Source organism: Caulobacter sp. FG7, assembly GCF_057808875.1.
Genome location: NZ_JBMDIW010000011.1, coordinates 114,337 through 172,007, shown reverse-complemented (window position 1 = coordinate 172,007; position 57,671 = coordinate 114,337). Strand labels below are relative to the sequence as shown.

At 68.9% G+C, this 57,671-nt stretch carries 44 protein-coding genes (2 of these 44 only partly in view); 20 read left to right on the top strand and 24 right to left on the bottom strand.

The annotated features are described in order from the left end of the window. From ACODR1_RS11445 to ACODR1_RS11430, 4 genes are all read right to left on the bottom strand, one after another. Positions 1-1,238, bottom strand: the beginning of a protein-coding gene (locus ACODR1_RS11445; protein WP_488880556.1) for an ATP-binding protein. The gene continues 1,483 nt to the left of window position 1, outside the view; the window shows 1,238 of its 2,721 coding nt (coding positions 1-1,238); it begins with the start codon at positions 1,236-1,238; the stop codon falls past the left edge of the window. Positions 1,239-1,310: 72 nt separating this feature from the next. Beyond that, positions 1,311-3,782, bottom strand: coding sequence for an ATP-binding cassette domain-containing protein (locus ACODR1_RS11440; protein ID WP_488880555.1), 2,472 nt, complete (start codon positions 3,780-3,782; stop codon positions 1,311-1,313). Continuing rightward, positions 3,779-4,657 carry a branched-chain amino acid ABC transporter permease gene (locus ACODR1_RS11435; RefSeq protein ID WP_488880554.1) on the bottom strand — a complete coding sequence of 293 codons (879 nt, stop codon included), beginning with the start codon at positions 4,655-4,657 and terminating at the stop codon, positions 3,779-3,781. The genes ACODR1_RS11440 and ACODR1_RS11435 overlap by 4 nt, the downstream gene beginning before the upstream one ends. 3 nt (positions 4,658-4,660) lie before the next feature. Further along, positions 4,661-5,839 (bottom strand): ABC transporter substrate-binding protein, encoded by a 1,179-nt coding sequence (locus tag ACODR1_RS11430; protein WP_488880553.1) that lies wholly within the window; start codon positions 5,837-5,839, stop codon positions 4,661-4,663. 274 nt (positions 5,840-6,113) lie between these two features. Between ACODR1_RS11430 and ACODR1_RS11425 the strand changes: the two genes are divergently transcribed. From ACODR1_RS11425 to ACODR1_RS11405, 5 genes are all read left to right on the top strand, one after another. Beyond that, entirely contained in the window at positions 6,114-6,899 is a 786-nt protein-coding gene (locus tag ACODR1_RS11425; RefSeq protein ID WP_488880552.1) for a GntR family transcriptional regulator, read from the top strand. An 8-nt stretch (positions 6,900-6,907) separates the two neighbouring features. Beyond that, entirely contained in the window at positions 6,908-7,540 is a 633-nt protein-coding gene (locus ACODR1_RS11420) for a flavin reductase family protein (RefSeq protein WP_488880551.1), read from the top strand. A 417-nt stretch (positions 7,541-7,957) separates the two neighbouring features. Continuing rightward, positions 7,958-11,242 carry a TonB-dependent receptor gene (locus ACODR1_RS11415; RefSeq protein WP_488880550.1) on the top strand — a complete coding sequence of 1,095 codons (3,285 nt, stop codon included), beginning with the start codon at positions 7,958-7,960 and terminating at the stop codon, positions 11,240-11,242. 8 nt (positions 11,243-11,250) lie between these two features. After that, the gene (locus ACODR1_RS11410) at positions 11,251-12,654 is read left to right on the top strand and encodes an amidohydrolase (RefSeq protein WP_488880549.1); all 1,404 of its coding nucleotides are present in this window, start codon (positions 11,251-11,253) and stop codon (positions 12,652-12,654) included. A 247-nt stretch (positions 12,655-12,901) separates the two neighbouring features. Continuing rightward, on the top strand, positions 12,902-13,774 hold the full coding sequence (locus tag ACODR1_RS11405) for a LysR family transcriptional regulator (RefSeq protein WP_488880548.1): 873 nt from the start codon (positions 12,902-12,904) through the stop codon (positions 13,772-13,774). Positions 13,775-13,780: 6 nt separating this feature from the next. On the opposite strand, the gene ACODR1_RS11400 is transcribed toward ACODR1_RS11405, so the two are convergent. From ACODR1_RS11400 to ACODR1_RS11365, 8 genes are all read right to left on the bottom strand, one after another. Beyond that, a complete protein-coding gene (locus tag ACODR1_RS11400) occupies positions 13,781-14,797 on the bottom strand; it encodes a Rieske 2Fe-2S domain-containing protein (RefSeq protein WP_488880547.1) in 1,017 nt (338 codons plus the stop codon). Beyond that, positions 14,794-15,921, bottom strand: coding sequence for a hypothetical protein (locus ACODR1_RS11395; RefSeq protein ID WP_488880546.1), 1,128 nt, complete (start codon positions 15,919-15,921; stop codon positions 14,794-14,796). The genes ACODR1_RS11400 and ACODR1_RS11395 overlap by 4 nt, the downstream gene beginning before the upstream one ends. Continuing rightward, entirely contained in the window at positions 15,918-17,084 is a 1,167-nt protein-coding gene (locus ACODR1_RS11390; protein WP_488880545.1) for an ATP-grasp domain-containing protein, read from the bottom strand. Before ACODR1_RS11390 ends, ACODR1_RS11395 begins: the two co-directional genes overlap by 4 nt. Then, on the bottom strand, positions 17,081-18,340 hold the full coding sequence (locus ACODR1_RS11385) for a cell division protein FtsA (RefSeq protein ID WP_488880544.1): 1,260 nt from the start codon (positions 18,338-18,340) through the stop codon (positions 17,081-17,083). The genes ACODR1_RS11390 and ACODR1_RS11385 overlap by 4 nt, the downstream gene beginning before the upstream one ends. Further along, positions 18,337-19,194, bottom strand: coding sequence for an MBL fold metallo-hydrolase (locus ACODR1_RS11380; protein ID WP_488880543.1), 858 nt, complete (start codon positions 19,192-19,194; stop codon positions 18,337-18,339). The genes ACODR1_RS11385 and ACODR1_RS11380 overlap by 4 nt, the downstream gene beginning before the upstream one ends. Further along, the gene (locus ACODR1_RS11375) at positions 19,185-20,186 is read right to left on the bottom strand and encodes an NAD-dependent epimerase/dehydratase family protein (RefSeq protein ID WP_488880542.1); all 1,002 of its coding nucleotides are present in this window, start codon (positions 20,184-20,186) and stop codon (positions 19,185-19,187) included. The genes ACODR1_RS11380 and ACODR1_RS11375 overlap by 10 nt, the downstream gene beginning before the upstream one ends. Beyond that, on the bottom strand, positions 20,186-20,803 hold the full coding sequence (locus ACODR1_RS11370; RefSeq protein WP_488880541.1) for a 3-oxoacyl-[acyl-carrier-protein] synthase III C-terminal domain-containing protein: 618 nt from the start codon (positions 20,801-20,803) through the stop codon (positions 20,186-20,188). The genes ACODR1_RS11375 and ACODR1_RS11370 overlap by 1 nt, the downstream gene beginning before the upstream one ends. Positions 20,804-21,344: 541 nt before the next feature. Then, entirely contained in the window at positions 21,345-21,812 is a 468-nt protein-coding gene (locus ACODR1_RS11365) for a helix-turn-helix domain-containing protein (RefSeq protein WP_488880540.1), read from the bottom strand. Positions 21,813-22,130: 318 nt separating this feature from the next. On the opposite strand from ACODR1_RS11365, the gene ACODR1_RS11360 reads away from it, so the two are divergent. From ACODR1_RS11360 to ACODR1_RS11350, 3 genes are all read left to right on the top strand, one after another. Continuing rightward, complete coding sequence (locus ACODR1_RS11360; protein ID WP_488880539.1) at positions 22,131-22,397, top strand: XapX domain-containing protein; 267 nt, start codon at positions 22,131-22,133, stop codon at positions 22,395-22,397. A gap of 74 nt (positions 22,398-22,471) precedes the next feature. Beyond that, entirely contained in the window at positions 22,472-24,322 is a 1,851-nt protein-coding gene (locus ACODR1_RS11355; protein ID WP_488880538.1) for an amidohydrolase, read from the top strand. 17 nt (positions 24,323-24,339) lie between these two features. After that, entirely contained in the window at positions 24,340-25,308 is a 969-nt protein-coding gene (locus ACODR1_RS11350; RefSeq protein WP_488880537.1) for a proline iminopeptidase-family hydrolase, read from the top strand. A 47-nt stretch (positions 25,309-25,355) separates the two neighbouring features. Here the strand turns inward: ACODR1_RS11350 and ACODR1_RS11345 are convergent, their stop codons facing one another. Both ACODR1_RS11345 and ACODR1_RS11340 read right to left on the bottom strand, forming a co-directional pair. After that, entirely contained in the window at positions 25,356-26,000 is a 645-nt protein-coding gene (locus ACODR1_RS11345) for a response regulator transcription factor (RefSeq protein ID WP_488880536.1), read from the bottom strand. Beyond that, a complete protein-coding gene (locus tag ACODR1_RS11340; RefSeq protein ID WP_488880535.1) occupies positions 25,984-29,232 on the bottom strand; it encodes a PAS domain-containing sensor histidine kinase in 3,249 nt (1,082 codons plus the stop codon). The genes ACODR1_RS11345 and ACODR1_RS11340 overlap by 17 nt, the downstream gene beginning before the upstream one ends. Positions 29,233-29,528: 296 nt before the next feature. On the opposite strand from ACODR1_RS11340, the gene ACODR1_RS11335 reads away from it, so the two are divergent. After that, positions 29,529-30,203, top strand: a complete 675-nt coding sequence (locus ACODR1_RS11335; RefSeq protein ID WP_488880534.1) for a winged helix-turn-helix domain-containing protein — start codon at positions 29,529-29,531, stop codon at positions 30,201-30,203. Positions 30,204-30,236: 33 nt separating this feature from the next. On the opposite strand, the gene ACODR1_RS11330 is transcribed toward ACODR1_RS11335, so the two are convergent. Continuing rightward, the gene (locus tag ACODR1_RS11330; RefSeq protein WP_488880533.1) at positions 30,237-31,226 is read right to left on the bottom strand and encodes an alpha/beta fold hydrolase; all 990 of its coding nucleotides are present in this window, start codon (positions 31,224-31,226) and stop codon (positions 30,237-30,239) included. 89 nt (positions 31,227-31,315) lie between these two features. Beyond that, positions 31,316-32,074, bottom strand: a complete 759-nt coding sequence (locus tag ACODR1_RS11325; protein ID WP_488880532.1) for an alpha/beta fold hydrolase — start codon at positions 32,072-32,074, stop codon at positions 31,316-31,318. 309 nt (positions 32,075-32,383) lie between these two features. Between ACODR1_RS11325 and ACODR1_RS11320 the strand changes: the two genes are divergently transcribed. Beyond that, on the top strand, positions 32,384-33,064 hold the full coding sequence (locus ACODR1_RS11320) for an isochorismatase family protein (RefSeq protein ID WP_488880531.1): 681 nt from the start codon (positions 32,384-32,386) through the stop codon (positions 33,062-33,064). Positions 33,065-33,157: 93 nt separating this feature from the next. Further along, a complete protein-coding gene (locus ACODR1_RS11315) occupies positions 33,158-34,030 on the top strand; it encodes an alpha/beta fold hydrolase (RefSeq protein ID WP_488880530.1) in 873 nt (290 codons plus the stop codon). 19 nt (positions 34,031-34,049) lie between these two features. On the opposite strand, the gene ACODR1_RS11310 is transcribed toward ACODR1_RS11315, so the two are convergent. The 5 genes from ACODR1_RS11310 to ACODR1_RS11290 form a co-directional block, all read right to left on the bottom strand. Continuing rightward, positions 34,050-34,679, bottom strand: coding sequence for a pyridoxamine 5'-phosphate oxidase family protein (locus tag ACODR1_RS11310; protein ID WP_488880529.1), 630 nt, complete (start codon positions 34,677-34,679; stop codon positions 34,050-34,052). Between the two features lie 39 nt (positions 34,680-34,718). Beyond that, on the bottom strand, positions 34,719-35,183 hold the full coding sequence (locus tag ACODR1_RS11305; protein WP_488880528.1) for a nuclear transport factor 2 family protein: 465 nt from the start codon (positions 35,181-35,183) through the stop codon (positions 34,719-34,721). A gap of 106 nt (positions 35,184-35,289) precedes the next feature. Then, positions 35,290-36,360 carry a FecR family protein gene (locus ACODR1_RS11300; protein WP_488880527.1) on the bottom strand — a complete coding sequence of 357 codons (1,071 nt, stop codon included), beginning with the start codon at positions 36,358-36,360 and terminating at the stop codon, positions 35,290-35,292. Beyond that, entirely contained in the window at positions 36,357-36,941 is a 585-nt protein-coding gene (locus ACODR1_RS11295) for an RNA polymerase sigma factor (protein ID WP_488880526.1), read from the bottom strand. Before ACODR1_RS11295 ends, ACODR1_RS11300 begins: the two co-directional genes overlap by 4 nt. Before the next feature lie 64 nt (positions 36,942-37,005). Continuing rightward, a complete protein-coding gene (locus ACODR1_RS11290; RefSeq protein WP_488880525.1) occupies positions 37,006-40,074 on the bottom strand; it encodes a TonB-dependent receptor in 3,069 nt (1,022 codons plus the stop codon). Between the two features lie 298 nt (positions 40,075-40,372). On the opposite strand from ACODR1_RS11290, the gene ACODR1_RS11285 reads away from it, so the two are divergent. The 3 genes from ACODR1_RS11285 (at position 40,373) to ACODR1_RS11275 (ending at position 43,817) form a co-directional block, all read left to right on the top strand. After that, positions 40,373-41,788: an ATP-binding protein gene (locus tag ACODR1_RS11285; RefSeq protein WP_488880524.1), complete on the top strand. Its 1,416-nt coding sequence runs from the start codon at positions 40,373-40,375 to the stop codon at positions 41,786-41,788. Positions 41,789-42,028: 240 nt separating this feature from the next. After that, positions 42,029-43,078, top strand: a complete 1,050-nt coding sequence (gene dusA / locus ACODR1_RS11280) for a tRNA dihydrouridine(20/20a) synthase DusA (protein WP_488880523.1) — start codon at positions 42,029-42,031, stop codon at positions 43,076-43,078. A gap of 67 nt (positions 43,079-43,145) precedes the next feature. Continuing rightward, positions 43,146-43,817 carry a hypothetical protein gene (locus tag ACODR1_RS11275; protein WP_488880522.1) on the top strand — a complete coding sequence of 224 codons (672 nt, stop codon included), beginning with the start codon at positions 43,146-43,148 and terminating at the stop codon, positions 43,815-43,817. On the opposite strand, the gene ybaK is transcribed toward ACODR1_RS11275, so the two are convergent. Then, positions 43,814-44,287, bottom strand: coding sequence for a Cys-tRNA(Pro) deacylase (ybaK, locus tag ACODR1_RS11270; protein WP_477031457.1), 474 nt, complete (start codon positions 44,285-44,287; stop codon positions 43,814-43,816). The two genes, ACODR1_RS11275 and ybaK, sit on opposite strands and share 4 nt — an antisense overlap. Before the next feature lie 91 nt (positions 44,288-44,378). Between ybaK and ACODR1_RS11265 the strand changes: the two genes are divergently transcribed. Both ACODR1_RS11265 and ACODR1_RS11260 read left to right on the top strand, forming a co-directional pair. Continuing rightward, positions 44,379-45,524, top strand: a complete 1,146-nt coding sequence (locus ACODR1_RS11265; protein WP_488880521.1) for a pyridoxal phosphate-dependent aminotransferase — start codon at positions 44,379-44,381, stop codon at positions 45,522-45,524. Between the two features lie 114 nt (positions 45,525-45,638). Beyond that, positions 45,639-48,401, top strand: coding sequence for an exo-rhamnogalacturonan lyase family protein (locus ACODR1_RS11260; RefSeq protein WP_488880520.1), 2,763 nt, complete (start codon positions 45,639-45,641; stop codon positions 48,399-48,401). 118 nt (positions 48,402-48,519) lie between these two features. Here the strand turns inward: ACODR1_RS11260 and ACODR1_RS11255 are convergent, their stop codons facing one another. Beyond that, positions 48,520-50,553 (bottom strand): ATP-binding protein, encoded by a 2,034-nt coding sequence (locus ACODR1_RS11255; RefSeq protein WP_488880519.1) that lies wholly within the window; start codon positions 50,551-50,553, stop codon positions 48,520-48,522. Continuing rightward, the gene (locus ACODR1_RS11250; protein ID WP_488880518.1) at positions 50,550-51,284 is read right to left on the bottom strand and encodes a response regulator; all 735 of its coding nucleotides are present in this window, start codon (positions 51,282-51,284) and stop codon (positions 50,550-50,552) included. Before ACODR1_RS11250 ends, ACODR1_RS11255 begins: the two co-directional genes overlap by 4 nt. 403 nt (positions 51,285-51,687) lie before the next feature. Here ACODR1_RS11250 and ACODR1_RS11245 point away from each other — a divergent pair, with 403 nt between their 5' ends. From ACODR1_RS11245 to ACODR1_RS11230, 4 genes are all read left to right on the top strand, one after another. Next, positions 51,688-52,707: a LacI family DNA-binding transcriptional regulator gene (locus ACODR1_RS11245; RefSeq protein ID WP_488880517.1), complete on the top strand. Its 1,020-nt coding sequence runs from the start codon at positions 51,688-51,690 to the stop codon at positions 52,705-52,707. 320 nt (positions 52,708-53,027) lie between these two features. Further along, positions 53,028-55,217 carry a TonB-dependent receptor gene (locus ACODR1_RS11240; RefSeq protein ID WP_488880516.1) on the top strand — a complete coding sequence of 730 codons (2,190 nt, stop codon included), beginning with the start codon at positions 53,028-53,030 and terminating at the stop codon, positions 55,215-55,217. An 82-nt stretch (positions 55,218-55,299) separates the two neighbouring features. After that, positions 55,300-57,276: a glycoside hydrolase family 3 protein gene (locus ACODR1_RS11235; RefSeq protein WP_488880515.1), complete on the top strand. Its 1,977-nt coding sequence runs from the start codon at positions 55,300-55,302 to the stop codon at positions 57,274-57,276. A 13-nt stretch (positions 57,277-57,289) separates the two neighbouring features. After that, positions 57,290-57,671, top strand: partial view of a beta-glucosidase family protein gene (locus ACODR1_RS11230; protein WP_488880514.1) — the beginning only. 1,808 nt of this gene lie beyond the right edge of the window; only the first 382 of its 2,190 coding nucleotides appear in the window; its start codon is at positions 57,290-57,292; the stop codon falls past the right edge of the window.

Genomic DNA, 57,671 nt, shown 5'->3' with positions numbered 1-57,671 from the left:
ACCGCCCGGGCGGCGTCCATCGGAAACGCGCCGGCGAACAGGCTGAGGCGATCCAGCACCGCGCGGCCCTCGGCCGGCAGCAGGCCGTAGCTCCAGTCCAGCGTGGCGCGCAGGGTCTGCTGGCGGGGCAGGGCGGTGCGGCGGCCCTTGGTCAGGAGGTCGAAACGGTCGTCGAGATTGGCCGCCAGCTCGGCGGCGCTCATCATGTCGATGCGGGCGGCGGCCAGTTCGAGCGCCAACGGCATGCCGTCCAGCCGGCGGCAGATTTCGGCGACGGCGGCGGCGTTGGCGTCGGTCAGGGCGAAGGCGTCGTCGCTGGCCCGGGCGCGCTCGACGAACAGCTGCACGGCCGGGTAGCCGGCGGCGGCCTGCGCGTCGATCGCGCCGTCCTCCGGCGTCGGCAGGGTCTGTAGCCGGTGCACCCACTCGCCTTCGGCGCGCAGGGCCTCGCGGCTGGTGGCCAGCACCAGGGTCGCCGGCGCGCCCTGGTGGATGGCCTGGGCGAGATCGGCGGCGGCGTCGACCACGTGTTCGCAGTTGTCGAGCACCAGCACGGTCGGGACCTGGGCGAGGCGCGCGACCACGGCGGTCAGGGCGTCGCGGCCGGAGCCTGGCAGGTCGAGCGCGGCGGCGGCGGTTCCCGCGACCAGCTCCGACTGGGCGACGGGGGCCAGGTCGACGAACACCCAGGGCAGTCCCTGCGCCTGGGCCACGCGCTCGGCCACAGCGGCGGCGACGGTGGTCTTGCCGATGCCGCCGGGGCCGATCACGGTCATGAAGCCCCGCTCGGGCAGCAGTTGGACCAGACTATCGACGATGGCGTCGCGGCCGACGATCCGCCGGGCGGTCGGGCGAGTACGCGCCGGGGCGAACGGTGCGGGCTGCGGAACGGCCGGCGGATCGTCGGGGCGCGTGACGGGGGCGACGAAGCGGTAGCCGCGGCCCTGTTCGTTCAGCACGTAGCGGGCGCCGTCGCGGCCGTCGCCCAGCGCCTTGCGCAGGCCGGCGATGTGGACGCGCAGGGTGCTCTCGTCGACCGTCACGTCGGCCCATACCCGCCCCAGCAACTGATCCTTGCTCAGGAGCTCGCCGTTGGCGTCGATCAGGGCCAGCAGGATGTCCAGCGCCCGGCTGCCGATCGCCACCGGCTCGCCGCCCGCGCTCAGCAGGCGGCGCTCGCGGTCGAGCGTGAACGGGCCGAAGACGAGCGAGGAACTGGCGACGGTGCTGGACGGCATGGGGCGGTTTCGCGCGGATTCGTTTTGCGCCGATAGAACTAATCTTGCGCGATGGCGTGACCGTGACCCTGTTCAGCCGCCGAGATAGGCCGCGTTCACCGCCGGATCGGCGGCGATCTGCGCCGAGGTCCCGTGGGCTACGATCTGGCCGCCGCTGAGCACATAGGCCCGGTCGGAGACCGACAGCGCCAGGCCTGCCATCTGGTCGACGATCAGCAGCGTCAGGTCCTGGTCGCGCAGGTCGCGGAAGGCGCCGAAAATCTCGTCGATCACGCGCGGGGCCAGGCCCAACGACGGCTCGTCCAGCAGCAGCACCTTGGGCCGGCTCATCAGGGCGCGGGCCAGGGCCAGCATCTGCTGCTCGCCGCCTGACAGGAGGCCGGCCCGCTGGTGCAGGCGCTCGGAGAGGCGGGGAAAGCGCCTCAGCATCTCCTGGGTGCGGGGCTCGAGGTCGCGACGGTCGAGGAAGGCGCCCAGGCGGATGTTGTCGCGCACGGTCAGTTCCGGAAACACCTGCCGGCCCTCGGGCGACAGCACCACGCCCCTGCGCACGCGCTCGTTGGCCGAGAGGCCGTTCAGCAGGCCGCCCTCGAAGGCGACCTGGCCCTCGGCGGCCGGATGCAGGCCGGCGATGACCCGCATCAGGGTCGACTTGCCCGCGCCGTTGGCGCCCAGCAGGGCCACGGCCTCGCCCTGGCGGACCTCGATCTCGACGCCAGACAGCACGGGCGCGGCGCCATAGCCGGTGGTCAGGTTGACCACCCGCAGGGCGTCCAGACGGCTGACCGGTCCGCGATCGACGGGCGCCGAGGCCGGGGCCGCGCCCAGATAGGCCGCGCGGACGGCCGGATCGGCCTGGATTTCTTCCGGCGTCCCTTGCGCGATCTGCACGCCGGCGTTCAGCACTACGACGGCGTCGGAGACGCCCATGACCAGGCCCATGTCGTGCTCGATCAGGCCGACGGCGACGCCGGCTTGCGCGATCTCGGTCAACAGGGCGGCGAGGCGTCGCTTGTCCTCTTGCGACAGGCCGGCGGCCGGCTCGTCCAGCAGCAGGACGTCGGGATCCAGCGCCAGGGCGCGGGCGATCTCGACCAGGCGGCGGTCGACATGGGCGAGATCCCCGGCCGCAAGCATCGGGTCGCCGACATAGCCGCAGGCGGCCAGCAGGGCGCGGGCGCGTTCACGCTGCGCCTTGGCGGCGAACCGGGCGAGCGGTGCGCCCAGCTTTCCCCGGCGATCGGCCAGCAGGACGTTGTCCTCGACGCTGAGGCTCTGAAAGACCTGCGAGGTCTGGTAGGCGCGCGCCACCCCGGCCCGCGCGGCGGCGAAGGCCTGGCGGGGCAGGGGCGCATCGCCCAGCAGGCAGCGGCCATCGGTCGGGCGGTAGAAGCCGCTGAGCAGGTTCATCACCGTCGACTTGCCCGCGCCGTTGGGACCGATCAGGGCCGTCACCCGTCCGGGCGGCAGCGTGAAGCGGGCGCCGTCCAGGGCGCGCAGGCCGCCAAAGCGCATGCCCAGGTCCTCGGCCGTGAGGGCGGCGCGAGGGCGGGCGGTCAGCAGTTCGGCGAGGGCCGGTGTGATCTCTTCGGCTTGCGGGTGCGAAGCCTTGCGCTTGAAGGGCAGGGCCTCCCACAGGCCGGCCAGCCCGCGCGGCGCGAGCCACAGCACCACCATCAGGAGGGCGCCGAACACCAGGATGCGATAGGCCTCGAAGCCGGCCAGCAGCTCGGGCAGCAGGCCCACGACCAGGGCGCCCAGCAATGGTCCCATGCGAGTTCCGGACCCGCCCAGCACCACCACCAGCACGAACAGGATCGACTGGGTCAGGTTGAAGGTCTGGGGCGTGACGAAGCCGGCCATCGGGGCGAACAGGCCGCCGGCCGCGCCCGCGAACAGGGCCGACAGCGCGAAGGCCAGGGTGCGCACGACGGTGGGGTTCAGGCCCACCGAGGCGGCGGCGACGTCGGTGTCGCGGACGGCCCGCATGGCCGCGCCCCAGCCGCCGGCCGACAGGCGCTGGAAGGCCAGCAGCGAGGCGGCCGCCACGGCGACGGCCAGCACGGCCAGACCGTTGGCGTCGAGGGTCTGGCCGAAGAGGCCGGGGGCGGGGATGTCGAGGATGCCGTTCTGGCCGCCGGTGACGTCGCGCAGTTCGACGAGGCCGTGCTCGACGATCAGGCCGAAGGCGATGGTGACCATGGCCAGGTACGGGCCTTTCAGGCGCAGGGCCGGGATCGCCATCAGGGCGCCGACGCCGCCGGCCAGCAGGGCGCCCAGCGGCCAGGCGATCCAGAAGCTGAGGCCAAGCCGCGTGGTCAGCACCGCCACGGCATAGGCCCCGATGGCGTAGACCCCGGCGTGACCGAACGACATCTGCCCGCCAAGGCCGATCAGGATGTTGAGGCCCACGCCGACGATGGTCAGCAGGGCGATCTGGCCCAGCACGAAGGCGTAGTAGCTGTCGAGCACGCCGGCCAGGACCAGGGCGACGACGACCGCGCTCAGCGCGGCCAGGGTGGAGCCGAGGGAACGCATGCTCATACCTTTCGCACCTCGGCGCGGCCCAGCAGGCCGTCGGGGCGCAGGGCCAGGGCCAGGATCACCAGGCCGAAGGTCAGCATCTGGGTGTAGCCCGAGCCCAGCACGCTGGCGCACGCGGCCTCGACCACGCCGAACAGCACGCCGGCGGTCATGATCCCCCACGGGTTCTTGAGGCCGCCGAGAATGGCCACGGCGAAGGCCTTCAGGCCCAGGACGACGCCCATGTCGGGCTGGATGGTGAACAGAGGCGCGACCAGGGCGCCGGCCATGCCGGCCAGGGCCGAGGAGACCGCGAAGGCCGCAGCGATCATCGCGCTCACGGGAATGCCCATCAGGCTGGCGGCGTCGCGGTTCTGGGCCACGGCCAGGATCGCAGTGCCCAGCAGGGTCTTGCGGCTGATCCAGTGCAGCGCGGCGGCGGTCGCCAGGCCGACGACGGGGATCAGCAGGTGCAGCGGATAGACGCCCAGAGACGCCTCTCCTACGCTGACGGACGAGGCGGTCAGGATGGAACTGAGGCTGCGCGGCTCGGTGCCGAACAGGAACAGCGTGGCGTTGTCGGTGACCAGGCCCAGGGCGACGGTGGCCATCAGCCAGGCGTCGGACTTGCGCTTGAGGAACGGCCGCACCGCCAGCCCCTCGACCAGCAGGCCGTAGAGGCCGCACAGCGCGATCGTGGCGGGCGCGGCCAGCAGCATCGGCCAGCCCAGGGTGCGCTCCAGCGTGAACAGCAGCACCGCGCCCAGCATGGCGCTGGTGCCTTGCGCGAAGTTCAGCGCCCCGCAGACCGAGAATGTGATGTGGAAGCCCAGCGCGATCAGCCCGTACATGCTGCCGAGCGCCAGGCCGCTGAGGAGGGGAGCCAGAAGGTCCATGGCCTAGCCGCGCTGGACCGGCACGATGGCGTCGCCCTCGAAGCGGGCCCAGACATAGTCCTTTTCCGTCAGGGCGTCGTGGCGGCCGTCGGCGAAGGGGCGCTCGTAGGTCTTGATCAGGCCCTCGTAGCGATCGATGGCGGCGAAGCCCCTGCGCACGGCGTCGCCGTCGGTCGAGCCGGCCTTGTCGATGGCCAGCGCGGTCAGGCGCAGGGCGTCGTAAGCGTTGGCCACGCCCACGGCCGGCGAGATGTCGGCCGGCGACTTGATGTCGGGGTACTTGGCCATCAGGGCGGCCAGCACCTTGTCGCGGGCGGGGGTGATGGGGCCCGCGAAGCTGTAGGTCTGGACGAAGGTCACGCGGCCGGCGTTGGGGCCGGCCAGTTCGCCGAAGCGTCCGCCGGCGGGGCCCCAGTGCGAGACCACCGGTACGGTCCAGCCCATGCGGTCGAGCGAGCGCACCACCTGGGCCGACGGGCCGACCGTGCCGACCAGCAGCAGGGCGTCGGCGCCGGCTGCGCGAAGGCGGCCAAGCTGGGGCGTGACGTCGACGTCCGACGGCTCGAACCGCTCGGCGCCGGCGAGGGGAGCGCCGGCCGCCGCCAGCGCCGCCTTCAGGCCCTTCTCGTTGGATTCGCCCCAGGGATTGTTGAGCAGGATCAGGCCGGGGCGCTTGGCGGCGAAGGTCTCGCGGGCATAGGCGACCATGGCCTTGTCGACCTCCTCGTCGACGGCCGAGACGCGGAACACGAAGTTGGGGCTGGTGCCGTTCTGGGTGATGGCCGTGCCGGCCGCCCACGGCACCATGAAGGGAACCTTGGCCTGGCTGGCGATCGGCACGATGGCGCGGGCCACCGGCGTGTCGAGCCCGCCGAACAGCACCGCCACCTTCTCGCGGTGGATCAGTTCGCGGGCGGCGGTGACGCCGCGGGCCGGGTTGCTCTCGTCGTCGCGGCGGACCAGTTCCAGCTTGCGCCCGCCCAGCACGCCGCCGGCGGCGTTGATCTCGTCGATGGCGACGGTGAGGCCGCGGGTGATGGCCTCGCCCGAGCGCGCCGACTGCCCGGAAAGGGCGGTGACCAGGCCGATCTTCACCGGCCCCGCGCCGCCCTGGCCCTTGCAGGCGGCCAGGAGGACGGCGAGGCTTCCTACGGCGAACATGCGGCGGGACGGATTCGACACGAGACACCTCTTGAGCTGGCGCGGCGGCGTGGGCGCCGGGCCGTGTTCGAAGGCGAGTTAATCGCGTCGCTCGCTCATCGGCCCATAAAATCGTCAACGATCTGAATAATTATGCGTCGACATTCTGACTGTGCAGAAAGTCGACATTCGTCATTGCAAATCTGCTCGCGATCGCGGCATCGTGGCCTCAAGGCGGTCGGTTGGCGCGGGTCCCTGGTTGCATCGGGCTCGATGCGGGCGCCTACAACCGCAATCACCAGTTTCGGCGGATTTCATGACCCAGACGCCCTCGGCCAAGCCGCGCAACGCCTCGAAGACCGCCGCCGGCGCGCGCAAGGCTGGCCGTGGTCCGGCCAAGACCGACATGGCCGGCATTGCCGCCGTCGACGGCGGGGCCGACGTGGAGCAGCGGATCTATCAGTCGGTGTTCGACGGCGTGCTGAACCAGCGCCTGCCGCCGGGCACCAAGCTGCCGGAACCGGCCCTGTGCTCGCTGTTCGGCGTCAGCCGGGCGGTGGTGCGCAAGGTGTTGCAACGGCTGGAGCACGACCGCATCGTCGAGCTGCGTCCCAACCGTGGCGCGGTCGTGGCCGCCCCGACGCCGGAAGAGACCCGCAAGATCTTCGAGGCCCGCCGCGCGCTGGAAGCCGCCCTCGTGGAACTGGCCGTCCAGCGCCACAGCGGCAAGGACATCGAGGAACTGCACGCCCTGCTGCACCAGGAGGAAGAGGCCATGGCCAACGCCTACCAGCCGGCCTGGGCCCAGACGGCGCGCAACTTCCACCTGCGGGTGGCGGCCCTGGGCGGCAACCCGATCCTCTTGGCCTACCTGACCGAACTGATCTCGCGCTGCTCGCTGATCGTGGCGTTGTACGAGCCGGCCGGCAACGCCGCCTGCGAGCACGAGGAGCACTGCGACATCGTCGACGCCATTTCCAAGGGCGACGCCAAGCGCGCCGTGGCGGCGATGAACGCCCACCTGGTGGGGTTGGAGGAGCGGATCTGCCTGGAGCGGCCGTCTTCGGTGAAGACCCTGGCCCAGATGCTGAACCTGGCCTGAGCCGCGCCATGCACGTCGATTTCGCCAGCATCACCGCCTATCAACGCTACAAGCTGATGGCGAGCCTGATCGTGCCGCGGCCGATCGCCCTGGTGACCACGATCAACGCCGACGGCGTGGTCAACGCCGCCCCGTTCAGCATGTTCAACATGCTGGGCGAAGAGCCGCCGCTGGTGATGATCAGCATCAACCTGCTGGCCTCGGGCGGGCTGAAGGACACGGCCGCCAACATCGTCTCGTCCGGCCAGTTCGTCGTGCACCTGGCCGACGAGGCCATCGCCGCCAAGATGCACGCCTGCGGCGAGGCGCTGCCCGCCCACCAGAGCGAGCTCGACAAGGTGGGCCTGACGACCGCGCCGTCCGTCGAGATCGCCCCGCCGCGCATCGCCGAGGCCCCGGTCGCCTTCGAATGCGCCCTGTGGGAGACGATCCGCACCGACAGCCGGCTGATCTTCTTCGGCAAGGTGCTGCACCTGCACGCCCGCGAGGGCCTGATCGACACCCAGGCCTGGCGGGTGAGCCTGCAGGACTACTTCCCCGTCGGCCGCTTTGGGGCCAGCTTCTACGTCACCACCCGCGACCGGTTCTCGCTCGAGGACGAAGCGGGCAAGGTGCGCGAGACCGAGATCGACCGGATCTAGGGCGGGGCTGGGCTCTTATATCCCTGCCATTCCCCAAATCGTCCTTCTCCGCATAGGCGGGGGAGGACGGCGATAGTGGCCGGAGTTGCCTGGCGGCGATCCAGCCTGGCTGTTCCGCGACCGGACGATCGTCGACGATCCGTCGACTCCGCATTCGCCCCAGAACTTCATTCGACGACCCGCGGCGCCCCAAGGCCGGGCGCCTCACCGCGCCGCATGGCCAAAAAAACCGGCAGACATAACGTCGACACTGATTTATCAAATCGTCGACGATTTAATTTTAGATCATCGACGAAATTCCAGTTTCCCTGAAGTCGTCCCTGGCGGCCCGGCGACCGTGCCGATCCGCCGCCGAGGACACGGCCGCGTGGGGATACGCGCGCCGCACTCGCAACAGGGGATATGGCGATGACGTTCATGAGAAGGCTTTCGGCCGGCGCCGCGATCGGGGTGATCGCGATGGTGGTCGCGCCCGCGGTGGTCCAGGCGCAGGTGATCACCGGCGCGATCCAGGGGCGGCTGACCGACGAGGCCGGGGCGCCCGTGGCCGGCGCCCAGGTCACCATCGTCCATACCCCCTCGGGCACGACCACCACGGCGACCACCAGCGCCGACGGCGTCTTCTCGGCCCGCAACCTGCGTCCGGGCGGCCCCTACCGGGTGACGGCCAATTCCGAGACCTACGGCGCCAAGACCGTCGAGGTGCCGGCGGTCAACACCGGCGACGCCTTCCAGCTGAACTTCGCGCTCGACGGCGGCTCGGTCGACGCGGTGGTGGTCACCGCCGCTTCGGTCGGCGCCAAGGACCTCAAGACCGGTCCCAGTTCCAACTTCAGCGCCGCCCAGATCCAGCTGGCCCCGTCGATCAGCCGCGACCTCAAGGACCTGGCGCGGATGAACCCGTTCGTGGCCATCGACTCCACCAACAGCAAGGCGCTGATCTGCGGCGGGGCCAACAACCGCTCCAACTCGCTGACCATCGACGGCGTGCGCCAGAACGACGACTTCGGCCTGCAGGCAAACGGCTATCCGACCCAGCGCTCGCCGATCTCGATGGACGTTGTCGAGACCCTGGGCGTCGAGCTGGCGCCCTACGACGTCAACTACGGCTCGTTCGGCGGCTGCACCATGAACGCCACCACCAAGTCGGGCGGCAACGCCTTCCACGGCATGGTGTTCTTCGAGAACACCAACCAGAACCTGCAGGGCAAGAAGTTCGAGTACGACGACTTCCAGGACGGTTCGCGCCAGAAGCGCACCCTGGGCGGCAAGTTCTCGGAAAAGACCTGGGGCGCCACCCTGACCGGCCCGATCATCAAGGACCGACTGTTCTTCACCGCCAACTACGAGAAGTTCGAGCGGGTCGAGCCGTCGCTGACGGGCCCCGTCGGCTCGGGCATGCCCAACGAAGTTCCGGGGATCACCGTGGCCCAGGCCGAGCAGGTGCGCGAGATCATAAAGCGCGTCTACGGCTACGACCCGCTGGGCTATTCGGCCTCGCAGTTCCGCAATCTCGACGAGAAATACTTCATCAAGCTGGACTGGAACATCAGCGAGCGCCACCGCGCCACCGTCTCCTACCAGCGCACCTACGGCTCCAACCTCAACGCCTCGGGCAACACCCTGACGGGCGCCTCGACCTCGCTTGGCCTGCTGTCGAAGTGGATCGAGCGCGAGAACAATCTCGACGTCTACAAGGCCCAGCTGTTCTCGAACTGGACCGACAACTTCACCACCGAGCTGTCGGCCTCGTACAAGAAGATGGACAACCCCTCGACGCCGCTGGCGGGCACGGACTACGCCCAGTTCCGGGTGTTCGTGAACGGCGCGGGCATTGGCCCCAGCATCTATGCCGGCACCGACGCCTCCTACCAGGCCAACGAGCTGACCACCTATCTGCAGCAGTATCGCGCCAAGGGCGTCTACACCCTGGGCGCCCACAAGATCACCGGCGGTTACGAGCGCGAGGCGCTGAAGATCTGGGACGTCTTCGTCCAGAACGCCAACGGCGCCTATGTCTTCGACTCCATCGCCGACCTGGAGGCCAGGCGGGCCTCGTCGCTGGCCTACGCCAACGCCGGCGACAACATCAAGGCGCACGGCGGGGCCACGATCCACTCGGCCATGAACACCGTCTACCTGCAGGACGAGTGGGCGATCCTGTCGAACCTGACCCTGAAGGCGGGCCTGCGCTACGACTGGTTCGAGCAGAGCGACAGCCCGCAGGCCAATCCCGTGATCCTGGCCCGCTACGGCCTGGACAACAGCGCCAACCTCGACGGCAAGCACCTCTTGCAACCGCGCTTCGGATTCAACTGGCAGCCCGATCCGACCCTGACGGTCTATGGCGGCGTGGGCCTGTTCGGCGGCGGCTCGCCCACCGTGTGGACGGCCAACACCTTCTACAACACCGGCATCGTGCTCGGTAACGTCAACTGCGCCCGCACCGCCGCGACCAGCGCCGCCTGCCTGGCCGGCCTGAACAATGTCGACGCCAAGCTCGTCAATCCCGCCGTCCAGCAGCTCAACACCGCCAGCGCGGCGACAGGGCAGGGGCTGACCAACATCCTCGATCCGGACTTCAAGCCGCAGTCGTCGTGGAAGGCCTCGATCGGCGTCCAGAAGTATTTCGACCTGGGCCGGTTCGGCGGCGACGACTGGCGGGTCAGCGCCGAATACATCCGCACCGAGGTCAAGGACGCCGTCACCTGGCGCGACCTCTACAGCGAGGCCAATCCCGGCCCGGCGGCGCCCGACGGCCGCCCGACCTTCCTGCGCGGCCGCGACAACCGCTACGACATCTTCGTCACCAACACCGGCAAGGGTCACACCGACCAGCTGGGCGTGGCGCTGGGCAAGCGCTGGTCCGACGGTTGGCTGGACGGCTTGGACGCCCAGCTGTCGCACACCTACATCAACTCCAAGGACGTCAATCCGGGCATCAGCACGGTGGCGGCGGCCAACTACAACGGCGTGGCGACCGACGATCCCAACGACCCGGCCCTGGCGACCTCGAACTACGAGTTCCGCAATCTCTCCAAGCTGTCGCTGAGCTATCGCCGCGAGTTCTTCTCGGGCTATCGCACCGGGATCAGCCTGTTCGCCCAGCGCCGCTCGGGCCTGCCGTTCAGCTATACCTTCGACGTCGGCGCCAACGCCGCCCAGCCAGGCGACGTGCTGGTGGGCGAGAACGGCTCGAACGCCTCGCGCAATCGCCAGCTGCTCTACGTGCCCAAGACCCAGAACGGCCTGGTCACCGCGACCAGCGACCCGATCATCTCCTACGCCCCGGGCTTCGACTTCGCCGCCTTCAACGCCTTCCTGCAGAAGACCGGCCTGATCGACTACGCCGGCAAGATCACCCCGCGCAACGCCTTCAAGTCGCCCGAGGTCACCACGATCGACGTGCGCCTCAGCCAGGAGGCTCCGGCCTTCTTCCCGCACGCGGCCAAGGCCGAGATCTATGTCGACATCGAGAACCTGGGGAACATGCTCAACAACAAGTGGGGCGTGATCCAGCAGGTGCCCAACCCCTACGTCTCGTCGAACATCGTGGCTCGCAACTGCCAGTTCGCCGGCGTCGGCTGCGCCGCGGGGCAGGGGAATTTCTACCAGTTCGACAAGTTCACGTCGAAGGCCGCCACCAGCTTCAACACCCAGTCCGTCTGGCAGGTGAAGCTCGGTGTCCGCTACAAGTTCTAGAGGCCGATATGAGCGATCCCATGTTCAACTCCCCCACCGTTTCCGCCGCCCCGACGGCCGATCTCTCCCGCCGCGCCCTGCTGGGCGCCGGCGGCCTGGCGGCGGGGGCCCTGGGCCTCGCCGCCTCGGCCCAATCGGCTTCCGCCGCCGCGCCGGCCAAGGGACCGGCGGCGGGCGCGACGTACTTCCTGCGCAACGTCCGCCTGGAGACCGGCTACGAGCGCGAGGGCGACGAGATTGTCGCCACCCGCACCGAGCTGAAGACCGTCAAGATCGAAAAGGGGGCCATCGCCGCCGTCCTGCCGGCCGGCGCGGCGATCCCGCCCGGCGCGGTGGTGTACGACGCTGGCGGCCTTCTGATGCTGCCGTCGTTCCGCGACATGCACATCCATCTCGACAAGACCTTCTACGGCGGTCCCTGGCAGGCGCCGCGCAAGCGCAAGGGAGGCATCGCCGGCCAGATCAAGCTGGAGCAGAAGCTGCTGCCCGAACTGTTGCCGACGCTGGAGCCGCGCGCCGAGGCCCTGGTGGCGCTGCTGCAAGGCTATGGCACGACCTTCGCCCGCAGCCAGTGCAACGTCGACCCGGTGATCGGGACCAAGCACGTCGAGAAGCTCAAGGCCGCGCTCGACCGCCACCAGCCCGACTTCGGCTACGAGATCGTCGCCTTCCCGCAGCACGGCTTCGCCAGCATCGGCCTGGAGCAGCAGATGCGCCAGGCGGTGCGGGCGGGCGCGGCCTATGTCGGCGGCATCGATCCCACCACCGTCGACGGTGGCATGGAGCGCTCGGTCGACCTGATGATGCAGATGGCGCTGGACGAGAAGGCCGGCGTGGACATCCACATCCACGAGCCGGGCGAGAGCGGCGTGGCCGCCATCTCGCGCATCACCGACATCACCGCTCGCAATCCGGCGCTGAAGGACCTGGTGACGATCAGCCACGGCTTCTCGCTGATGTCGCTGGAAAAGCCGGCCCTGACCGAGCTTGCCGGTCGCATGGCCGCGGCCGGCGTTTCGGTGGCCTCTACCGTGCCGTTCGGCGGCCGGGTGATGCCGATCCCGGCCTTGCAGGCGGCGGGGGTCAAGGTGTTCACCGGCACCGACAGCGTCATCGACCACTGGTCGGTGTTCGGCAGCGGCGACGTTCTGGAGAAGGCCAAGCTGGCCTGCCAGCTCTACGGCTGGTCGGACGAGCAGGCGATCGGCCAGGCCTTGAAGATCCCCACCGGGGGGATCACGCCGCTGTCGCCCACGGGCGAGCAGCAGTGGCCCAAGGCTGGCGATGCGGCCGATTGCGTGTTCGTCGACGCCGCCAGTTCGGCCGAGGCGGTGGCTAGGCTGACGCCCCGCCAGGTGGTGCTGCATCGCGGCGTCGTGGCGGCGGGAGGCTTCAAGGCCGCTCGCGCCTGATCCCGGATCGACCCGCTCCGTCAGGATGACGGGGCGGGTCGACGCCGATGGGGCGCCGACAAGAAACGAGATTGAGACGGCCGGATGGGCGTTGCGCGCCCTGGTTCGCATCGAGTCCTGCTGCCTGCGCCGCGGGCTCAGTCACCAGCGAACGCCGCGGGTGTGACGTTGAAGGCGATATGGAACTATATCTGGCGTCGCTTCTAGACGCAGGTGTCGTCACGTCGGCCCAACGGAATTCGAGATAATGGACTTTGCCGCGATCGAGATCTTCGTGGAAGCCGTGCGCGTCGGGAGCCTGGCCGGCGCCGCGCGACGCCTGGGGCTCAGCGCCATGGCCGCGTCCCGCAGCCTCAGCAACCTGGAGACGGAGCTGGGCGCGCGGCTGATCCACCGGACGACGCGCTCGCTGTCGCCAACCACCGACGGCGAGATATTCCTGCCGCACGCCGTGGCCTTGCTGGAGGGACGCGCCAGTGCGCTGGCGGACCTGCGGCCTGACGGGAAGGGCTTGACGGGCCATCTGCGGATCACCGCCTCGACGGCCTTTGGCCGCAAGATCGTCGCTCCTATGCTGCCGTCCTTCATGCGTGACCATCCCGCGCTTCAGGTCGATCTTCTGGCGACCGATGACCAGGTGGACATCGTGGGGCAGGGCGTCGACGTGGCGATCCGCATCGCGCCGCTCAGGGACAATCGGCTCGCGGCCAAGCGGCTCGCCGACAATCCAAGAGCGCTGTGCGCCTCGCCGGCCTATCTGGAAACGTTCGGGCGTCCCCGCACCCTGGCCGACCTCGCATCGCACGAGTGCCTGGTCGCCAGCGGCGCGTCGCACTGGGCGTTCATCCGTGACGGAAAACCGGTCAAACAGAAGGTCTCGGGCCGCTTCTCGGCCAGTTCGATCGAAGCTGTGTACGAGGCTTGCCGGGGAGGGCTCGGCATCGCCAACCTGTCACGCTGGTATGTCGATCCCGCCGATTTCGAGCAGGTCGTCCTTGAGGACGCCGAACCGGAGCCGCTCGCGATCTGGGCCGTCTATCCCAGCGCCCGCATGATCCCGCCCAAGGTCCGCATGTTCGTCGCGGCGCTCGAGCAATCGCTTCCAAGGATCGGCGCCTAGCGTCCTTCAAAGCCAGATCGTGTGCGGGCCGTCGATCGAGGGCTCGAGCGCTTCGCCTTGATAGAGCCGCTGCAGCGGCAAGGCGACTCGATCGGTCGGACCCGACTTGAACATCGGCCGGCCGAAGGCGGTGATGGCGGCGTGCTGTTTGTCGAGCGCGCGCCGATCCTGTTCGGCGACCGGGCGCACGAAGGCCAGGATCGCCTGGCGCTTCAGCCATGCCGGCGCGCGACCCTTGGGCGTGGTCCAGCACCCGAAGGCGCGAAATCGTTCGGGTGTTTCGGGTACGAAGAACGCCGTGGCGCACAGGGTGAGGCGGTCTTTCTTCTCCCAGCGCCCCTGGAAGGCGACCGGTGGAAGGTAGCGGCCGACGCTGCGCTGGCGGTCGCCTTCGAGCAGCCGGGACATCCAGCCTGTGTCGGGCTGGTCCTGGTCATAGGCGACCTCGAAGCCGCGGGGGCTCACGGTCAGCGTCTGGCGCACCGGCTGGCGGCGATGGCTGACCCGGATCAGCCCGTCGTGGACGAAGTTGGTATGGAATGGATCGAGAATGTTCTCGAGCGCGTCGAGGGCCCTCCCGCGCCAGGGCGGCTGGGTCCACCAGAAATGATCGTGGTCGGGGTCGCCGATCAGCGGTGGCAGAACGAGATCGGGCGCGGCCTCGTCGCGTTCCAGGCGCACGAACACCGCGCCGTGCCGTTCGATAGCCTCGATCGGGTGGGCGCTCAGCCGATCGAGCGACGCCTCGCCGTCCACGCCCGGAACCTCTATGCAGGCCCCAGACCCGTCGAACCGCCAGCCGTGGTAGGGGCATCGCAGCGCGCCCTGCACCACCTTGCCGTCGGACAGCGGATAGTTGCGATGCGGGCAGCGATCTTCCAGGACCGCCGCCACGCCGTCCTTTCCCCTGAACACGACGATCGGACGCCCGGCGACCTGGCGGGCGAGGGGCTTGGATTTCAGGTCCGCCGACAGGCAGACGGGCAGCCATGTCCGGTTCAATTGGGCCGGGTAGGGCGTCATCCGGCGGCCATCCTTTGCAGGGTTGGGGTCATGGCGTCGAGGGTCTTGGCCAGCAGGGCGTAGCCCGATCGGCGCCAGCGGGGGAGATGGCGGTCGAACACCATCTGGTGCTCCAGCGCCGGGGTGGCCCCGCGGTTGCGTTTGAAGACAGCGGCGCCGGCCGAGTAGTTCACCGCCAGACCCTGCGCCAAGGCGTGCCGCACCGACAAGGCCATGGCGATCCGATAGAGGCCCTGCGCTTGCGGACGCGTGCGGTCGTGACCCAGGAGCGGGCTCGCAAGCTCGTGTCCGCAAGCGTGATCGCCGGCGAAGGCGACGATCTCGCCGGACGGCGCGCGCACTAGGGCCAGCCGCAGCGCTCCGGCGGCGACGGCGACCGCCAGCGCCGCGTGGCTGTAGTCCGGATTGGTGCGCGAATACTTGGCCAGGTAGATGTCGGCATAGAGCGCGAGCAGGCGATCGATTTCCTCTGGCGTGGCGGTCTGCGCGGTCTCGACCGTCAGGGCTTGGGTCCTCGCCAGCTCGAGGTCGGCCCTGACGTCGGTGCGCGGCGCCCATTGCCGGGCCGGATCGGCCAGTCGCCAGACGACGCGGCTGAGCAGGGCCCGTCCGCCGGCCGCCCGCATCCGGTCGAGCAGGGCGGCGTGGTCGGCCAGGTTCAAGGACCGCCAGACGATCGCCCGGTCTGGGAAGGCCGCGCGCAGGGCGGCCAGGGCGTCGTCGAGATCCTCGCCAGGCCAGCGGCCATGCAGGCTGGTCGAGAACAGCATGTGGTTCACGTAGACCACCTTGTCGGCGCGGGTCGCGCGCAGGACGGCTTCGGCGACATGGGCGGCCAGCCGCGCGAGCAGGGCCTGGCCGCCTCGCAGCTCACGGTCGATCTCGTCGCGGAGCGTCCGGCCGTAGGTGACGACCGGCGAGGTCAGCCAGCAGCCCTGGGGACCTTCCGGCAGCACCAGCATGACGGCGCGGTCGCCAAGTTGCAGCGCCGCCAGCTCGAAGCGGGCGTTGCGTAGCGCCCCGGACGGGCCCAGCGCGGCCAACGCGCGCGCATAGCGCCCGACGGCCGGGTCTCCCCAGACGAGGTCGGGATCGTCGACGGCCGCGACCCGGACGGCGGTCAAGGCGCGGCTCCGTTCCATTCGATGTCGGCGGTCATGGCCGAGGCCAGGCTGCAGCCCGAGACCAGCGCGTCCAGGCCGAATGCCAGGCTGTCGACCAAGGCCCCGAGCAGCGGCAGTCGATCCCCGGGCGCGCCGATCACGTCGCGTCCCGCGCGGCGCAGGGCCAGCCACTCGGTCAAGCCGCCCGAGCCGAGGGCCGCGGGCAGGCCGAACAATCCGAACGCCGGCCCAAGATAGAGGAAGGGCGGCGCCTGGGGCTCGATGCAGGGCGCATTGTCGAGGAAAGCGCGGGCGAGGGCCGCGTCGCGCTGGAACAGGTGCACCCCGCTCGTCGCTCGCGGATTGCATTCGAGCAGCCAGGGCCGGCGGTCGGCGTCAAGGATCACGTCGCAGGCGAACTGTCCGTCGACCACGAGCCGCGAAGCCAGGGTTTGGGCCAGCGCGCGCAGAGCGGCCACGGCGGGCGCATCCGGCGCGACGAAGGCGTAGCTGGCGCCGCCGCGCTCGCGCCATCCGGAGCCGTAGGCGCTGAAGGCCGTCAGGCGTCCGCCCCGGGCGAGCGCGTAGAACGACATCTCGGTCCCGGCGACGTGGCGTTGGGCTACCCAGGGACGCTGCGCTGAGATCGCCAGGGTCGCTAGGCGGGCGGACGGCGGGCGGATCAGGGCATGGACGCCGAAGCGGGAATACTCCGGCTTGAACACCAGGGTCTCGGCCGGTGGTAGGTTGGCCAGGTCGCCCGGATCGTTCAGCGTCCAGGTCTCCGGTGCGGGCAGTTCCAGCTCGGCGCAGGCCTTGGCGAACAGTCGCTTGGAATGCAGGGTCCGCAATCGCGCGATCGGCGGCGCGAACAGCACGCGGGCCAGGGCGGGGCGATGCTCGGCCAGGGCGGCCAGGTGAAAGACCTCCTCGCAGGCCGGAACCACCAAGGCCGGCCGCAGGGTTTCGAGCAAACGGTCGATGTCGGTCGCGAAGGCGGCGGGCCGGCGGACGGGCGAGGCGTAGCGCCCCACTGTGGCCGGCGTCCGCGACCATAGAGCCGTGCGGCATGGGCTGCAGTCGGCCATATGCACCTTGTGGCCGGCGGCGCGAAAGGCGCGGGCCAGGTCCAGGGCCGCCGGTGCGCGCGCGCCGGTGATCAGGACGACGGAGCCGCCGTTCATGCCAGCCACCGGACGCGTCGCCGCTTGGGCCAGGTGTCCACCGTATCGACCGCCTCGACCTTGACCGGCCAGTCGACGCCGCGCGCCGCCAGCAGGGCCTGCAGCGCGGCGCCGACGACCTCTCGATGCCGACTGTCGGCGACGAAGGCGCGAACGCCGGCCGACGAGGCCTCGGCGCGCCAGCGGTTGAACGGCGGGGCGACGGCGTCTACCGCCGTTTCGACCTCGCGCGGAAAGATCAGGGTCGCGCCGCGCCGCCAGACGTCGCCGACACGGCCCTCGACCGGCAGGATCGCCAGGCGCGGCGAACCGCATGCGCAAGGAGGGGCGGGCTCGATCAGGTCATCCAGCCGCACCCTGACCATCGGCTGGCCCTTGCGGCGCAGGTCGGTGATGATCGGGGCGAACCGCTGCGAGCCGGGGATCGGATCGCGCTCGACGATCAGCCCCTCTTCGTTGAGGTGCAGGGTCCCCAGGCGGCAGGGCGCGCCCAGGAAGCCTTCCGTGGCCTGGTAGAGCGGTGTGGGCTTCAGGCCGAAGACCTCGGCCAGGCGCAGGCTCTCGGCCTGGGCCATCGGTTCGGCGCCATAGAACAGACCTTCCAGTCGCGGCCGCCGGCCGCCGGCCTCGATCTGCTCGGCCAGGGCCGCCAGGACGTGGGGCGGCGCCACCAGATGGGTCGGCGCGAAGGCTTCGAGCGCCCTCAGCTGGGCTTGCGGCTGCTCGTCCAGGCCGATGAAGGCGAAGGCCGCTCCGGCGGCCTGGATGTCTTCATAGAGCTTGTTGTTGGCGCGCAGGATCAGGGCGGCGCGGATGGGACGCAGCAGGCCGGCCGGGGCGATCAGCCGCGCCAGCAGCGTCCCGATATAGTGATCGCGTTCGGCGGGGGTGGTCAGGAAGACGCCGCGCAGGCCTTCGCTCCCGGTCGAGAAGCCGGCCTGAACGCCGTCGGGCAGGGCGACTGGGCGGCCGTCCTCGGCGGCCTGGGCTGCGGCGTGGATCTCCGCGGCGCCGAGGCCCAGGCTGTTCCAGGCGCCAAGGTCGATGCGCAGATCGGCTGGCTCGCGCACCGGAAACGCCTCCAGCGGCCGGCCGGCGAGCGCCGACAGGGCTGGCGTGCGGGCCAGGGCCGGCGCGAGCGCGCGCCAGAGGCGTTGCTGGTGCGCTTGAAGAGCCACGCGGTCGCGCAGCCTGGCGTCGTTGCGGCGACCGGCGACATAGGCCGCGGCGATCCGGCCCGCGCGCAGCAGGCTCAAGCGACCACGGCCGCGGCGGCAGCCGCTTCCCGACAATGCGACGGCGCCAGCGCCACCTCTTCACCGGCCCGGGCATGCAGCAGGTGCAGGTCGGCCAAGGTGCGCCGGTAGCGGTCGGTGCGGCCCAGAAGCGCGGTCGTCAGCGCAGGCGGCGGACGGTTTTCGCGGATCGCCCGCAGCGACCAGGCCGCGTCGCCGACGAAAAGATGCAGGCGGTCGTCGCGGCCGCGCGCGGCCAGCCCCCAATGGCCGACGCAGTGCCCCGGCAGTTCGACGGCCAGCAGGCTGCCGTCGCCCAGGAGGTCGACGCCGGTTTCGAACGGAGCGAGGGCGGAGGGCAGGGCGGTTCTCGGCCGCTCCTCGAAGAACACGGCGCGCGCTTCGGCGTCCGGCGGCACAAGGCCCGGCAGCAGGCCCTGGCGAACGCCGGAGAACCGCTTGACGCGATGGATCTGGTCCAGTCCGGCGCGGCTGCAATAGATCTTCGCGCGCGGAAAGGCGGGCAGGCCGGCGATGTGGTCGCCGTGGAAGTGCGAGATGATGACGCCGCGGATGTCGTCCGGCTTCAGGCCAAAGCGGTCGATCTGGCGGGCGACGGCCTCGCCCTCGGCCAGCTTCACCGGCGTGGCCAGGGCATAGAGACGCTCTGGCCAGCGGCGCGTGGCGCGCATGAAGGCCGGATCATAGCCGGTGTCCCACAGCAGCGGGCCTTCGGTCGGGTGCAGGATCAGTGCGCTCAGCGCCGGGAAGTCGACCGGACAGAGGCTGCCGCCGCGCAGGGCCGCCGCCTCGGGGTGCAGGCAGGAACCGGCCTGCAGCAGATGAATCTCACAGCGCGTGGCGATCATGGCCATGACCCTTCCGCCTGGCGTCGTGCAAGATCAAGCGCCGTCGCGCGAGCGTCGTGAAGCGGCGCATAGCCCAGGTCCCGGCGGGCCGCGGTCAGGTCGAAGGTCTGGGAGAAGGCCAGGGTGGCCGCGCCGTAGACCGTCAGGCGCGGTTCGGGACGTCCCGGGGTCAGGCGGGCGACGATCTCGGCCAGGGCGGCGCCGGCGTGGAGCAGCGGCCAAGGCGCCGGCGCAAGCCGCAGGGACCGCCCTGTCGCGGCCGCCAGCGACAGGGCGAAGTCGCGGACGCTGACCGGCGCGCCGCCGGAGACGTTGAACGCCCTGCCGCCGACGGCGGCTCCCCTGCGGTCGGCCAGGATCAGCGCGCGGGCGGCGTCGCGGACGTCGGTCAACTCCACCAGCGCCCGCCCGTCGCGCGGCAATGGCGCCCAGCCGCGCGAGACGAGGGCCAGCAGGCGCGGCAGCAGGACCTTGTCGTCCGCTCCCACCAGGGCGCGGGGGCGCAGGGCCACGGTGAAGAAGTCTGGCGTGTTGGCGGCCAACACCAGGCGTTCGGCGGCCAGCTTGGTCCGCGCATAGTCGTTCAGGGGGCGCGGGGCCGGCGCATCGGCTTCGGTCAGCGCGATGCGATCGCGCGTCTCGGCATAGATCGAGGGCGAAGAGACGAACACCATGCCCTGGCAGCCGGCGTGTCGCGCGGCCTCCAGCAGGGTGCGCGTCATCCCGACATTGGCCAACTCGAAGGCCTCCGCGGGGCCCCAGGGACTGGACAGCGCTGCAGCGTGGAAGACCACGTCGACGCCGGCGCACAGCGCCGCGGCCCGGCCCGGATCCTCGACCAGGTCGGCCTCGACCATATCGGTCCCCAGAGCCCGCAGACGGTCGGCCGCCACGCGGTCGCGCCCGGTCGCCCGCACCTTGTAGCCCTCGGCCAGGAGAGCCGCGGTCAGGGCCAGGCCAAGCCCGCCCGTCGCGCCTGTGACCAGCGCGCGACGCATCAGACGCGCAGCACCATGGCGCCGACGCTGACGCCCGCGGCCGAACCGAGCAGCAGCACCGTCGCGCCAGGCGTCAGGCGTCCATCGGTCCAGGCCTGGTGCAGGGCCGTTGGCAGGGAGGCCGCGATCTGGTTGCCGTGGTCGGCGAAGATGTCGACCACCCGCCCGGGATCGCCGCCCATGAGCCGCCGCAGGTGCTCCAGGCCCGGTCGGCTGGCCTGGTGGGGAACGACGAGGTCGACGCCGGCGCGGTCGAGTCCGGCCTTGGCCAGCACCCGGTCGATCAGCGGCGGCAAGTGTCGGGCGGCCGCCTTGAAGACGCCGAAAGCGTCCATCTGGAAGGTGGCCGCGTCATGGAAGGCCTCCAGCCCGTCGGCGAGGCGTACGCGTGAACCGCCGGCGCGCAACATGGCCAGGTTCCGACCTTCGCCATAACTCTCCAGGCCCCAGGCCAACTGGGCCGATCCTTCGGCGGTCTCGCCCGCCTCGAGGCAGGCCGCCGCCGCACCATCGCCGAAGATCGCGCTGGCGGCCGGGTCGCGCCAATCCAGCCCGGCCGAGGCGATGTCGCTGGACACCACCAGGGCCCGCCGCCAGCGACCGGTCGCAAAGCCCATGGCGGCCACGTCCAGAGCCGTCAGGAAGGGACAGGCAGGTCTGATTGACGTCGAAGGCCGGGATTCCCGACCGCCCCAGTCCCAAGGCCTGCTGAATGAGAAGCGAGGTTCCGGGGATCGGTTGCTCCATGACGCCGCCGGCGCCGATCAGCACGTCGAAATCGCCGTGGCCCCATCCGGCCGCCGCCAGGGCCTCACGCGCAGCGGCCGCCCCCATCATCGAGGCGGTCTCGTCGGGCGCGGCATAGCGGCGTGACGCAATGCCGAACTGGCTCTGCGTCCAGCCGATCTCCCGGCCGTAGCGGGCGTCCAGCATGTCGGAAGGCGTCAGCTCTCGCGGCGCATAGACGCCCAGGCCCACTATACGAAGGGGCGTGACGCCATCCATGGTTCCTGCCTCTCGCACTAGGCCGCAACGCATAGTCGTGCCTTGGAGGCTCCACAATGGGCGAGAGCGTCGTCGGCTTGGGCGTCCGTCAGCCGGCGCCCCGACGCGGCGGCAATCCAGCGGTCATGCCGATCTCGTTCCCGGCCGGCCTTGTCAGCACGAGCCCATCGCCTCGGATCGTCTGGTCTGGAGCACTGCCGCCCGCCGCCATTGCGAAGGCGTCGCGCCCGTCAGCCCGCCGAACGTGCGGGTAAAATGGGCTTGGTCGGTGAAGCCGCAGGCCAAGGCTATCTGGCAAAGACTCGTAGTGCTCCGGACCATCATCGATTGGGCGTGTTCGATCCGGCGGTGGGCCACGAACCGCGAGAAGGTCACGCCGAAGGATTGGCGAAACCGACGAGAGAAATAGCTCGGGCTGAGCTTGGCGCGTGCGGCGGCGGTCTTGATCGACAGCCGGCCCCCCAGCCCGTCATCGACGTAGTCGCGCACCCGTCGAGCCTGCCAGGGCAGAAGCCCTTCCCATCGGGAGGCCTCAACCGGGACCAAAGGGTGTTCGGCGCGGACGGGCGCTTGGCGGACAGGGTCTGCGCCTTGGCCTGCGTTGATTTCAATCTGCGCCACGCGCTTTCTCCACGGACTAAGGTGTTCGCAAATGACCCTAGGCCTGGGGAGGGAGCTGCAGGAGTAAAGCGCAGTAAAGGCTAGTGAAGCGTCGGTTTTCCCGGTCGCGCGCTCCAGCGCATGGCGTGGTCCATCCGCGGAATGTGCGAGTTTTTGCAGGGCGCCGCGCAGCGGCGCGCGTCATCGACCATTTCATTCAAGCCGTCACGCCCAGGAAAGCCAAGGTTCGAGCCGATCAGCGGACGCCTAGTGCATCGCCGCCATCCTGCTCGCCGCGCGTCGCCTGGCCGCGGTCCGCCATCCAGATGGAGCGTTCTCGTGAAGCCCTACCTTCTTTCGCTCGGCGCCGGACTCCTGGTGGGCGTGATCTACGCCTTGCTGGGCGTGCGCTCGCCCGCGCCGCCGGTCATCGCGCTGATCGGCCTGATGGGCATTCTGATCGGCGAACAGGCCGTGCCGATCGTCAAGCGGCTGGTCGCCGGCGCTTCGGTCGTGGCCTTCATCAAGTCCGACTGCGCCGTCCACGTCCTTGGCCCACAGGCGGCCAAGCCGGGGGAGGCGGGGGATCCCCCGGTTCAGGCATGAACCTCAGCCGTCGGCAGACCCTGTCGCTGGGCGCCGCTCTTCTTTCCAGTTCCGCTTTCGCCGAAAGGGGCTCCATGCCCGACCTCATTCTCGTCAACGCCAAGATCACGACCCTAGATCGCGGCAATCCCACCGCCGCGGCCGTGCTGATCCGCGACGGGCGGTTCGTCGCCGTCGGCGAGGAGGGCGAGGTGCGCGCCGCCGCCCAGGCCGACGCCCAGGTGATCGACCTGGGCGGCCGTCGCGTCATTCCGGGCCTGATCGACAGCCACATGCACATCATCCGTGGCGGCTTGAACTACAATATGGAGCTGCGCTGGGACGGCGTGCCGACCCTGGCTGACGCCATGGCCATGCTGAAGAGGCAGGCGGCCAACACCCCGCCGCCGCAATGGGTGCGCGTGGTCGGCGGTTTCACCGAGCACCAGTTCGTCGAGAAGCGCCTGCCGACCCTGGACGAACTGAACGCCGCCGCGCCGCAGACGCCGGTGTTCATTCTGCACCTCTACGACCGCGCATTGTTGAACGCGGCGGCCCTGCGTGCGGTAGGCTACACCAAGGACACGCCCAACCCGCCCGGCGGCGAGATTCAGCGCGACGCGGCCGGCAATCCCACAGGGCTGCTGCTGGCCCAGCCGAACGCGACGATCCTCTACGCCACCCTGGCCAAGGGCCCCAAGCTTCCGCCCGAATATCAGCTGAACTCCACCCGTCACTTCATGCGCGAGATGAACCGCCTGGGCGTGACCAGCGTGATCGACGCGGGCGGTGGTTTTCAGAACTATCCCGACGACTACGCGATCATCGAGAAGCTGCACATCGACGACCAGCTGACCCTGAGGATCAGCTACAATCTCTTCACCCAGAAGCCGAAGGCCGAACTGGCCGACTTCCAGAGCTGGTCCAGGCAGGTCAAACCCGGCCAGGGCGACGACAAGTATCGCCACAACGGCGCGGGCGAGATGCTGGTCTACAGCGCCGCCGACTTCGAGGACTTCCGCGTCGCCCGGCCCGAGATGCCGGCCAACATGGAGGCCGACCTGGAGCCGGTGATCCGCCATCTGGTCGAGAACCGATGGCCCTGGCGGCTGCACGCCACCTATGACGAGACGATCAGTCGGGCGCTGGACGTCTACGAGAAGGTCAACCGCGACATGCCGTTCGACGGTCTGCACTGGTTCTTCGACCACGCCGAGACGATCAGCGAGCGCAACATCGACCGTATCGCGGCCCTGGGCGGCGGCATCGCCGTGCAGCATCGGATGGCCTATCAGGGCGAGGACTTCATTGAGCGCTATGGGGCCAAGGCCGCCGAGGCGACGCCTCCGATCGGCAAGATGCTGAGGGCCGGGATCCCGGTGGGCGCCGGCACGGATGCGACCCGCGTGGCCAGCTACAATCCTTGGGTGTCGCTGAACTGGCTGGTCACCGGCAAGACGGTGGGCGGAACGCGCCTCTACCCGCCGGCCAACCGCCTGGACCGCGAGGAGGCCCTGCGGCTGTGGACCACCGCCAACACCTGGTTCTCGAACGAGGAGGGCAAGAAGGGCCAGATCGCGGTCGGCCAGCTGGCGGATCTGGCGGTGCTCAGCGACGACTACATGACCGTGTCCGAGGACCAGATCCCGCACCTGTCGTCGGTGCTCACCCTGCTGGGGGGGAAGGTGGTCCACGGCGAAGGCGGCTTTGGCAAGCTGGCGCCGGCCCTGCCGCCGCCGATGCCCGACTGGTCGCCGGTGCGGATCTTCGGCGGCTACCAGGACCGTTCCCGCCAGCACGCCCGCGCCCTGGCCAGCGCCTGCGGCTGCGCCAGCGCCTGCAACGTCCACGGTCACGACCACGCCGCCGCCCTGGGCGCCGAGGCCCCGACCGCCGACGCAAGCGCCTTCTGGGGCGTGATGGGCTGCGGCTGCTGGGCGGTCTGATGAAAGGAACATCGAACATGACGAGCACGGGCTTTACCCGTCGCGAGACCTTGAAGGCCTCGGCGGGGGTCCTGGGCGCGGGCCTTGCCGCCACGGCGAGCCGCGCGCTGGCGGAGATTCCCCAGGCCGAGGGCTTTGCGAACGTCCCGGGCGGCAAGGTCTATTGGCGAAAGTTCGGGGGCGGGAACAAGACGCCGCTGCTGACCCTGCATGGCGGACCCGGTTCATCGCACAGCTATCTGCTTCCCCTTCAGGCGCTGGCCGACGAGCGTCCGGTCATCTTCTACGATCAGCTCGGATGCGGACGGTCGGACGCGCCGGACGAGGACAGTGCGTATTCGATCCAGCGCTCGGTCGACGAGGTGGACGCGGTCCGCGCCGCCCTAGGCCTGGATCAGGTGGTGTTGCTGGGGCACTCGTGGGGCGCGCTGCTGGCCGTGGAATATCTTTGCCAAGGGCGGGGCAGGGGCGTCGACCGTCTGATCCTGAGCGGCGCCATGGCCAGCATTCCGCAGGTCGTGGCCGGCTTCGAGCGCCTGTTCGCCACCATGCCCGACGACTGGGGCGGCAAGATCCACGCCCTGGAAAAGGCCGGCAGGACGGGCACGCCCGAGTACGCCGAGCTCGTCCAGAAGTTCTACGACACCTTCGTGCTGCGTGTTCCGCCAAGTCCCGAGGTCCTGGCGACCCTGGAGGCGCTTTCAAGGTCGCCGGCCTACCGCGTGCTCAACGGCCCCAACGAGTTCACCATCGTCGGCAAGATGAAGGACTGGGATCGCCGCAAGGACCTCAAGGCGATCACCCAGAAGACCCTGATCACCACCGGCGAGTTCGACGAGGTCACCCTCGACTGTCACGAGACCCTTCGCGACGGCATCGCCGGCAAGGCGCGCCTGGCCGTGATGACCGGCTGCTCGCACCTGACGATGAACGAGAAGCCGGCTCAGTATAACGCCCTGCTGCGCGGTTTCCTGAACGAAGCCTAGAAGCGTCGAGGTCGGCGAGGGGGAGAGTTCCCTCGTCGACCTGGCGTTCAAAGCTGCGGGCCCGCTTCGACCTTGGCCAGCCGATCGGCCATGCGCACGAGTTCGGGCAGGGATTCAGCCTCCATCTTCTTCATCACCTGGCTGCGATGGAGTTTGACCGTGGCTTCGGTGATGGCGACCCGCTCGGCGATCTGCTTGTTGAGCAGGCCGGCCGCGACCAGCACGAAGACCTGCCGTTCGCGCTCGGAGAGGGTGGCGTGGCGGGCGGCCAGCGCCTGGTCGAGCCTGGCTTCACCTCGGCGTTGCTGGTCCTTGGCCAGGGCGCGGTTCACCGCCTCCAGCAGATCCTGCTCGCGCACCGGCTTGGTCAGCACGTCGATCGCGCCTGCCTTCATCGCCCGCACAGCCATCTGGACGTCGACATGGGCGCTGATCAGCACGACCGACTGGGCCGCCCCGCTTCGGGCCAGGGCTTCCTGGAATTCGAGGCCGCTGCGACCGGGAAGCCGAATGTCGAGCACGATGCAGCCGGCGCGTTCCAGTTGGCCGGCGTCGAGGAACGCCTGGACCGATCCATAGATCTCGGTCATCAGGCCCACCGACTGGAAGAGCGCCCGCAGCGCCTCGCGGACGCTCTCGTCGTCGTCGATGACCACGACGAGCGCGTCGCTGTCCTTAGCGCTGGGAAACATGAACGCCGTGTCCTTCCGCCAAGGGCAGGGTGAAGCTGAAGACGCCGCCGCGGGCGCCATGGTTGGCCGCCCAGATCCTGCCCCCATGGGCCTCGAGGATCGAGCGGCAGATGGCAAGGCCCATCCCGATACCTTCCGGCTTGGTGCTGAAGAACGCCTCGAACAGGCGGTCAGGGTCGTCGGGGGCGAGGCCGGGGCCCGTATCCGTCACGGTCACGAGGGCCTCGCCCTCACGTGTCTGGGCGCGCACGGTCAGCAACCTGGGGCCCGCCGCCGAGCCGGCCATGGCTTCAACGCCGTTCATGATCAGGTTGAGGATCACCTGCTGCAACTGCGTCGTGTCGCCGAGGATGGCGGTCGCGCCGTCGTCCAGCTCGGCCCTGGCGATCACGTCGTGGCGCTTGAACTCACCGCGCAGCAGGTCGAGGACCGGCTGAACGACATCGTCCAGGCTGACGCGGTCCATTCGAGGCGCGGACTTGCGGGCCAGGCTGCGCAGGCTGGTGATGATGTCGCCGGCCCGGTGGCCGTCCCGGACAATGCGCTCGGCCGCCTGACGCGCCATGGCGATGTCGGTCTGGGCGCCGCTCAGCCAGCGCAGGCAGGCGCTGGCATTGGTGACCACGCCCATCAGCGGCTGATTGACTTCATGGGCGATCGATACGGCCAGCTCGCCGATCGTGGTCATCCGCGTGACGTGGGCCAGATCGCTCTGGCTCTGGCGCAGATCCTCTTCGGCGCGCTTGCGGTTTTCGATGTCGACATTGACCCCGAACCACCGGGTCAGGTTGCCCTGCTCGTCGAAGAACGGGCAGGCCCGGATCAGGAACCAGCGATACTCGCCGTCGGCCCGCCGCAGGCGCAGCTCGGCTTCGCCGGGCGTGCCGGCGGCGATGATGTCCGTCCACATTTCCAGGATGTGGTCGCGGTCGTGGGGGTGGATGTAGTCGGCGAACTTGAAGCCCAGGACGTCCTCTAGCCTTGCGCCTGCATAGTCCAGGTACTGCTGGCTCCAGAACCGCGTGGCGCCTTTGGCGTCGGACGACCAGGTCAGGCCCGGGATCGAGGAGATGATCTGCTGCAGTTCACGCTCGCTGTCGCGCAGCGCCGCCTCGCTGGCGCGAACCGTGTCCTGCGCGACCTTGCGGTCCTCGATGTCGATATTGACCCCGAACCACTCGGCCAGATGTCCGGCGCTGTCGAACGAGGGGCTCGCGCGAAACAGCATCCAGCGGTAGCTGCCGTCCGCTCGGCGAAGACGGGCCTCGTGCTCGTTGGCGCGGCCTTGGGCGAAAGCATTCTCCCAGGCCGCGAAGAGGTCCTCGGCGTCCTGGGGGTGGATGGCGTCGCGCCACGCGCCCGCCAGGGCGTGCTCGGCGTCGAGACCTATGTAGTCGAGGTACTGCTGGCTCAGGAAGGTGATCTCACCGTCCGGGGCCGCCGACCAGACGAGGCCGGGAACGGCGTTGATGATGTGCTCGAGCCGCCGCTCGTTATCACGCAGCGCGGCCTCGCTGGTCCGCAAGGCGTCCTCTGCTCGCTTCCTGTCCTCGATATCGACGACGATGCCGTACCATTTGAGAACGTTGCCATCGTCGTCCAGCAGCGGGTTCTGGCGAAGGGCGAACCATCTGTATTCGCCGTCACGGCCCCTCATGCGGCCTTCGGTCTCCTGGGGCCGTACTGAACCGACGACCTCGTTCCAGGTCGAGCGCAGGCGCTCCACGTCTTCGGGGTGAAAGAGCCGATAGAAGCCATCGCCCTCGATCTCTTCGAAGGCGACGCCCGCAAAATCCAGGAAAGGCTGATTCCACGAATCCAGCATGCCGTCGGGCTTTGTCGACCAGACCATCGCCGGGATGGTGCTGATCGTGAGGCTCAGCGCCCGCTCGCTTTCCCTGAGCGCGGCTTCGCTTTCCCGCAGCGCGTTCTCGGCGCGCTGCAGATCCTCGATGTCGACATTGCATCCGAACCAGCGGACAGCCCCGTTGGCGTCGGTGATCTTGCGGCCCGCGAAGTAGAACCAGCGGTACAGGCCGTCCGCGCCGCGAATACGCCCCTTGAGCGCGGTCTGGTCGTTGTAGGTGATGTCCCGGGTCCAGGTCTCCATCATGCCCGGGACATCGTCGGGGTGGTAGAGATCCAGGAACCCCCATTCCAGGATCTTGTCCGCCGGCTCGCCGGCATAGTCGCGCCAGCTCTGGTTGATGAAGTCGGCGCTGCCGTCGGGGCGCGCCGACCAGACCAGCACCGGCAGGGAGTTGACGATCAGATCCAGGTTCTGCTCGCTGGCCAGCAGGGCGGCCTGAGCTTCCTCGAGCGCCGTTTCGGCGCGCTTGCGATCCTCGATGTCGGCGCCCGCGCCATACCATTTGATGACGTTGCCGTCCGCGTCGAACAGCGGGTTCTGTCGCAGGACGAACCAGCGATACTCGCCATCGGCCCGGCGGATGCGGCCCTCGACGTCGCGCGGGCGCTTGGTGGCCATGATCTCCTGCCAGGAGGCCAGCAGATGGGCGGTGTCGTCCGGATGGAAGATCGGCCAGAAGCCCTGGCCGCTGATCTCCTCGGCGGTCCAGCCGACGAAGTCGACGAAGTTCTGGTTGCAGAAGTCGATCAGGCCGTCCGGCGTCGTCGACCAGGCCATGGTCGGGATGGTGTTGATGGTCAGGTGCAGGCGCCATTCGCTTTCCGCCAGCGCTTGGGCGGATGGTGGATCGGCGCGCTGGTCCTCAGGCGGCTGGCGATCACTCAGTTCACGCATCTCGCGGCAGGCCAGGCTGGTCTGCGCGGCGGCGATCTTCAGTTTCGAGCGCTCCTGACTGTTCGGAAAGCCTTCGCGGCGCGCGCCGGCGAGGATCACGCCGATGCCGGCGCTGACGCCAAGCGCGCACGCGGCCACCGATACGGGCTGGCCGCCCAGGGACAGTCGGGTCTCGGTTGCGCCGTGGTCCGACCAGGCTTCCAGCGCGGCGCGAAGGTCGTCCGGCGCGCAGGTCGGCGCAAAGTCCGAAGCCACCCGAAGAAAGACGTGCGTGGTGTCGTTGAAGCGCAGGCCCACGAAGTCCAGCCCGAGCATGTCGAGCAAGGTCTCCAGCACGCTTTCGGCGATGGACGTGGGGTCTAGGCCGATCCACGCCTCGGGCAGGCGGCCCAGGCGCTCAAGATCGTGTTCGAGCTGTTCCAGAATCCGACTTTCGGCCGTCAGCGGCATGACGTGCGGAGGTGCCACAAGGAGCCCTTTGTCTTGTCTCTCCGACGCAGCCGCAGCCTATCGTGATCGAAGCGCCGCTTCCACCTCGACCAAGGTCGAGCCGGGTTCGACGATAGGCTAGGGAGCGCCCGGGGCGGGGCGGGCCAAACCGGCCGCCGGCGCCTGCCGCGCGACGGAGCCTCGAGGCCTCTGGACGCGGCGCGGATCGTCGAAGCGCCAGGTGGCGGCTCGACGAAGGTCTAGTTCGACATGCCTTGTGGCGACGACAGCGCGACCATGGGCGAATTGAAGCCCTACGGCGGGGAGCGGTACCTTTGGTCATCCAGATCAAAGGAGGGTGGCGTGTCGAACCGTTCGAATTCCACCTGTCGGCCCGCGGCGAGAGCCGGCTCATGACGCCCGCGCCGACCTTCGCGTTCGGAGACTACCTCTTCGTCCCAGGGCGCCAGCTCCTCCTGAGGGGCGGAGAGGTCGTACGCGTCGGCTGCCGTGCCCTGGACCTGCTGACCGCCTTCGTCCAGCGCCCTGGTGAACTCCTGACCAAGCGTGAGCTTCTGGCAGAGGCCTGGCCCAGCACCACCGTCGTCGAAGGCAACCTGAAGGTCCACATCGCCGCCCTGCGCCGGGCGCTGGACGATGACGTCGACGCCGCCCGGTACATCGCCACCGTCAACGGACGTGGCTATCGCTTCATTTCGCCTGTCGAGGTCGGCGAGGCGTTGACCGCGGGCGCGGTCTCGCCAGCTATCCCGGCCGGTGAGGTCGGGCTCAGCGCCGCCGGCCCGACGCACGGGAGTTTCGAAGAAGCCCTGGCGCTGCTGGTTCGCACCCTCCGGTCGATGGTCATCGAGATGCCCGGTGATGCCGACAAGGAGATGGTGGAGGGGGCCGCGCGCCGGGTCCTGTTCATAGAGCTTACGCCCCGAGACGAGGCGTGGGTCGAGGATGTGTTCGCCCAGCGCCTGCGCACGATGTCCGCGACGCGTTGAGCGTCGCGGATATCTCCGGCTATCGAGCCGGGCTTATTTCTTGAGGTTGCGGTCGAGGAAGTCGTGGATCAGCGGCGCCATCTCGGTGAGGCGATCTTCCAGGGCGAAGTGGCCGGAGTCGAGGATGTGGATCTCGGCCTTGGGCAGGTCGCGCAGGTAGGGATGGGCGCCTTCCTCGGGGAAGATCTTGTCGTTCTTGCCCCAGACGATCAGCGTCGGCGGCTGGTTGTCGCGGAAGAACTTCTGGAAGTCGGGATAGAACGGCACGTTCGAGCCGTAGTCGCCGAGCATGTCCAGCTGAACGTCGCGGTTGCCCGGACGATCGAGCAGCGCCTGGTCGTGCACCCAGTTGTCGGGGCTGATGCGGGAGACGTCGCCCATGCCGTCGGTGTATTGGAACTTGGTGATGTCCAGCGTGACCAGGCCGTTCAGGGCGTCGCGGTTCTTCTGCGAGCGGTCCTTCCAGTAGACCTTGATCGGATCCCAGAACGGCGACTGCAGGCCTTCGTCGTAGGCGTTCCCGTTCTGGACGATCAGGCCGCTGACCCGCTCGGGGTGCTTGAGCGCAAGGCGGTAGCCGATCGGCGCGCCGTAATCCATGACGTACATGGTGTAGCGCTTGAGGCCCAGCTGGCCGACCAGCTTGTCGACGACATCGGCTTGGTTGGCGAAGGTGTAGGCGAACTTCGTGTGGTCCGGCGCGTCGCTCTGGCCATAGCCCGGATAGTCCGGCGCGATGACGCGGTACTTGTCGGCCAGCAGCGGGATCAGGTCGCGGAACATGTGCGACGAGGTCGGGAAGCCGTGCAGGAGCAGCACCACCGGACCGTCGGCTGGCCCGGCCTCGCGATAGAACACCTTCACGCCGTCGACGGTGGCGGTCCTGTAGTGGATCACCGGAGGCGCGGGCCGGGTGGCGGCCGCCTTCGGCGCCGGGGCGGCCAGGGCGTGCGGCGCGCTGGCCAGGGTGGCGGCCGACAGCGTGGCGGCGGCGAGCGCCAGGGACGTGAACAGTCGAGTCATCGAAGTCTCCTTGGTTTTTCGGTACGTTTTCGGGGAGGAGGGGGCCTCGCCCCGCGTACTGCGCGCGGCGAGATCGTCTGGAGGGCCGACTACTTGGTCGCGTCGGCCGCCATCGCGATGAAGTCGGCGACGTAGGCCGGCTTGGAGAGCATCACGGCGTGGCTGCTCGGGGTTTCGACGAGCGTGGCCTTGGCTCGCACCGCCATCGCGCGCTGGGCCGCCGGCGGGATCATCAGGTCCTGCGTCGCCAGCAGGTAGTAGCTGGGCTTGGCCTTCCAGGCCGGGGCTGTGATCTTGGCGCCGACCGCGCCCAGGCCCCACGGCACTTGGGAGGCGGCCATGAAGTGGGTGACCTTGGGATCGACGTCGGCGGCGAAGGCCGAGGCGAACTTGGCCGGATCGACCTGGATGAAGCCGTCCTTGGGCGGCAGGAGCGGCGCGGGCGGCGCGCCGGGGACCGGCGTGCTGGCCAGTTCCAGGACAGACTCGCCCGCGTCGGGTGCGAAGGCGGCCAGATAGACCAGGCTCCTGACCTTGGGGTCGGCGCCGGCTTCGGCAATCACCGCGCCGCCGTAGGAGTGGCCCACCAGGATGACGGGGTGCCTGGCCTGGGCGATGGCCTGCCGGGTCGCCGTGGCGTCTCCGTCCAGCGTGATGGTCGGGTTCTGGACGATCAGGACCTCGTAGCCCTTCTTCGACAGAAGGTCATAGACCGGCCGCCAGCCCGAGGCGTCGACGAAGGCCCCATGGACAAGGACGATGGACACCGGCTTTTCGGCGGCGAAGGCCGTGCCGGCCGGCGCAGCGGCGGCCATGGCCGCGATCATTCCAACTACGGCGCGCTTCATCGTGTTCTCCATCGGGCGACCGAGCCCTGGGTGGGCGTTGGTCAATAGGAATAGTCCCTTGGAGGCGATCGCGGGGTTAGGTGTGGTAAAGGTCGGTCAAGACTGGAATGATCGGGTTTGTTTGTGAGGTGGTGTGGTCGAAACTTTCTGAAGTGGCAGCTGTGAATATGAATTCGAAATTTTAGGCGCGTGGGACTATACGGGATTTTACGTGGTTTTACTGGCTCGGGCGGGCTGATCCGAGAATGGTCGATTTGCGCGGGCGTCCTCGAGGATGCCGACCCTGCGCGGACCATTCGAGGAAATTCCATGACCACGTCGCTCAAGCAAAAATCGAGCGTCCTGCCCACGGGCGGCGGCGCGGCTCTTCTTGATCCCGCCGATGCGGCGATCCTGCTGCTGGATCACCAGTCGGGCCTGTTCCAGACCGTCAAGGACATCGCCGTGGCGGACCTTCGGCGAAACGTCGAGATGATCGCTCGCCTTGCGACCCTGCTGAGCATTCCGGTCATCACGACCGCGTCCGAGCCGTCCGGCTCCAACGGCCCGCTGATGCCCGAGATTCACGAACTGGCGCCCCACGCCGTCTACGTGCCGCGCAAGGGCGAGGTGAACGCCTGGGACAACGGCGACTTCGTCGCGCAGGTCGAGGCCACGGGCCGCAAGACCCTCATCATGGCCGGCGTCTGGACCAGCGTCTGCGTGATGTTCCCGGCTCTCGACGCGGTGGCGGCCGGCTACGAGGTTTACGCCGTCGTCGACGCCTCGGGCGACCCCAGCGAGATGGCCTCGCGCACCAGCCTGGCGCGGTTCGTCCAGGGCGGGGTCAAGCCGACCTCGACCAACGCACTGCTGAGCGAGCTGCATCGCACCTGGGCGCGTCCCGAAGCCGCCGAACTGGCCAAGCTCTACGGCCTGGCGGCCCCCAACTACGCCGCGGTGATGGAAAGCTTCCAGAAGGCCCAGGCGGTGGCCAGGGCCGGCGCCTGACGTCCAAGGTTCGTTCCTGGCGGCGTGCGTTCAAGTCCGCCGCCAGGAAGCCGCTCGCTCTCCGTCACGCCCGTTCATAGCGAAGGGTCCTCGATGCCAAGACCTGTTCAGCCCGAGATCGCCTTGCGGCGCGCCGAAGTCGGCGACGTCTCGATCTTCTATCGCGAGGCCGGAAGCCGGGAGCATCCGACGATCCTGCTGCTTCACGGCTTTCCGACCTCGTCCCACCAGTTTCGCCAACTGATCCCGCGCCTGGCGGATCGCCATCACGTGGTCGCCCCGGACCTTCCCGGCTTTGGCTTCACGACCGCGCCGGAAGGCTTCGACTACAGCTTCGCCAGCCTGGCCAAGGCCGTGGAGGCCTTCACCGACGCGATCGGGATCACCCGCTACGCCATCTACGTCTTCGACTACGGCGCTCCGGTGGGGCTTCGCCTGGCGCTGGCCCGGCCGGGCGCCATTACGGCGATCATCTCCCAGAACGGCAACGCCTACGAAGAGGGGCTCAGCGACGGCTGGGCGCAGACCAAGGCCTATTGGGCCGATCCGTCGCCGGCCAATCGCGAGGCCATGCGGGCGATGTTCACCCTGGAGACGACACGCTGGCAATACACCCACGGCGCGCCCGACGAGGCCCTGGTGGCGCCGGAGGGCTACTGGCTGGACTACGCCCTGATGTCGCGACCGGGCAATGCGGACATCCAGCTGGGGCTGATCGCCGACTACGCCGACAACGTCGCGCTCTATCCGCGCATTCACCAATACTTCCGAGAACGCCAGCCGCCGCTCCTGGCCGTCTGGGGCGCCCACGATCCCTTCTTCCTGCCGGCCGGGGCCGAAGCCTTCAGGCGCGATCTGCCTGAGGCCGAGGTGCATTTCCTCGACGCGGGTCATTTCGCCCTCGAGACCCATGCGGGCGTGATCGCCGATTACATCCTCGACTTCATTGAGCGGCTTCCGACCTGAACGCGACCTTGGCCGCGCCTTAGCCCCGCGCCTGATCCAGGCGCTCGCGAAGGGCGCGGTTCTCGGCTTCGAGCGTCTCGAGCTTGTCGCGAAGCGGCTGGACCGCCCGCGAGACCTCGGCTTCGGTGAAGCGTGGAACGATGTGCTGGGGGCAGTTCCAGTCGAACGCCGACAGTTTCAGGCGGAAGATCCGCTCGGGCCTGGCCCGGTAGCCGGGATCGGAGACGCGCTCCAGCAGACCAGGTTCGGCGTCCAGCGCCAGGCGCTCGGCATGGGCCAGGATCTTCAGCCTGGCGCGCCGGGGATAGTCGACCAGGATCAGCGCCACGCGGTCATTGGCGTCGAGGTTGCCGACGCTGATGTATTGGCGATTGCCGCGGAAATCGGCGAACGCCAGCGTGGTCTCGTCGATGACCTTCAGGAAGCCGGGCGGTCCGCCCCGGTGCTGCACGTAGGGCCAGCCCGTCTCTGAAACGCTGGCCATGTAGAAGCTGTCGCGCTCGGCGATGAAGGCTTCCTCGTTCTCCGTGAACGCCTCCATCTGCCGGTCGACCTGACCGGGCGTCCACAGATGGTCGACGCCCATCTCGGCCTGGGCCGATTTCACGCTCGCCGAGCTGGCGAGGTCCAGAAAGCTGTATCGGCTCATGACGGGTCCTTCATCGCAGGGGCTGGCGGAGAGCGCGGGCTAGAAGCCCAGGTCGCTCAGGCCTGGATGGTCGTCCGGCCGGCGGCCGAGCGCCCAGCGAAACTTGCGGTCGGTCTCGCTGATCGGGTGCTCGTTGATGCTGGCGTGACGGTTGCGCATCAGGCCGTCGGTGTCGAACTCCCAGTTCTCGTTGCCATAGGCGCGAAACCAGTTGCCGCTGTCGTCGCGATACTCATAGGCGTAGCGGACGGCGATGCGGGCGCCCTCGAAAGCCCACAGCTCCTTGATCAGGCGGTAGTCCAGCTCCTTCGCCCACTTCCTCTCGAGGAAAGCCTGGGCCTGGTCACGGCCGGTCAGGAACTCGGCGCGATTTCGCCAGCGGGTGTCGGTCGTATAGGCCAGGGAGACCTTGGCGGGGTCGCGGCTGTTCCAGCCGTCCTCGGCCAGGCGAACCTTCTCGATGGCGCTTTCGCGAGAGAACGGCGGGAGCGGAGGTCGGGACATGGAGTTCTTCCAAAAGGGGCTCGACGGGATGATCCGGCCATCGTTGCGGTTCCTCCGCCCGTCTTCTTGCAAAAAGGCGCAACGAAGCTGCGGCGGAAGATGGCGACTAACGCTTGGTCTTGCCCCGCGGCGCGATCTCGATCCGGCCGTCCGGCAAGGGAACCAGCCGAACAGGATAGAGCGTGGTCAGGGTCGTGGCGAACCGGGCCGGATCGTCGGTTCGGAACGCGCCGCTGACGCGCAGAGCCGCCACCTTCGGGTCGAGCACCACGAGCTTCTTGTCGGCGTGCAGGTTCATCTGCGCCACGGCCTGCGCCAGGGTCACGTTGTCGAACTGGATCACCTTGTGCTCCGCCTCGGCCGGCGCCGTCCCCGCCTGGACCACCTCGTCGACCTGCCCACGGCGAGCGATCAGTTCCTGGCCTGGCACCAGAATCCTCGGGGCGCCGGTGACGACGCGAGGGTCGTCGCCGACCGTGACGCCGAGGGAGCCTTCGTCGAGGCGGACACGCGTCTCGCCGGCCTGGACCTGGATGTTGAAGCGCGTGCCCAGGTCCGACACCACCCGCTCGCCGGCCGCCACCCTGAAGGGATGGGCCTCGTCATGCCTGACGTCGAACAATACCTCGCCGCGCGTCATGCGGACGAGCCGCTGGCCGTCTGCATAGCCGATATCCACGGCGCTGCCTGGTGAAAGCGCCAGGCGCGTACCGTCTTCCAATCTCACATCCAGCCGCTGACCGGCTGCGGTCTCGTAGTCGTTCTGGCCGAACCGGGTGAGGTCGCGTGCGTTGACGCTGGCCACATGCGTCGACGGGCGAGGCGAGGGCTGGCCGCCCAAGCCCGAGAACAGCACGCCGCCGACGACGACCGCGGCGATCGAAGCCGCGGCGAGATACCAAGGGGCCGGCGAGGGCGTGCGTCGAGCGCGAAGGGATAGGGCGTCCCTGCGTAGGTCAGAGAGCAGTTCGTCGGTCTGCGGGTCCTCGAACACGTCCCAGAGGTCGCGCGCGCGATCCCAGGCCAGGCGATTGGCGTCGCTCTTGGCCAGCCATAGCGCGAACGCGGCGTCGTCTTCGGGTGAGGGGTCGTGTTGCAGGCGCGCCAGCCACAATGCCGCGGCCGCTTTCGGCCCAAGTTCGTCCAGGGCTTGGGGGGAGGGCAGATCAGCGCTCATGCTTCATCCTCCTCAAGCATCAGGTGGTCGATGGCGCGGGCCATCTCCTTTTCGACGGTGCTCAGCGAAACCTTCAGGCGCACCGCGATCTCGCCGTAGCGCAGGCCTTCCAGGCGGCGCAGGACGAACACGGCGCGGGTTCGTTCCGGGAGCGTCATCAGGCTTGCCGAGACGGCGCGAAGCCGCTCCCTGGCGAGCAAGGCGCGCAGCGCGTCGGCGTCTTCGGCGCGGTGGATTTCGGGTTCGAGGGCGATATGAGCATCCGCGCGCCGAACGCGGCGCCGTCTGTAGCGATCGGCCAGGACGCTCTCGGCGGTGCGATAGAGGTAGCCTTCGAAATGAACGACCCCCTCGGGCGCCTCGCGCTGGGTGACGCGCAGGAAAGTGTCCTGCAGGAGGTCCTCGGCTTCGCTCGGGTCAGGGACGCGCCGCCGGATCCAGCCCAGGAGCTTGCCCCTGGCGTCGCGAAACTGCCGCGCGACCAGATGGATCGAAGTCGATTGTGCATGCCCGTCCGACATTGGCTTGTCGCTAGCCCGATCATCGTCAAAAACCAGGGCTCCGTCGGGTATGGCGAACATGGGTGGCGTCCCTTGATCCCACCCGTGACGCAAGCCCTGCGAAAACCCGTAAAATAATCTCGCCTCAGAAGCGGGCTGTGGCGCTGAGTTCGAACCGGCGACCGCGCGGGTCGCCATAAAGGCTGTAGCCGAAGTCCGAGGTGTCGACCGGCGGATCATGGTCGAGAAGGTTCTGGATCCCGAACCTGATCTCGACGTCCCGGACATCTGGCCGCCATCTGGCCAGGCGCAGCCGCCAGGCCGCCTCCGCATCCAGGTAGACCTGCGCCGGGACACGACGCGTCGACAGGTTGGCGGCGCTTCTCAGGCTTACCGAGGACGCCTCGGCCGCAACGTATGGGCCGTAATACTGAGCGTCCAATCGCATCGAGAAATCGCCACGTTCCCATACCGCGCCGGCGGCTGCGCGCCATTCCAACGGTCCGTCGTTGGTGGCGACGTAGTCCACCACGGGCCTGTCTGGCGCGACCTGACGGGTCAGGCGCGGCGTCCAGGTCACAGCGGCGAAAAGACGAAGGGCGCTATCGCGCCTCAGCCGGAAAAGCTCGTCCAGATGCAGGTCGAACGCGTCCACATTGGTCCGCCCGACGTTCATGTAGGTCGCGTCGATCTGGGTGATAGCGCCGGCCGAATAGCCGGCGGCGATGTCCGCGGGCGTCAAGGCGGCGCGCACGATGCGGCCGGGATACAGCGTCTCGTTGGCCACCACGAAGGCGGCTCCGACGTTGCTGATCTCTCCTCGTTTCCGCGTCCGGGTGTAGTCCAGAGAAAAGCGCGGCCCGGGTCCTTCGTCGGGATTGTAGACGACGCCGAGCGCGACGGTTTGCGCCCGCTCCGGGCGGAGGTCCGTCGATCCGCGTTGAAGAAGAACAACCTGATTGTTCAGGGCGACCAGTTGTCCGCCGCGAGCAGGGTCGGTCAGCTGGTAGGCCGGCAGGGTGGTGCGGCCCTGCGACATCTGTTCCGGGGTTGGAGGCGACACGCCGGTGGCGATGCTGGCCCGCAGGAGCAGGGAGTCCAGAGGGAAGACGCGCAGGCCGGCGGTGTAGACCGTGCCGGCCTTGTTGTATTGGCTGCGCGGCCCCAGGAAGGACGTCGATGGAATGTCGGCCTGATTGGCGTCGTAGCGAGCGGCCAGTTGCAGCTCCAGGCCGCGAAGCAGAGGGGCCGACGAGGCTCGCGACAGGACCGGCGCGCGAAGCTCGCCATAGAGAGACGTCGTCGTGATCGAAAACGAGTGATCCACGCCCTCCGGCGTGTTCAGCGAGCCGTTTTCGTCCCAAGGGGTGAGGCTGGCCTTCTCGACGCGTCGTTCAGCGGAAAGCGACAGGGCCACGTCGCCGGCCGCGCGCCGCAGCACCGGGCCGCCAAGCCTGACCGCGAAGTCGCCCAGCCTCAGTTTCCGCTCGAAGAGCACCGTGTTGGGGATCTTGTAGGCCTGGATCGTGGCGACGAAATCGGCCCAGGAGCCGAGGGGCTCGGGCGTAGGTTCTCCGTTGGCGCCCGGCTGCATCAGGAACATCGACAGGGGAAAATTCTGATCGAAGGCAAAACCCTCCTCCCTGAAGCGGTTGCGGGTTTCGCCGATGCTGTAGTTGGCTTCTCCCCGCCACGAGGCGGGCAGATCGAAGATGACTTTGGCGGAGACCCGCAGCGTGCGCATGCGATTGCGCGCATAAGCCTCCATACCCGGGAACGGGAAGACGACCTCGACGGGCTGGGCGAACGGGAACGCATCCGTCACCGGCCGTCCGGCCTGCCGCTTCATCACCGCGGGCCATCCGGTCTGCCAACCGGTGATATTGAACCCTGAGACCGAGCGGCCTTCGTTTTCCCAGCCGATGAAGTCGACGACCGCTTCGACATGCTGGCCGAAACGATGGCGCGCGTTGAACAGCAGCGAAGTTACGGTCGTGGAACTGGTAAGGCTGCGAAGCACGCCGTTTCCGTCGGGCGAAAGAGCGTCTGGAACCTTGCCCGCATTCGCAAGCAGGATGGATCCGTCGCCTGCGCCGACGCCAAGCGGCAGATAGGTGAACGTCGAGCCGAGCGAGGCGCCGCCGAGGGCAGGGCTGAGTTTCAGGTTCTCGCCGTAGAGGCTGCTGACGATGACGCCATCGGCGAACGTGTAGCGCAGGCCGGCGGGGTTCTGGGCGATGTCCGCCAGCCGCGCGCGTTGGACGAAGTCGCGATCGCCAAAACGCAGTCCGTCGCTCTCGGCGCGCGAGACGTTGATCATGATGTCGGTGGCGCCGTCGTCCGGGGTGAATCCGAGCCTGCCGTCGACCCGTCGCCGACGCCCGTCGCCTCGATCTGTCACGCCGTAGGCTGTGCTGATCTCGGCGCCGCGATAGTCGCGCTTGAGGATCACATTGACGACGCCGCCCGTGGCGCCTGGGCCGTAGATCCCGCCAGCCGTCCCCGTCAGGGTCTCGATCCGGTCGATCGCCAGCAATGGCAGGCCGTTCACGTCAGGCTGATTGAGTTCCAGAGCGAAGAATTGGGAAAGCGTGCTGGGCATGCGGGTCCCGTCGATCAGGACCAGGGTCTGGTTTGGACCCAACCCATGGAAATTCATTTCCGATCGGTTGCTGGCGTATCCCTCTCGCGGATCGCTTGCCGGGCCGAAGCGCTCGGCGTTGTTCGACACGCGGCTCCGCAAGAACTGGTCGAGGTTGTCGACGTGCGAGCTGCGGATATCCTCCGAGGTGGCGACGCGATAGCCCTGTATGTCGTTCTGTGTGCGGCGGATGTCGGCGTTCTGGGCCTTCCTGCCGATGACCAGGACCTCGGGCAGCGCCGTGGGCTGTTCCCGCTCGGGCCGATAGACGATGTAGGTTCCATCTCCGACCCGACGATAGTTGAGGCCGGTGCCCTCCAGCAGGCGAGACAGGATCGGCTCGACCTTGAGGCCGCCGGCGACGCGTCTGTTTCGAAGTTCGCCCACGACGTCTGGCGCAAACAGCAGGTCCGAACCGCTGCGAACCGAAAGATCTCTCAGGGCGTCGGCCAGGCGACCTTCCTTGAGGACGATCCTGGCGCCGCCGAGCAGGCCTCGGGCGCCTGCGTTCGACGCCAGGCTTAGCGCCGTAGCGAAGGCAAGGCTCGAGACAAGGTGCTTCCGAGATATCAAGGCCTTGCCACGTCAGAGTTGACAGCTCTGCGGGACGACCTGGCAGGTTCCCGCGCTTGGTGCTTATCGCGTTCGGCGAGGGCCCCTTGGTAAAGAGATGTAAAACGCGCCGACTTCTTACGGGTTTTCGGACGCCCTGCGTCTCCGACCATCAGCGCGCTGGCCCCGATTACTTTTCGTGCAGGCCGGGTGTGGGTCGACGAGGTCGGAAGCGCCGGCAGCGTCTCGAACCCGGATCGGAGGCCTTCTGATGACGACCCAGTTTGACCAGTCGAGGTCGTTCGCCTTCGGTCCCTTCGTGCTCAATCCCGAACAGCAGATGCTTGTCGAGGATCAGATCCCCGTGGCGCTCGGCGGCCGAGCGTTCGACCTCCTTACGGCGCTGGTGGAGCAGCCCGGCGTCGTTCTCTCCAAGAGCGAATTGCTCGAGCGAGGGTGGCCTGGCCTGGCGGTCGAAGAAGCCAATCTGAAGGTCAACATCGCCGCGCTGCGCCGCGCGCTCGGCGAGAAGGCCGGAAGCCTGCAGTATATCGCCACGGTGATCGGTCGAGGCTATCGCTTTGTCGCGCCGGTCCGGACGGGGCGGGCGCCGCGCGCCGCCGCCGAGGGACGCCCCGCCGGCAACCAGAACAACTTGCCTGCCGCGACCGTCGGCATCGTCGGGCGCGCCGGCGACATCGCTCAGATCCAGAAGGGCCTGGAAGCCGATCGGTTGCTGTCGATCGTCGGCGCTGGCGGCATCGGCAAGACGACCGTAGCCGTGGCGGTCGCCGAAGGTTTTGCGGGGCAGGTCGACGACGGCGCATGGTTCGTGGACCTGGCGAGCATCGACGAGCCGGCCCTGGTGTATGGTGCGATCGCCAGGGCGATCGGCCTTTCGGGCCAAGGCCCGACCGTCCACGCCGATCTGCTGGAACGCCTGCATGAACGCAAGCTGCTTCTGGTTCTCGACAACTGCGAACACCTGATCGAGGCGGTGGCGTCGTGCGTGCAGCAGCTTCTCGCGGAGGCTCCGCAGGTGCGGATCCTGGCCACCAGCCGCGAGCCTTTGCGGATCAACGGCGAGCGGGTCTATCGCCTGTCGCCGCTCGATGCGCCGCCCATCGCGCCGAGCCTTCAGGCCGGGGCGCTTCTGGCCTTTCCCGCCACGCAGCTCTTCATCGAGCGCGCCGCCGCCAGGAACCGCGCCTTCCAGGTCGAGGACGAGGATGCGCCTATCGTGGCCGAGATCTGCCAGCGCCTGGACGGCCTGGCTCTGGCGATCGAGCTGGCGGCCAACAGCGTCAGCGTGTTCGGGGTCCGTGAGCTCCTGGGTTTGCTGGACGGGCGTTTTCGGCAACTCGGCGGGCTGCGCTCCTGGCCGGATCGGCACCAGACCATGACCGCGGCGATCGACTGGAGCTACAATCTCCTATCCGAGGAAGAGCGTGCGGTCCTTCGCCGGCTGTCGGTGTTTCCCGCCGCCTTTACGCTGAGATCGGCATGTCGGATCGCCGAGACGGGCTGTGAGCTGACCAGTCCCATCGAGGCCCTGGCCAGCCTTGTCGACAAGTCGCTGGTGGCTGCCGAACCGGCCGGCGGCGTCATCGCCTACCGCTTGCTCGACACGACACGCGCCTACGCCATGCGCAAGCTCGCCGAGAGCGGCGAGGACCAGTGGGTCCGCCAGCGATATGCTCATGATCTGGAGCAGGGCGATCACCAAAGCCGTTGAAGCCTCCTTGTGAGCCGGAGGCCTTGTCAACGCCGGTGCGGCCGTGGCCCATCGCCGCGCGTCCTCGCGCTTGGCGAACGTCTCGCCTATATAGCGGCCCTTCCGGCGGACCTGGGCTTTCCAGGCTCCCGCGGGCAGCTTGGTCGGAATGGCCATTTTCGTGTGCGCCATGTGTGCGGGCAGCGGTCGTGGAATGGCGAAAAGGGCGCGTATCGGCGTGTGCAATCGACGGGTATCTGAATGATCCAACAGGTTGAAACCAATCAGGAAGATCAGCAACTCCAGCCGCACAGGTTCTCCGTCGCCCCGATGATGGACTGGAGCGATCGCCACTGTCGGTCGCTGCACCGCGTACTGTCGTCGCGCTCGCTGCTCTATTCCGAGATGGTCACCACCGGCGCAGTGCTGCACGGCGATCGCGAGCGGTTGCTGGGCTATGACGCCGGCCAACATCCGGTGGCGCTGCAGTTGGGGGGCTCGGAGCCCGCTGACCTGGCCGCCGCCGCGCGGATCGGCGAGGACTATGGCTATGACGAGATCAATCTGAACGTCGGCTGCCCGTCCGACCGCGTGCAGAGCGGCAAGTTCGGCGCCTGCCTGATGCGCGAGCCCGACCTCGTCGCCGACTGCATGGCCGCCATGGCCGCCGTCGTGAAGGTTCCAGTGACGGTCAAATGCCGCATCGGTGTCGACGACCAGGATCCGGAAGAGGCGCTGTTCACGCTCGTGGACAAGTGCGCGGCCGCTGGCGTCTCGACCTTCATCGTCCATGCCCGCAAGGCCTGGCTGCAGGGCCTTTCGCCGAAGGAAAATCGTGACGTCCCGCCGCTGGACTATCCGCTGGTCTATCGGTTGAAGCGCGAGCGGCCTGACCTGACCATCTCGATCAACGGCGGTGTGCCGGGCGTCGACGCGGCGCTGGAGCACCTGCAGCACGTCGATGGCGTGATGCTGGGCCGCGCGGCCTATCACGAGGCGGGCCTGCTGGGCGCAGTGGATCGCCGGGTGTTCGGCCTCGACGTGCCCGACATCACGCCCTTCGAGGCCGTCGAGCGCTATCGCCCCTACATCGAGCGCAGCCTGGCCGAGGGCTGGCGTCTGGCCGGGATCACCCGTCATATGCTGGGCCTGTTCCACGGCCTGCCGGGCGCGCGCGCCTGGCGGCGGATCCTCACCGTCGAGGGCGTGGGCGAGGGGGCCGGGATCGAGGTCGTCGACAAGGCCCTGCAGGCCGTCCGCCGGGCCGTCGAGGAGCGCGAGCAGAGAACCGTGGAGTCCGCCGCAGGCTGAGCCGTGGGAACTCTTGCGGTGTTCTGCGGGTTTGCCGCCCGAAGAAGACTTCAAGGGATTTCCTGAAATGAAGATGCGGATTTTCGCGGCGACGGCGGGCGTGGCTCTGCTCGCGGCAGCCGGCGCTCACGCCCAGGACGGCGGCAACTTCGCGGTCGGCGCCAATGTCGGTACGCCCGGCCTCGGCGTCGAAGCCCAGTTTCGCCTGAACGACAGCCTGGTGGTCCGCGGCGGCGGCGACTGGCTCGACTTCGACCACGACGAGACCTATGGCGACGTCGCCTACAAGGGCAAGATCAAGTCCAAGACCGCCGGGGTGTTTCTCGACTGGCACCCGATGCAGGGCGGCTTCTTCGTCTCGGGCGGCAGCTACTTCGGCAAGCGCAAGCTGAACCTGGCCGGCACCCCCACCCGCGACACGCAGATCGGCGGCGTCACCTTCACGCCCCAGCAGATCGGCACGATCACCGGCGACGTCGAACTGTCGGACGCCCAGCCGTTCGTCGGCCTGGGCTGGGACAACACCTTCACCCGCGACGGCGCCTGGGGCTTCCGCGCCATGGCCGGCGTGTCGTTCAGCGACAGCCCGAAGGTCGACCTGACCGCCTCGGGCGGCACGCTGTCGAACGATCCGACCTTCCAGCAGCGCCTGCGAGAGGAAGAGGCCGAGGTTCGCGACGACGCCAAGGACTTCAAGTATTTCCCGGTGGCGCAGGTCGGGGTGACTTACAGGTTCTAGGCCACAAGCGCCGCCCGGATCGCTCCGGCCGCCGCCATGGCGTCGGCCGGGGCCAGCAGCACCTGCAAGCCCCGCTGGCCGCCGTTGATGTAGACGCGGTCCAGCACGAAGGCCTCGTCCTCGATGGCGGTCGGAACCTTCTTGCGCTGGCCGAAGGGGCTGACGCCGCCCACCTTGAAGCCGGTCAGGCGCTCGGCGTCGGCCGGTTTCATCATGGCCGCCGCCTTGCCGCCGAAGGCCGCCGCCAGCTTCTTCATGCTCACTTCGCGGTCGGACGGCACGATCACGCAGACCGGCTTGCCGTCGACCTGGGCCATCAGGGTCTTGAGCACCTGGCCGGGATCCACGCCCAGCGCCTCGGCGGCCTGCAACCCCACGCGCTCGGCATTGGGATCATAGTCGTAGGTCGCCACCTCGAAGGCGACGCCGGCCTTGGTGAGCGCCAGGGTGGCGGGCGTGCTCTTGGACATCTGACTTCCCCTCGACTGCGCGCCGGTTGATGGCGCAAAGCCCAGAACAGGTCTAGCAGTCGCTCGCAGTTTTCCGACGGACCGCCTCACGATGACCCGAGCCGAGATCGAACCCTTCCACGCCATCGGTATCAGCCGCCTGGCGCACCAGCTGAAGGGGGAGGGGGCGCGGGTCATCCACATGGAATTCGGCCAGCCCTCGACCGGCGCGCCCGCGCCCGCCATCGCCCGCGCCCATCAGGTGCTCGACAGCGACGGCATGGGCTATTGGGAAAGTCCGGCGCTGAAGGCCCGCATCGCCCGCCACTACCAGGAGGCCTACGGCGTCGCCATCGAGGCCGAGCAGGTGATCCTGACCTGCGGCGCCTCGCCGGCCCTGGTGCTGGCCCTTTCCAGCGCCTTCACGCCCGGCGACCGCATCGCCTTGGCTCGGCCAGGCTACGTCGCCTATCGCAACAGTCTGAAAGCCCTGCACCTTACGCCGGTCGAGATCGCCTGCGGCCCCGAGAGCCGCTACCAGCTGACCGCCGACGCCCTGGCAGCCCTCGAGCCGGCCCCGGCCGGCGTCATCATCGCCAGCCCGGCCAATCCGACCGGAACGATCATTCCGCCAGAAGAGCTGAAGGCCATCGCGGACGTCTGCCGCGAGCGCGGGATCCGCATCGTCTCCGACGAGATCTATCACGGCCTGTCCTATGTCGGTCCGACGCACTCGATGCTGGAGTTCGAGCCGACGGCCCTGATCGTCAACAGCTTCTCCAAGTATTTCAGCATGGTCGGCTGGCGGCTTGGCTGGCTGGTCGCGCCGGCCGATCTCGTCAGCCGCGCCCGCGCCTTCGTCGGCAACCTGTTCCTGACCGCGCCCTCGCTCAGCCAGCACGCCGGCCTTGCCGCCATGGACGCGCGCGAGGAGCTGGAAGGCCATGTCGCCGTCTATCGCGCCAATCGCCAGCTGCTGCTCGACGCCCTGCCGTCGCTGGGCCTGACCGCGATCGCCCCGCCCGACGGCGCGTTCTACATCTGGGCCGATATCGGCCATCTGACGGACGACAGCCTGGCCTTCTGCGAGCGGCTGCTGCGCGAGACCGGCGTGGCCACCGCGCCCGGCCTGGATTTCGATCCGGTCGAAGGTCGCCACTTCATCCGCTTCAGTTTCGCGGTCTCGACACAAGAGGTGCGTGAAGCGCTCGATCGCATTCAACCGTGGTTTGCGGCTCAGTCGCGAAATTCCAGATAATGCGTTGACTATCCATTATGTGAGAATAAAGCTGCACCCGTTCCGGTGATGAAAGGGTGGCGACGGCTGCTCGCGCGGCGTCTCGACCGCCCCGGTACGGGAGGGCGCACCGCCATGGATCCTTTCAACCGTCGCGATTTCCTGCGCACCGCCGCCCTGGCCGGCGCGGTCGCCCCGATCGCCGTTCAAGCCGCCCAGGCCGCGCCCAAGGCGCCCGCCAACCTCGACGCCGAGGGCGTGCGCTGGCTGGACGGCGCGCCGCCCGCGGCCCACGAGGGCCAGACCTTCGGCCTGCCCTGGCCGCGCGGCGCCCAGAAGGCCAAGGCGACCTTCGCCATCACGAGCGCCAATGGCGAGGCCGTGCCGGTCCAGACCTGGCCGCTGGCCTACTGGCCCGACGGTTCGCTGAAGTGGACCGGCCACGCCATTCCGGCCGACGCCGGCCGTGCCGAGACTCTCAAGATCGTCGCCGGCAAGTCCGCCGCGCCCGCCGCCGCCGTTTCTGTGCGCGAGACCGCCGACGCGGTCGAGATCATCAGTGGCGAGCAGTCCTGGACCATCCCGCGCAAGGGCGCCGACATCATCGCCCGCGCCACGGTGGCCGGCCGCGAGACCGTCCGCAACGTACGCCTCGTGGCCCTGACCCAGGACAAGCCCGACTTCGAGAGCGGCCCGGTCGCCGAGACCCGCTTCGAGGGCGAGATCGAAAGCCTGGTCGTCGAGCAGAAGGGGCCGGTGCGCGCGGTCGTGAAGCTGGAAGGCAAGCACCGGGGCGCGGGTCGCGCATGGCTGCCCTTCACTCTGCGCCTCTACGTCTATGCCGGCAGCCGCTCGCTGCGGATCATGCACAGCTTCGTCTTCGACGGCGACGAGAACCGCGACTTTATCCGCGGCCTGGGCCTCGTCGGCCAGACGCCGATGACCGACCCGCTGTACGATCGCCACGTGCGCTTCGCCGGCGAGAACGACGGCGTCTGGGGCGAGGGGATCCGTCCGCTCACCGGCCTGCGTCGCGATCCGGGCAAGGCCTGGCGCGACGCCCAGGTCGCCGGCCAGAAGACGCCGGGGCTGGAGGGCATGGCCCCGACCGTCTCCAAGCGCCTGGACCTGATCCCGGCCTGGGGCGACTTCACGCTCAGCCAGCCCAATTCCGACGGCTTCTCGATCAAGAAGCGCACCAAGCCGGGCCACGGCTGGATCGACGCCATCACCAGCGGCCGGGCCACGGGCCTGGGCTACATCGGCGGGGCCAGCGGCGGCGTCGCCTTCGCCATGACCGACTTCTGGAAGCGTTGCCCCACGCGCCTGGATATCCGCAACGCCCATACCGATGCGGCCGAGTTCACCGTCTGGCTGTGGTCGCCGGACGCCGCGGCCATGGACCTGCGCTTCTATCACGACGGCCTGGGCATGAACGATCACCCGGCCGAGCGCGAAGGCCTGGAGATCACCTACGAGGACTACGAAAAGAACTGGGGCCGCCCGCTGGGTATCGCCCGCACCAACGAGATCACCCTCTGGGCTCTGCCCTCGACGCCGTCGCGCCCCGATTTCGCGGCCATGGCCGCCCGCCTGCGGCAGACGCCGCGCCTGGTCGCCACGCCCGCCCGCCTGAAGGCGGCGCAGGTGTTCGGCGACTGGAGCCTCGTTGATCGCTCCACCCCGACCCGCCGGGCGCTGGAAGACCAGAACGACGGCCTGCTGGCCTTCTACATGCTCGATGTCGAGCAGCACCGCTGGTACGGCTTCTGGAACCACGGCGACGTCATGCACACCTATGACAGCGACCGTCACGTCTGGCGCTACGACATCGGCGGCTTCGCCTGGGCCAATTCCGAGCTGTCGCCGGACCTGTGGCTGTGGCTGTCGTTCGTGCGCTCGGGCCGCGCCGACGTCTTCCGCCTGGCCGAGGCCATGACCCGCCACACCGGCGAGGTCGACGTTTGTCACATCGGCCCCTATCGGGGCCTGGGTACGCGGCATGGCGTCCAGCACTGGGCCGACAGCTCCAAGCAGCCGCGCGTCTCCAACGCCGCCTATCGCCGCTACTACTACTACCTGACCGCCGACGAGCGGGTGGGCGACCTGATGCACGCCCTGATCGACTCCGACGAGAGCCTGACCCGCGTCGACATCGGCCGCAAGCTGCCGGGCGCCCAGCCCTCGCGGCCGCCGGGCGTGGTCGACATGGGCTTCGGCACCAGCTGGAGCGCCTTCGCCGCCGCCTGGCTCACCGAGTGGGAGCGCACCGGCGACAAGCACTGGCGCGACCGCATCGTGGCCGGCATGGACACCATCGCGGCCATGAAGCAGCAGTGGTTCGCCGGCGGCACGGACTTCGACCTGAAGACCGGCAAGTTCCTGGGCAAGGGCGAGACCGTCAGCGTCTCGCACCTCAACGCCGTGTTCGGCGCGGTCGAGGTCCATTCCGAGCTGTTCCAGCTGATCGACAACCCGCGCTATCGCGAGGCCTGGCTCGACTACTGCCAGTTCTACAATGCCTCGGACGCCGAGTTCCGGGCCAAGACCGGCGCGCCGGCCAAGGGCCGCAACCTCAAGGAAGGCCATTCGCGCCTGACCGCCTACGCCGCTTTCCACCGCAAGGATCCGGCCCTGGCCCAGCGGGCCTGGCGCGAATACTTCAGCGGCGACGCCGGCCTCGGCGTCGGCACGATCGCCACCAAGCGCCGCGTCGATGGTCCAGCCGTCATCGAGCCGATGGAGGAGATCCCGCGCATCTCGACCAACGCGTCCTCGCAATGGGGCCTGGCCACCATCCAGAACCTCGCCCTGATCGGCGACGTCCTGGAAGAGGCCCGCGCCAACCTGCCCGCCGCCGGCAAGCGCGGCCAGGACCTGGGCAAGGACACGTTCTAGGAAGGCGGCCATCCAGATCCTCCCCCTCTGGGGGAGGTGGCCCGGAGGGCCGGAGGGGGGACGTTCTCAGCCGCCGCAGCGCCTGACGATCTTCTCCATGGAGGAGTTTCAGCGACTGCTACTCCGCCGCCTCGAGCATCGCCGGCGGTTCCTGCGCGCCGCCGCGCTGGACGGCCAGGGGCAGGCGGACCTGGGCCATCAGGCCTTCGCCGGTGTTGGACAGCCTGATCTCGCCGCCATGGGCGCGGACGGTGGTGCGCGAGGTGGCCAGGCCAAGGCCCACGCCCTGCTTGGTCGAGGTGCGGGCCGCCACGCTGCGGTAGAACGGCGTGAACACCCGGCCCAGCTCGTCCTCGCTCATGCCCGGGCCCCGGTCGCGGATTTCGGTCACGGCCTCGTCGCCGTCGACATAGAGGCGCACCCGGGCGCTGTCGCCGTACTTCACCGCATTGTCCACGAGGTTGGTGAACACCCGCTGCAGGCCCAGCACGTCGATCTCGACCTGCGGCGCGGTTCCGGGCTCGAGCACCACGTCGCCGCCGGTGATCTCGGCGTCGTCGACCACGCATTCGATCAGCGAGCGCAGGTCGACATGCTGGCGGGCCCCGGCCTCGGCGCTCTCGCGCATGAAGGCCAGCACCGAATTGATCATCGCCTCCATCTGGTCGATGTCCTGGCCGATCTCGCGGCGTAGCGCGGGCGAGGCGCGCTCCAGGCGGAAGCGCATGCGGGTCAGGGGCGTGCGCAGGTCGTGCGAGATGGCCCCGATCATCGCCGTGCGGTCGTTGATGAACCGGGTCAGGCGGGCCTGCATCTGGTTGAAGGCGCGGGCGGCGCGGCCGATCTCGGCCGGGCCGTGGGCGGCCAGCACCGGCGAGGACGGGTCGCGGCCCAGGGCCTCGGCGGCGTCGGCGAAGCCGGCCAGCGGGGCCACCAGGCGGCGGGCGAAGAGGTAGCCGACCGGCCCGACGATGGCGAACGAGACCAGGAACCAGAGCAGCACCCGGCGCTGCCAGCTGTTGGGGAAGCCCTCGGGCTTGGGCTGAAGGGTCACCCAGCGGCCGTCGGCCACGCGCACGGCGGCCACGAAGTCGCCCTCGATATAGGGCGCCGGAGCCAGGCCGAAGAGGCCGCGGGCGACGGGTGCGGGCAGGGCGCGGCCCTGCGGCTGGGGCTTGGCCTGCGCGACGACCGTCTTCGGCGCCGCCGGCGCGGCCAGGCGCGGCGCGGCGGACACGGCCTCGACCACCGGCTTGGCGCGCGGCGTCAGGGGCGGCGGCGTGACGACCGCGTGGGTGACCATCGGCTCGGGCGCGGGCGGCGGCGCCGGCGCGGCTACCGGCTCGCGCGGCTCGGAGACGGCCACGAAGCTCGAGGTGCGGAACGGGGCGGTGAACAGCGGATCGGCCGACAGCCGCTGCGGCAGGCGTGGCATCACGCGCGGCGGGCCGACCATGGCGCCGTCGGGGCGCCCTGGCGCGCCTTGAAAGGCTTGGTTCGGTCGGCCGGTGCGGGCGTCGCCGATCACGCCGCCCGGCTGGCGGTAGTCGGTCCGCGTCGTGCCCGACGGCCCGCGTCCCGGGCGCCAGGTCCCGCCGGACATCGGCACGCTGGGCGTGGCGGTGATCGGAAAGCCGACCGAGCCGGGGCCGACCGAAGGGCGCATGCCCGGCATCGGCGGGCGCTGGAACCCGCCGGGACCGGTCATCGGCTGGGCCTGGGCGTAGGAGGTGAACAGGAAGGTCAGGGGCGAGGGGACGGCTTCGGCGCGCTGGCGCGGGGCGCCGCCTGCGCCGGCGAACGGCGGCGGGGCGTAGAACAGCAGCCGCACGTCGTCGGGATCGGCGTTCAGCAGCCGGGCGAGATCGGCGCTCGACCGCTCCGAGGCCACCCAGCCGGGGCTGTTCAGGCTCGGGGGCTCGTCCTCGACCGTACGCACCAGGGGGCGGCTGGAACCGGTGTCGATGGCCGCGCCCTTCAGGCCGGCGGCGATGTCGGCCAGGCTGTGCTGTTCGGGCGGCTTGGGCGGCAGCAGCAGGGTCAGGGCCAGGGTCGCCAGCTGGGCGACGACCAGGCTGCCGACCAGCAGGCAGACGATGCGCAGGGCGATCGGCGCGTCGGGGCGGCGCAGCTGGGCGATCAGGCGCTTCATTCGATCACCACCTTGGCGTCCAGCACGTAGCCGACGCCGCGATAGGTCTTGATCAGTTCCTGTTCGCACTGGGCCTCGATCTTGCGGCGCAGGCGGCTGATGTGCAGGTCGACGCCGCGGCCGACGGTCTCGGCGGCCTCGCCGCGGATGACGGTCAGCAGATCCTCGCGCGAAACCACCGAGCGGGCGTTGTCGAGCAGCAGCGACAGGATTGCCAGCTCGCCGCGCGTCAGCAGCAGCAGCATGCCGCCCGGCGCGGTCAGCTGGCGGGCCGACAGGTCCAGGCGAAAGCCGGCGAAGGCGTAGATGTTGCGCTTGGGATTGCGCCCTAGCGGCCCGGCGGCCGCGCGGCGGCGCATCAGGGCCTTGACCCGGGCCAGCAGCTCGCGCGGCGGGATCGGCTTGACCACGTAGTCGTCGGCGCCCAGCTCGAGGCCCAGGATCCGGTCGACGGCCTCGCCCATGGCGCTGAGCATCAGGATCGCCGGGCCGTCGGGGCGCGCCAGCTGGCGACACAGCGACAGGCCGTCCTCGCCGGGCAGGTTGACGTCCAGCACGACCACGTCGACGGCGTGGGCTTCCAGGATCTCGCGGGCGGCCTCGACGGCCCCGGCCTGGCGCACCGCATAGCCCTGCGCGCCCAGATAGGCGGCCATCTCGCGGCGCAGGACGTCGTCGTCCTCCACGAGCAGGACGGTCGCGGTCTCGGTGATCGAGGCGTCGGGGGTCATCGGCTCCCGGTTATGACATGGCGAGGGCGCCCGCGTCCCTGCCGCGGGCTGGACGAGGGGGCGGCGGCGCGCGTCATGACGTCGCGGCGGCGCCTGGGGAGCGCCTGGTGGGGCGACTGGCGCGGGAGGCGGGCTCAAGGTTCCGCTCCATGGTTGCGGCGCGGACATGCCTTGTCGACTCGAACACCCGGCGATGATCGCCGAAAAGTACGGAATCGTTGCGGATCCTGGCCCATGGATCAGCTTTGCCGGTGTAACGCGTCTGCAATTTGTCGCTATGTATCCGCCTTGTATCGTTCGGCGCGGCCGCCGATACGCAGTGTCGGGCTTGCGGGGAACTTGGGCGGGCCGCTACCACAGGGCGTCGCGCGAAGCACCGGGCGCGAAGGGCCGAGCGGAGCGCATGAGCGACATCACCATCGTCGATATCGCCAAGCAGGCGGGCGTCTCGATCAAGACGGTGTCGCGCGTCATCAATCGCGAGGAGGGCGTGGGGCCGGCCACGCGGGCGCGGGTCGAGGACCTGATCGAGAAGCTCGGCTATCGCCCCAACGTCTCGGCCCGTTCGCTGTCCAGCCGCCGCAGCTACCTGATCGGCGTCGTCTTCATGCGCGTCGGCGCCTATCACTATGTCGGCGAGGTTCAGGTCGGGGCCATGCGCGCCTGCCGCCGGGCCGGCTATCACATGGTCATCGAGCAGGTCGACGATCCGGGGCAGGCGAGGGGGCCGAGCCTGGCGCAGGCCCTGAAGGCCGGCCGCTTCGACGGTCTCGTCCTGACCCCGCCGGTCTGCGACGATCCGGAGATCCTGGCGATCATCGAGGCCCAGGGTCTGTCCTACGTGCGCGTCGCGCCCGACCGCGACTTCGGCCGCTCGCCCTACGTCTTCATGGACGACCAGCAGGCGGCCCACGACATGACGGCCAGGCTCTGGGATCTCGGCCACCGCCGCATCGGCTTCATCGACGGGCCGGCCGACCACGGCTCGGCCCGCCGCCGCCGCGAAGGCTACATGACCGCCATGGCCGAACGGGGCCAACGGGTGAGGCCCGAATGGATCGCGCCCGGCGACTTCATGCCGCTGTCGGGTCTTGAGGCCGGCGACCGGCTGCTGGGCTTGCCGGAACCGCCGACCGCGATCTTCGCGGCCAACGACTCCATGGCCATGGGCGTGCTGTCGGCCGCCTCCAAGCGCGGGCTCTCCGTGCCGGGCGACCTGTCGGTGGTCGGCTTCGACGACGGTCCGCTCGCGGAGTCGTCCTGGCCGGGCCTGACCACGGTGCACCAGCCGATCGCCGAGATGGCCGAGGCGGCGACCGAGATGCTGATCGAAGGATTCGGCGACCCCCGCTTCCGCAGCCGGACGGCGGCTCGGCAGCTCGACTACCACATCGTCGAGCGCGGATCCTCGACCTCGCGCTAGCGGTAACTCGCGGACGGGTTGAGGTTGCTTGTGCTTCTATTGGCGCCTATTTTCAGCAATTTGACCCAACTTAACTGCTGATTTTGGGTGAAAAACCTAGACAGCGGTGTCTTTTGAAAACGGCATAGACAACGTTGTCGTATCGTGGTGTCAATCTACGACAACGTTGTCGTCGTCGGGACATTCCGAGACGGAACGGAGCTCAAACCCCGGGACAAGGGGTGGAGGAAACATCGCCCGACGTCCGCTGCGGCGCCGGGATCCTGGCTGGAGCGACGCGTCAGCGCCGCCTTCCGGTCCGCGCAGGAAAGGGGAACTACATGCGCACCGTGCTCTTTACGTCGGCCGCCCTGGCGGTCGTGTGCTTCAACGCGCCCGTCGCCTTCGCCCAGGACGCTCCGGTGGCGCTGGACGAGGTGGTCATCACCGCCCAGCGGCGCAGCGAGAACCTGCAGAAGACGCCGCTGACCGTCTCGGCCGTTACTGGCGACAAGCTGGAATCCCAAGGGGTCAAGACCGTGGTCGACCTGGCCAGCCAGGTTCCGGCCCTGCAGATCACCTCCAGCGGCTCGGGCGCGGCCCAGGTCTTCCTGCGCGGCATCGGCAGCACCAACACCACCGAGGTCGGCGACCCGGCCGTCGCCTACCACATCGACGGCATCTACCAAGCCCGCTCCACCTCGGTCGGCGCGCTGTTCTACGACATCGACCGGGTCGAAGTGCTGCGCGGCCCGCAGGGCACGCTCTACGGCCGCAACGCCACCGCCGGCGCCATCAACGTCATCACCAAGAAGCCGGTGCTGGGCGAGTACGAGGGCGCGGGTTCGATCGAGGTCGGCAACTACAACGCCGTCACCACCTCGGGCCTGATCAACGTGCCGATCGGCGACACCCTGGCCGTGCGCGCCTCGTTCCAGCAGAGCCGCCACGACGGCTACGTCAACGCCATCAACCAGGGGCCGGGCACCGGCGGCAACGACCGCTACGACCAGGACGACAAGTCGGCCCGTGTGCGCGTGCTGTGGAAGCCCAGCGACAACTTCTCGCTGATCCTCAACGCCGACTACCTGCACCAAGGCGGCGCGGGCGGCGGCGACGGCACCTACGGCACTACGCGCGTCACCGGCGACCCGTGGTCCTGCTACTGCTCGACTAACCTCTATCGCAACAACCGCTTCTTCAGCACCGGCGCCGAGGCCAACTGGGACCTGGGCTTCGCCAACCTGACCTATCTGGTCGGCTACAACTTCTCCAAGCTCGACCGCACCGGGGAGAACGCCAGCACCGGCGCGCCGAACTACTTCCTGGGCAAGGACTACACCTGGTCGCACGAACTGCGCTTGGGCGGCGACACCGGCAAGCTGAAGTGGGTGGTCGGCCTCTATCGCTTCACCGAAGACAACAACGTCGACTTCCGCGTCTTCCTGGCGAACAACTCGTACCTGTCGTTCATCCAGCCCGAGATCACCGCCGAGAGCATCGCCGTGTTCGGCCAGACGACCTACGAGGTCACCGACCGGTTCCGCGTCACCGGCGGCCTGCGCTACACCGAGGACAAGAAGGGCCGGGTGGGCGGCACCTACCTGACCAACTCAGCGGGCGCGATCGTCTCGACGGTGGTGGCCAACGTTGCCGACGCCAAGTGGGACGCCACCAACTGGAAGATCGGCGCCGACTTCGACCTGACCTCGACCTCGATGATCTACGCCAACGTCGCCACCGGCTACAAGGCGGGCGGCTACTACGACGGCATCGCCGACAACGTCTACGCGCCGGAGAAGATCACCTCCTACGAGGCCGGCGTGAAGAACCGTTTCCTCGACAACCGCCTGCAGGTGAACGCCACGGCGTTCCTCTACGACTACCGCGACTTCCAGGTCAGCGCCCTGGGCACCATCGGCGGCCAGGACGCCACGGTCACCCTCAACGCCGACAAGGCCAAGATCTACGGCCTGGAATTCGAGACCAACCTGGCGCTCACCGAGCATGACCGGATCGACGCCTCCCTGGGCTGGCTGCACGCCGAATACACCGATTTCGTGCTGCCGCGCGGGGACTCGTTCTCGAACAACAACGCCAACGCCACGGTGGCGGCCTGCTACACGGCCAATTACGCAGCGGCGGCTCCGCGCTCGACCGACTTCTCCGGCTGCCGCATGGCCCGCACGCCCGAGTGGACCTTCAACCTCGGCTACCAGCACATCTGGGAACCAAGCTTTGGCGGCACCCTGACGGGCCGGATCCAGACCCACTACGAGACCAGCAAGAACCTCGAGTACCACGGCTTCGCCGAGAACAAGGAAGGCGCCTTCACCAAGACGGACGTCAGCCTGACCTACGCCAGCCCCGACGATCGCTGGACCCTGCAGGGCTATGTCCGCAACCTCGAGGACGACGACGTGCGCACCGCCTCGGCGCCGAACTCGACCACGGGCCTGGCCACCAACGGAGCCGGCGAATTCTACGCCCCGCCGCGCACCTACGGCCTGCGCCTCGGCGTGACTTTCTAACCACCTCACTCCCCCTCGCGCCCGACGGATCCTGCCCGTCGGGCGCATCTTTGTTTTTCGTGTAGCCAAGCGAGTTTAGCTGATGATCCTCACACGACGCCTTCTGCTCCTGGCTGCCTCCGCGACCGTGCTCGGCGGCGGCGCCCAGGCCGCGCCCAAGCAGCCCGAACTGGGCGTGCGCGACGGCAAGACGATCACTGTCGACGGCCTGAAGTTCCGCGACCTCGACCGCGACGGAAAGCTGTCGCCCTACGAAGATTGGCGCCTGTCGGCCGAGGTTCGCGCCGCCGACCTGACCGCGCGCATGACGCTGGACGAAAAGGCCGGCCAGATGATGCATGGCACCCTGCCGGCGACCGGTCCCATGGGCGTGGCCGGCATCGGCTCGGGCTACGACATGGCCAAGGCGACGCCCCTGGTCGTGGACCGCCACGTCACCACCTTCATCACCCGCCTGGCTGGCGCGCCCAGCTTCCTTGCCCAGCAGAACAACGCCATCCAGGCGATCGCCGAGAAGGGACGCCTGGGCGTGCCGGCGACGATCAGCACCGATCCGCGCCACCACTTCCAGTTTACGGCCGGCGCCAGCGTCGCCCCCGGCGGCTTCTCGCAATGGCCCGAGGCCCCGGGCCTAGCCGCCATCGGCGATGCGGCTCTGGTCAAGCGCTTCGGCGACATCGCCCGCCAGGAGTACCGCGCCGTCGGCATCCATCAGGCGCTGTCGCCGATGGCCGACCTGTCGACCGAGCCGCGCTGGTCGCGCACCAACGGCACCTTCGGCGAGGACGCCGATCTCGTCGGCAAGATGACCAAGGCCTACGTCCAGGGCTTCCAGGGCGGCGACCGGGGTCTCTCGATCGGCGGCGTCTCGGCCGTGGTCAAGCACTGGGTCGGCTACGGCGCCTCGGCCAAGGGCTTCGACGGCCACAACAGCTACGGCCGCTATGCCGTTTTCCCCAAAGGACAATTCGACCTGCACGTGAAGCCGTTCGACGAGGCTTTCGCGGCCGGCGTTGTGGGCGTCATGCCGACCTACGCCATCCTTCAGGACGTGGCCCTGGACGGTAAGCCGCTGGAGCCGGTGGCCGCCGGCTTCTCCAAGCAGTTGTTGACCGACCTGCTGCGCGGCAAGCACGGCTTCAAGGGGATCGTGCTGTCGGACTGGGCCATCACCAACGACTGCGGCGAGACCTGCCGCAACGGTTTCCCGGCCGGGGTGACGCCCAGCTTCGCGGGCTTCTCCACCGCCTGGGGCGTCGAGGACATGGCCAAGGTCGACCGTTACGCCAAGGGCGTGAACGCAGGCCTCGACCAGTTCGGCGGCGTCGAGGACACGGCCGAGCTGGTTCAGGCCGTCAAGGCCGGCAAGATCACGGAAGGCCGCATCGACGAGTCCGTGAAGCGCATTCTGCTGGTCAAGTTCGAGCAGGGCCTGTTCGAGAACCCCTATGTCGACCCCAAGGCGGCCGACGCCATCGCCGGGGCCAAGGCCTTCGTCGACGAGGGCAGGGCGGCCCAGAGCGCGGCCCTGACGCTGCTGGAGAACAAGAACGGCCTGCTGCCTCTGACGGCCGCCGGCCGCAAGGTCTGGCTCAAGGGCATCTCGCCCGACGTCGCCAAGGCCTACGGCCTGACGCCGGTGACCGACCTGGCCCAAGCGGACCTGGCCATCATCCGCGTCGAGACCCCGTTCGAGACCCTGCACCCGAACTACACCTTCGGCGTTCGTCAGCACGAGGGCGACCTGTCGTTCAAGGACGGCGCGGCAGACTACGAGGCCATCAAGGCGGCCTCGGCCAAGGTCCCGACCATCGTCAGCGTCTATCTCGACCGCCCGGCCATCCTGACCAACGTCCGCGACAAGGCCGCCGCCCTGGTGGGCGACTTCGGCTCCAGCGACGAAGCGCTGCTTGATGCGTTGACCGGAAAGGCCAAGGCGCGCGGCAAGCTGCCGTTCGAGCTGCCCTCGTCGATGGCCGCCGTCGAACAGCAAGCCGAAGACGCTCCGCACGACAGCGAAAAGCCGCTCTACCCGATCCACTACGGCCTGACCTACTAGGGGGACCGCCACCATGATCCGTATGACGACCGCCGCCAGCATCGCGGCGCTTTCCCTGGCCGCCGGCGCGGCCCACGCCCAGCAGCCGTGGATGAACACCAAGCTCTCGCCCGACGAGCGCGCGGCCCTGCTTGAGAAGGAGATGACGCTCGACGAGCGCATCGGCCTGGTCCACGGCCCGATGTCGATGCCGATCTTCGGCATCAAGAAGCCTGACGGGGCCATTGGCTCGGCCGGCTACATCCCCGGCATCCCGCGCCTGGGCGTGCCGGCCCTGGAAGAGAGCGACGCCAGTCTCGGCGTCACCAACCCGCTGGGCGTGCGGCCGGGCGACGGGGCCACGGCCCTGGCCTCTGGCCTGTCGCTGGCGGCGACCTTCAACACCAAGCTGGCCT

What these genes read in the sequence shown, in the direction of transcription:
- ACODR1_RS11265 (WP_488880521.1), top strand. Translation starts at nt 44,379, where the DNA reads ATGACCCGAGCCGAGATCGAACCCTTCCACGCCATCGGTATCAGCCGC.
- dusA (WP_488880523.1), top strand. Translation starts at nt 42,029, where the DNA reads ATGATCCAACAGGTTGAAACCAATCAGGAAGATCAGCAACTCCAGCCG.
- ACODR1_RS11405 (WP_488880548.1), top strand. Translation starts at nt 12,902, where the DNA reads ATGGACTTTGCCGCGATCGAGATCTTCGTGGAAGCCGTGCGCGTCGGG.
- ACODR1_RS11435 (WP_488880554.1), bottom strand. Translation starts at nt 4,657, where the DNA reads ATGGACCTTCTGGCTCCCCTCCTCAGCGGCCTGGCGCTCGGCAGCATG.
- ACODR1_RS11355 (WP_488880538.1), top strand. Translation starts at nt 22,472, where the DNA reads ATGCCCGACCTCATTCTCGTCAACGCCAAGATCACGACCCTAGATCGC.
- ACODR1_RS11425 (WP_488880552.1), top strand. Translation starts at nt 6,114, where the DNA reads ATGACCCAGACGCCCTCGGCCAAGCCGCGCAACGCCTCGAAGACCGCC.
- ACODR1_RS11375 (WP_488880542.1), bottom strand. Translation starts at nt 20,186, where the DNA reads ATGCGTCGCGCGCTGGTCACAGGCGCGACGGGCGGGCTTGGCCTGGCC.
- ACODR1_RS11255 (WP_488880519.1), bottom strand. Translation starts at nt 50,553, where the DNA reads ATGAAGCGCCTGATCGCCCAGCTGCGCCGCCCCGACGCGCCGATCGCC.
- ACODR1_RS11410 (WP_488880549.1), top strand. Translation starts at nt 11,251, where the DNA reads ATGAGCGATCCCATGTTCAACTCCCCCACCGTTTCCGCCGCCCCGACG.
- ACODR1_RS11305 (WP_488880528.1), bottom strand. Translation starts at nt 35,183, where the DNA reads ATGTCCCGACCTCCGCTCCCGCCGTTCTCTCGCGAAAGCGCCATCGAG.
- ACODR1_RS11390 (WP_488880545.1), bottom strand. Translation starts at nt 17,084, where the DNA reads ATGAACGGCGGCTCCGTCGTCCTGATCACCGGCGCGCGCGCACCGGCG.
- ACODR1_RS11260 (WP_488880520.1), top strand. Translation starts at nt 45,639, where the DNA reads ATGGATCCTTTCAACCGTCGCGATTTCCTGCGCACCGCCGCCCTGGCC.
- ACODR1_RS11380 (WP_488880543.1), bottom strand. Translation starts at nt 19,194, where the DNA reads ATGGCCATGATCGCCACGCGCTGTGAGATTCATCTGCTGCAGGCCGGT.
- ACODR1_RS11325 (WP_488880532.1), bottom strand. Translation starts at nt 32,074, where the DNA reads ATGAAGCGCGCCGTAGTTGGAATGATCGCGGCCATGGCCGCCGCTGCG.
- ACODR1_RS11315 (WP_488880530.1), top strand. Translation starts at nt 33,158, where the DNA reads ATGCCAAGACCTGTTCAGCCCGAGATCGCCTTGCGGCGCGCCGAAGTC.
- ACODR1_RS11400 (WP_488880547.1), bottom strand. Translation starts at nt 14,797, where the DNA reads ATGACGCCCTACCCGGCCCAATTGAACCGGACATGGCTGCCCGTCTGC.
- ACODR1_RS11320 (WP_488880531.1), top strand. Translation starts at nt 32,384, where the DNA reads ATGACCACGTCGCTCAAGCAAAAATCGAGCGTCCTGCCCACGGGCGGC.
- ACODR1_RS11240 (WP_488880516.1), top strand. Translation starts at nt 53,028, where the DNA reads ATGCGCACCGTGCTCTTTACGTCGGCCGCCCTGGCGGTCGTGTGCTTC.
- ACODR1_RS11415 (WP_488880550.1), top strand. Translation starts at nt 7,958, where the DNA reads ATGAGAAGGCTTTCGGCCGGCGCCGCGATCGGGGTGATCGCGATGGTG.
- ACODR1_RS11295 (WP_488880526.1), bottom strand. Translation starts at nt 36,941, where the DNA reads ATGTTCGCCATACCCGACGGAGCCCTGGTTTTTGACGATGATCGGGCT.
- ACODR1_RS11245 (WP_488880517.1), top strand. Translation starts at nt 51,688, where the DNA reads ATGAGCGACATCACCATCGTCGATATCGCCAAGCAGGCGGGCGTCTCG.
- ACODR1_RS11440 (WP_488880555.1), bottom strand. Translation starts at nt 3,782, where the DNA reads ATGAGCATGCGTTCCCTCGGCTCCACCCTGGCCGCGCTGAGCGCGGTC.
- ACODR1_RS11345 (WP_488880536.1), bottom strand. Translation starts at nt 26,000, where the DNA reads ATGTTTCCCAGCGCTAAGGACAGCGACGCGCTCGTCGTGGTCATCGAC.
- ACODR1_RS11275 (WP_488880522.1), top strand. Translation starts at nt 43,146, where the DNA reads ATGAAGATGCGGATTTTCGCGGCGACGGCGGGCGTGGCTCTGCTCGCG.
- ybaK (WP_477031457.1), bottom strand. Translation starts at nt 44,287, where the DNA reads ATGTCCAAGAGCACGCCCGCCACCCTGGCGCTCACCAAGGCCGGCGTC.
- ACODR1_RS11235 (WP_488880515.1), top strand. Translation starts at nt 55,300, where the DNA reads ATGATCCTCACACGACGCCTTCTGCTCCTGGCTGCCTCCGCGACCGTG.
- ACODR1_RS11370 (WP_488880541.1), bottom strand. Translation starts at nt 20,803, where the DNA reads ATGGGCTTTGCGACCGGTCGCTGGCGGCGGGCCCTGGTGGTGTCCAGC.
- ACODR1_RS11350 (WP_488880537.1), top strand. Translation starts at nt 24,340, where the DNA reads ATGACGAGCACGGGCTTTACCCGTCGCGAGACCTTGAAGGCCTCGGCG.
- ACODR1_RS11310 (WP_488880529.1), bottom strand. Translation starts at nt 34,679, where the DNA reads ATGAGCCGATACAGCTTTCTGGACCTCGCCAGCTCGGCGAGCGTGAAA.
- ACODR1_RS11330 (WP_488880533.1), bottom strand. Translation starts at nt 31,226, where the DNA reads ATGACTCGACTGTTCACGTCCCTGGCGCTCGCCGCCGCCACGCTGTCG.
- ACODR1_RS11420 (WP_488880551.1), top strand. Translation starts at nt 6,908, where the DNA reads ATGCACGTCGATTTCGCCAGCATCACCGCCTATCAACGCTACAAGCTG.
- ACODR1_RS11300 (WP_488880527.1), bottom strand. Translation starts at nt 36,360, where the DNA reads ATGAGCGCTGATCTGCCCTCCCCCCAAGCCCTGGACGAACTTGGGCCG.
- ACODR1_RS11250 (WP_488880518.1), bottom strand. Translation starts at nt 51,284, where the DNA reads ATGACCCCCGACGCCTCGATCACCGAGACCGCGACCGTCCTGCTCGTG.